49 protein-coding genes and 1 other RNA gene (1 of these 50 cut by a window edge) are annotated in these 57,355 nt (G+C 59.8%); 30 read left to right on the top strand and 20 right to left on the bottom strand.

Annotated elements, in window-relative coordinates; all coding sequences use genetic code 11:
- The first annotated feature begins 46 nt into the window (after positions 1–46).
- A complete protein-coding gene (gene dusA, locus AC1RPZ_RS18100) occupies positions 47–1,048 on the top strand; it encodes a tRNA dihydrouridine(20/20a) synthase DusA (RefSeq protein WP_493138331.1) in 1,002 nt (333 codons plus the stop codon).
- A 177-nt stretch (positions 1,049–1,225) separates the two neighbouring features.
- Positions 1,226–2,152: a transaldolase gene (gene tal / locus AC1RPZ_RS18095; protein ID WP_493138330.1), complete on the top strand. Its 927-nt coding sequence runs from the start codon at positions 1,226–1,228 to the stop codon at positions 2,150–2,152.
- A gap of 241 nt (positions 2,153–2,393) precedes the next feature.
- On the opposite strand, the gene rssC is transcribed toward tal, so the two are convergent.
- Entirely contained in the window at positions 2,394–2,876 is a 483-nt protein-coding gene (rssC, locus tag AC1RPZ_RS18090; protein ID WP_493138329.1) for an anti-sigma factor antagonist RssC, read from the bottom strand.
- Positions 2,876–4,057, bottom strand: coding sequence for a two-component system response regulator RssB (gene rssB, locus AC1RPZ_RS18085; RefSeq protein WP_493138335.1), 1,182 nt, complete (start codon positions 4,055–4,057; stop codon positions 2,876–2,878). The genes rssC and rssB overlap by 1 nt, the downstream gene beginning before the upstream one ends.
- Before the next feature lie 276 nt (positions 4,058–4,333).
- Here rssB and AC1RPZ_RS18080 point away from each other — a divergent pair, with 276 nt between their 5' ends.
- Entirely contained in the window at positions 4,334–4,633 is a 300-nt protein-coding gene (locus AC1RPZ_RS18080) for a PilZ domain-containing protein (protein WP_493138328.1), read from the top strand.
- Between the two features lie 60 nt (positions 4,634–4,693).
- Here the strand turns inward: AC1RPZ_RS18080 and AC1RPZ_RS18075 are convergent, their stop codons facing one another.
- On the bottom strand, positions 4,694–5,383 hold the full coding sequence (locus tag AC1RPZ_RS18075; RefSeq protein ID WP_493138327.1) for an MlaA family lipoprotein: 690 nt from the start codon (positions 5,381–5,383) through the stop codon (positions 4,694–4,696).
- A 176-nt stretch (positions 5,384–5,559) separates the two neighbouring features.
- Between AC1RPZ_RS18075 and pcrP the strand changes: the two genes are divergently transcribed.
- The gene (gene pcrP / locus AC1RPZ_RS18070) at positions 5,560–6,180 is read left to right on the top strand and encodes an HAD superfamily inactivated hydrolase PcrP (protein WP_493138326.1); all 621 of its coding nucleotides are present in this window, start codon (positions 5,560–5,562) and stop codon (positions 6,178–6,180) included.
- Between the two features lie 123 nt (positions 6,181–6,303).
- Positions 6,304–6,567: a DUF4404 family protein gene (locus AC1RPZ_RS18065; RefSeq protein ID WP_493138325.1), complete on the top strand. Its 264-nt coding sequence runs from the start codon at positions 6,304–6,306 to the stop codon at positions 6,565–6,567.
- A gap of 171 nt (positions 6,568–6,738) precedes the next feature.
- Here the strand turns inward: AC1RPZ_RS18065 and queF are convergent, their stop codons facing one another.
- Positions 6,739–7,569, bottom strand: coding sequence for an NADPH-dependent 7-cyano-7-deazaguanine reductase QueF (gene queF / locus AC1RPZ_RS18060; protein WP_493138324.1), 831 nt, complete (start codon positions 7,567–7,569; stop codon positions 6,739–6,741).
- A 61-nt stretch (positions 7,570–7,630) separates the two neighbouring features.
- Complete coding sequence (gene copI, locus AC1RPZ_RS18055; protein ID WP_493138323.1) at positions 7,631–8,164, bottom strand: copper-resistant cuproprotein CopI; 534 nt, start codon at positions 8,162–8,164, stop codon at positions 7,631–7,633.
- Between the two features lie 169 nt (positions 8,165–8,333).
- Here copI and AC1RPZ_RS18050 point away from each other — a divergent pair, with 169 nt between their 5' ends.
- Together AC1RPZ_RS18050 and AC1RPZ_RS18045 are read left to right on the top strand one after the other, a co-directional pair.
- A complete protein-coding gene (locus AC1RPZ_RS18050) occupies positions 8,334–9,014 on the top strand; it encodes a heavy metal response regulator transcription factor (protein ID WP_493138322.1) in 681 nt (226 codons plus the stop codon).
- Entirely contained in the window at positions 9,014–10,375 is a 1,362-nt protein-coding gene (locus AC1RPZ_RS18045) for a heavy metal sensor histidine kinase (protein ID WP_493138321.1), read from the top strand. Before AC1RPZ_RS18050 ends, AC1RPZ_RS18045 begins: the two co-directional genes overlap by 1 nt.
- A 26-nt stretch (positions 10,376–10,401) precedes the next feature.
- Here the strand turns inward: AC1RPZ_RS18045 and pdxB are convergent, their stop codons facing one another.
- Positions 10,402–11,544 (bottom strand): 4-phosphoerythronate dehydrogenase PdxB, encoded by a 1,143-nt coding sequence (gene pdxB, locus AC1RPZ_RS18040; RefSeq protein ID WP_493138320.1) that lies wholly within the window; start codon positions 11,542–11,544, stop codon positions 10,402–10,404.
- Between the two features lie 164 nt (positions 11,545–11,708).
- On the opposite strand from pdxB, the gene AC1RPZ_RS18035 reads away from it, so the two are divergent.
- Complete coding sequence (locus tag AC1RPZ_RS18035; RefSeq protein ID WP_493138319.1) at positions 11,709–13,118, top strand: MATE family efflux transporter; 1,410 nt, start codon at positions 11,709–11,711, stop codon at positions 13,116–13,118.
- Here AC1RPZ_RS18035 and tusA read toward each other — a convergent pair.
- Entirely contained in the window at positions 13,115–13,366 is a 252-nt protein-coding gene (tusA, locus tag AC1RPZ_RS18030; protein WP_493138318.1) for a sulfurtransferase TusA, read from the bottom strand. The genes AC1RPZ_RS18035 and tusA overlap by 4 nt on opposite strands.
- Positions 13,367–13,535: 169 nt before the next feature.
- Positions 13,536–14,609, bottom strand: coding sequence for a 23S rRNA (cytidine(2498)-2'-O)-methyltransferase RlmM (gene rlmM, locus AC1RPZ_RS18025; RefSeq protein ID WP_493138317.1), 1,074 nt, complete (start codon positions 14,607–14,609; stop codon positions 13,536–13,538).
- Between the two features lie 222 nt (positions 14,610–14,831).
- Between rlmM and acnA the strand changes: the two genes are divergently transcribed.
- Both acnA and AC1RPZ_RS18015 read left to right on the top strand, forming a co-directional pair.
- Entirely contained in the window at positions 14,832–17,582 is a 2,751-nt protein-coding gene (gene acnA, locus AC1RPZ_RS18020) for an aconitate hydratase AcnA (RefSeq protein ID WP_493138316.1), read from the top strand.
- A gap of 144 nt (positions 17,583–17,726) precedes the next feature.
- On the top strand, positions 17,727–19,292 hold the full coding sequence (locus tag AC1RPZ_RS18015) for a methyl-accepting chemotaxis protein (RefSeq protein WP_493138315.1): 1,566 nt from the start codon (positions 17,727–17,729) through the stop codon (positions 19,290–19,292).
- An 83-nt stretch (positions 19,293–19,375) separates the two neighbouring features.
- On the opposite strand, the gene AC1RPZ_RS18010 is transcribed toward AC1RPZ_RS18015, so the two are convergent.
- On the bottom strand, positions 19,376–20,074 hold the full coding sequence (locus AC1RPZ_RS18010; RefSeq protein ID WP_493138314.1) for an alpha/beta family hydrolase: 699 nt from the start codon (positions 20,072–20,074) through the stop codon (positions 19,376–19,378).
- Positions 20,075–20,172: 98 nt separating this feature from the next.
- Here AC1RPZ_RS18010 and ccoN (AC1RPZ_RS18005) point away from each other — a divergent pair, with 98 nt between their 5' ends.
- The 8 genes from ccoN (AC1RPZ_RS18005) (at position 20,173) to ccoP (AC1RPZ_RS17970) (ending at position 27,075) form a co-directional block, all read left to right on the top strand.
- Positions 20,173–21,597, top strand: coding sequence for a cytochrome-c oxidase, cbb3-type subunit I (ccoN, locus tag AC1RPZ_RS18005; RefSeq protein ID WP_493138313.1), 1,425 nt, complete (start codon positions 20,173–20,175; stop codon positions 21,595–21,597).
- A gap of 10 nt (positions 21,598–21,607) precedes the next feature.
- Positions 21,608–22,216 carry a cytochrome-c oxidase, cbb3-type subunit II gene (ccoO, locus tag AC1RPZ_RS18000; RefSeq protein ID WP_493138312.1) on the top strand — a complete coding sequence of 203 codons (609 nt, stop codon included), beginning with the start codon at positions 21,608–21,610 and terminating at the stop codon, positions 22,214–22,216.
- 3 nt (positions 22,217–22,219) lie between these two features.
- Positions 22,220–22,426, top strand: coding sequence for a cbb3-type cytochrome oxidase subunit 3 (locus AC1RPZ_RS17995; protein ID WP_493138311.1), 207 nt, complete (start codon positions 22,220–22,222; stop codon positions 22,424–22,426).
- Complete coding sequence (ccoP, locus tag AC1RPZ_RS17990) at positions 22,423–23,376, top strand: cytochrome-c oxidase, cbb3-type subunit III (RefSeq protein ID WP_493138310.1); 954 nt, start codon at positions 22,423–22,425, stop codon at positions 23,374–23,376. The genes AC1RPZ_RS17995 and ccoP (AC1RPZ_RS17990) overlap by 4 nt, the downstream gene beginning before the upstream one ends.
- Positions 23,377–23,859: 483 nt before the next feature.
- Positions 23,860–25,302 carry a cytochrome-c oxidase, cbb3-type subunit I gene (ccoN, locus tag AC1RPZ_RS17985; RefSeq protein ID WP_493138309.1) on the top strand — a complete coding sequence of 481 codons (1,443 nt, stop codon included), beginning with the start codon at positions 23,860–23,862 and terminating at the stop codon, positions 25,300–25,302.
- Positions 25,302–25,910 carry a cytochrome-c oxidase, cbb3-type subunit II gene (gene ccoO, locus AC1RPZ_RS17980; RefSeq protein WP_019689553.1) on the top strand — a complete coding sequence of 203 codons (609 nt, stop codon included), beginning with the start codon at positions 25,302–25,304 and terminating at the stop codon, positions 25,908–25,910. Before ccoN (AC1RPZ_RS17985) ends, ccoO (AC1RPZ_RS17980) begins: the two co-directional genes overlap by 1 nt.
- A gap of 5 nt (positions 25,911–25,915) precedes the next feature.
- Positions 25,916–26,101: a CcoQ/FixQ family Cbb3-type cytochrome c oxidase assembly chaperone gene (locus tag AC1RPZ_RS17975; RefSeq protein ID WP_003175465.1), complete on the top strand. Its 186-nt coding sequence runs from the start codon at positions 25,916–25,918 to the stop codon at positions 26,099–26,101.
- The gene (gene ccoP, locus AC1RPZ_RS17970) at positions 26,098–27,075 is read left to right on the top strand and encodes a cytochrome-c oxidase, cbb3-type subunit III (protein WP_493138308.1); all 978 of its coding nucleotides are present in this window, start codon (positions 26,098–26,100) and stop codon (positions 27,073–27,075) included. Before AC1RPZ_RS17975 ends, ccoP (AC1RPZ_RS17970) begins: the two co-directional genes overlap by 4 nt.
- 69 nt (positions 27,076–27,144) lie before the next feature.
- On the opposite strand, the gene AC1RPZ_RS17965 is transcribed toward ccoP (AC1RPZ_RS17970), so the two are convergent.
- Entirely contained in the window at positions 27,145–28,155 is a 1,011-nt protein-coding gene (locus AC1RPZ_RS17965) for a metallophosphoesterase family protein (RefSeq protein ID WP_493138307.1), read from the bottom strand.
- A gap of 474 nt (positions 28,156–28,629) precedes the next feature.
- Here AC1RPZ_RS17965 and ccoG point away from each other — a divergent pair, with 474 nt between their 5' ends.
- The 8 genes from ccoG to AC1RPZ_RS17925 all read left to right on the top strand — a co-directional run bounded on the left by ccoG (position 28,630) and on the right by AC1RPZ_RS17925 (position 37,151).
- Complete coding sequence (gene ccoG, locus AC1RPZ_RS17960; RefSeq protein ID WP_493138306.1) at positions 28,630–30,045, top strand: cytochrome c oxidase accessory protein CcoG; 1,416 nt, start codon at positions 28,630–28,632, stop codon at positions 30,043–30,045.
- 11 nt (positions 30,046–30,056) lie between these two features.
- Positions 30,057–30,596 (top strand): FixH family protein, encoded by a 540-nt coding sequence (locus AC1RPZ_RS17955; RefSeq protein ID WP_493138305.1) that lies wholly within the window; start codon positions 30,057–30,059, stop codon positions 30,594–30,596.
- Positions 30,597–30,739: 143 nt separating this feature from the next.
- The gene (locus AC1RPZ_RS17950; protein ID WP_493138304.1) at positions 30,740–33,190 is read left to right on the top strand and encodes a heavy metal translocating P-type ATPase; all 2,451 of its coding nucleotides are present in this window, start codon (positions 30,740–30,742) and stop codon (positions 33,188–33,190) included.
- A 21-nt stretch (positions 33,191–33,211) separates the two neighbouring features.
- Positions 33,212–33,442: a cbb3-type cytochrome oxidase assembly protein CcoS gene (gene ccoS, locus AC1RPZ_RS17945; RefSeq protein ID WP_493138303.1), complete on the top strand. Its 231-nt coding sequence runs from the start codon at positions 33,212–33,214 to the stop codon at positions 33,440–33,442.
- Positions 33,435–34,118, top strand: coding sequence for a sulfite exporter TauE/SafE family protein (locus AC1RPZ_RS17940; RefSeq protein ID WP_493138302.1), 684 nt, complete (start codon positions 33,435–33,437; stop codon positions 34,116–34,118). The genes ccoS and AC1RPZ_RS17940 overlap by 8 nt, the downstream gene beginning before the upstream one ends.
- 209 nt (positions 34,119–34,327) lie before the next feature.
- A complete protein-coding gene (gene hemN / locus AC1RPZ_RS17935; RefSeq protein ID WP_493138301.1) occupies positions 34,328–35,710 on the top strand; it encodes an oxygen-independent coproporphyrinogen III oxidase in 1,383 nt (460 codons plus the stop codon).
- 79 nt (positions 35,711–35,789) lie between these two features.
- The gene (gene fnr, locus AC1RPZ_RS17930; protein ID WP_493138300.1) at positions 35,790–36,524 is read left to right on the top strand and encodes a fumarate/nitrate reduction transcriptional regulator Fnr; all 735 of its coding nucleotides are present in this window, start codon (positions 35,790–35,792) and stop codon (positions 36,522–36,524) included.
- A 78-nt stretch (positions 36,525–36,602) separates the two neighbouring features.
- Entirely contained in the window at positions 36,603–37,151 is a 549-nt protein-coding gene (locus AC1RPZ_RS17925; RefSeq protein ID WP_493138299.1) for an adenine phosphoribosyltransferase, read from the top strand.
- Positions 37,152–37,269: 118 nt separating this feature from the next.
- Here AC1RPZ_RS17925 and recR read toward each other — a convergent pair whose 3' ends face one another.
- The 4 genes from recR to AC1RPZ_RS17905 form a co-directional block, all read right to left on the bottom strand.
- Positions 37,270–37,872, bottom strand: coding sequence for a recombination mediator RecR (gene recR / locus AC1RPZ_RS17920; RefSeq protein ID WP_401120225.1), 603 nt, complete (start codon positions 37,870–37,872; stop codon positions 37,270–37,272).
- 144 nt (positions 37,873–38,016) lie between these two features.
- Entirely contained in the window at positions 38,017–38,355 is a 339-nt protein-coding gene (locus tag AC1RPZ_RS17915; RefSeq protein ID WP_008028561.1) for a YbaB/EbfC family nucleoid-associated protein, read from the bottom strand.
- 67 nt (positions 38,356–38,422) lie between these two features.
- On the bottom strand, positions 38,423–40,516 hold the full coding sequence (gene dnaX / locus AC1RPZ_RS17910) for a DNA polymerase III subunit gamma/tau (RefSeq protein WP_493138298.1): 2,094 nt from the start codon (positions 40,514–40,516) through the stop codon (positions 38,423–38,425).
- Between the two features lie 229 nt (positions 40,517–40,745).
- Complete coding sequence (locus tag AC1RPZ_RS17905) at positions 40,746–42,446, bottom strand: putative bifunctional diguanylate cyclase/phosphodiesterase (RefSeq protein ID WP_493138297.1); 1,701 nt, start codon at positions 42,444–42,446, stop codon at positions 40,746–40,748.
- Between the two features lie 490 nt (positions 42,447–42,936).
- Between AC1RPZ_RS17905 and AC1RPZ_RS17900 the strand changes: the two genes are divergently transcribed.
- A complete protein-coding gene (locus AC1RPZ_RS17900) occupies positions 42,937–43,251 on the top strand; it encodes a helix-turn-helix domain-containing protein (protein WP_493138296.1) in 315 nt (104 codons plus the stop codon).
- Between the two features lie 137 nt (positions 43,252–43,388).
- Positions 43,389–43,757 carry a VOC family protein gene (locus AC1RPZ_RS17895; protein ID WP_493138295.1) on the top strand — a complete coding sequence of 123 codons (369 nt, stop codon included), beginning with the start codon at positions 43,389–43,391 and terminating at the stop codon, positions 43,755–43,757.
- Between the two features lie 119 nt (positions 43,758–43,876).
- Here AC1RPZ_RS17895 and ffs read toward each other — a convergent pair.
- The 6 genes from ffs to AC1RPZ_RS17865 all read right to left on the bottom strand — a co-directional run bounded on the left by ffs (position 43,877) and on the right by AC1RPZ_RS17865 (position 53,786).
- Positions 43,877–43,973: signal recognition particle sRNA small type (gene ffs, locus AC1RPZ_RS17890), an RNA gene on the bottom strand.
- A 189-nt stretch (positions 43,974–44,162) separates the two neighbouring features.
- On the bottom strand, positions 44,163–46,520 hold the full coding sequence (gene ligA, locus AC1RPZ_RS17885) for an NAD-dependent DNA ligase LigA (RefSeq protein ID WP_493138294.1): 2,358 nt from the start codon (positions 46,518–46,520) through the stop codon (positions 44,163–44,165).
- A gap of 86 nt (positions 46,521–46,606) precedes the next feature.
- Positions 46,607–48,028 (bottom strand): group II intron reverse transcriptase/maturase, encoded by a 1,422-nt coding sequence (ltrA, locus tag AC1RPZ_RS17880; RefSeq protein ID WP_493138293.1) that lies wholly within the window; start codon positions 48,026–48,028, stop codon positions 46,607–46,609.
- A gap of 502 nt (positions 48,029–48,530) precedes the next feature.
- Positions 48,531–49,379 (bottom strand): cell division protein ZipA, encoded by an 849-nt coding sequence (zipA, locus tag AC1RPZ_RS17875; RefSeq protein ID WP_493138292.1) that lies wholly within the window; start codon positions 49,377–49,379, stop codon positions 48,531–48,533.
- A 256-nt stretch (positions 49,380–49,635) separates the two neighbouring features.
- Positions 49,636–53,124 carry a chromosome segregation protein SMC gene (gene smc / locus AC1RPZ_RS17870; protein ID WP_493138291.1) on the bottom strand — a complete coding sequence of 1,163 codons (3,489 nt, stop codon included), beginning with the start codon at positions 53,122–53,124 and terminating at the stop codon, positions 49,636–49,638.
- 2 nt (positions 53,125–53,126) lie between these two features.
- On the bottom strand, positions 53,127–53,786 hold the full coding sequence (locus AC1RPZ_RS17865) for a GntR family transcriptional regulator (RefSeq protein ID WP_493138290.1): 660 nt from the start codon (positions 53,784–53,786) through the stop codon (positions 53,127–53,129).
- 267 nt (positions 53,787–54,053) lie between these two features.
- On the opposite strand from AC1RPZ_RS17865, the gene xdhA reads away from it, so the two are divergent.
- Complete coding sequence (gene xdhA, locus AC1RPZ_RS17860; RefSeq protein ID WP_493138289.1) at positions 54,054–55,508, top strand: xanthine dehydrogenase small subunit; 1,455 nt, start codon at positions 54,054–54,056, stop codon at positions 55,506–55,508.
- Positions 55,501–57,355, top strand: the 5' portion of a protein-coding gene (xdhB, locus tag AC1RPZ_RS17855) for a xanthine dehydrogenase molybdopterin binding subunit (protein WP_493138288.1). The gene runs 545 nt beyond the window's last position; 1,855 of the gene's 2,400 nt are visible here — the first part of the coding sequence; its start codon is at positions 55,501–55,503; its stop codon lies beyond the right edge, outside the window. Before xdhA ends, xdhB begins: the two co-directional genes overlap by 8 nt.

Below are 57,355 nucleotides of genomic sequence, written 5' to 3'. Positions count from 1 at the left end.
TCCATTCCTGATAAACTGCCGTCTCGCCCCACCCATCCAGATACCCATGCCCTTACTCACCACGCCAGCCACACCCCAATCCCTCTCCCGCCGCTTCTCCGTCGCCCCGATGATGGATTGGACTGACCGTCACTGCCGTTTCTTCCTGCGCCTGCTCTCCAAGCATGCTCTCCTCTACACAGAAATGGTCACCACCGGCGCGCTCCTCAACGGCGATCACGAACGTTTCCTGCGTCACAACGAAGCCGAGCACCCGCTCGCTCTGCAGTTGGGCGGTAGCGTCCCTGCCGACCTGGCCGCTTGCGCGCGCATGGCTCAGGAGCACGGTTACGACGAGGTGAACCTCAACGTCGGCTGTCCGAGTGATCGGGTGCAGAACAATATGATTGGTGCGTGCCTGATGGCGCATCCGGTGTTGGTGGCGGAGTGTGTGAAGGCGATGCGCGATGCGGTGTCGATTCCGGTGACGGTGAAGCATCGGATCGGGATCAATGGGCGGGATAGTTACGCTGAGTTGTGTGATTTCGTCGGGACGGTTCGGGATGCCGGGTGCACGAGTTTTACCGTGCATGCGCGGATTGCGATTCTGGAGGGGTTGTCGCCGAAGGAGAATCGGGACATTCCACCGCTGCGCTATGACGTGGCGGCGCAGTTGAAGGCGGATTTTCCGGAGTTGGAGATTATTCTCAACGGCGGGATCAAGACGCTGGAGGCCTGTCACGAGCATTTGCAGATCTTTGACGGGGTCATGCTGGGTCGTGAGGCGTATCACAACCCGTATGTGATGGCTGAGGTGGATCAGCAACTGTTCGGCAGTACGGCGCCGGTGATTTCGCGGGCTGAGGCGTTGGCGCAGTTGCGGCCTTACATCGCTGCGCATCTGGATGCGGGCGGTGCGATGCACCATATCACTCGGCATGTATTGGGCCTGGGCACCGGTTTTCCGGGGGCGCGCAAGTTTCGGCAGTTGTTGTCGGTGGATATCCATAAGGCTAAAGAGCCTTTGGCGTTGCTGGATCAGGCGGCGGAGTTGCTGGAGGGGCGTTAACCGTCACTCCGGTTGAACCTGTGGTCTGTTTTGATATCGTAATTACCAGATAACACCGGGCCTTTCAGACGCCTGTTCCCAGGTTGTCGCCGCCCTGGCCGTTGTTACGCATTTGCGCCCTTGAGTGGTCGTCAACGCTCGGGTAATGTCAACAGACCCACAGGATAGAGCACGCTCATGACTTCCAAGCTGGAACAACTCAAACAAATCACCACCGTGGTGGCCGATACCGGCGACTTCGAGGCAATCGCTCGCGTTAAACCGGTGGATGCCACCACCAACCCTTCCCTGCTGCTTAAAGCGGCGGCCATTCCTGCTTACGCCGATTTGCTGAACGCCTGTGTCAACGACTGCAAAGGCGACGTGGGCCTGGCCAGCGACCGTTTTGGTGTTGCGGTCGGTCAAGAGATTCTGAAAGTGATTCCAGGGCGTATTTCCACTGAAGTGGATGCGCGCCTGTCGTTCGACACTGACGCCGTCTTGAAGCGCGCGCACCGTCTGATCGAACTGTACGAAAAAGCCGGTATTGGCCGCGACCGCGTGTTGATCAAGATCGCCTCCACCTGGGAAGGCATCCGCGCCGCCGAGAAGCTGGAACGCGAAGGTATTCAGACCAACCTGACCTTGCTGTTTTCCTTCGCTCAGGCGGTTGCCTGCGCCGAGGCCGGGGTGTTCCTGATTTCGCCGTTCGTGGGCCGCATCTACGACTGGTACAAGAAGGCCAACGGCAACGACTACACCGGTGCCGATGATCCGGGCGTGCAGTCGGTGACGCGCATCTACAACTACTACAAGGCCAATGACTACAAGACCGTGGTCATGGGGGCGAGCTTCCGTAATCTGAATCAGATCGAGCAACTGGCTGGCTGTGATCGCCTGACCATCAGCCCGGACTTGATCGAGAAACTGGCGGCCGACACTGGCAAGCTGGAACGCAAACTGGCGCCAGGCCACGCCGGCGAAGCGCGTCAGAGCCTGACTGAAGCGCAGTTCCGCTGGGCTTCGAACGAAGATGCCATGGCCACCGAGAAACTGGCGGAAGGTATTCGTCAGTTCGCTCGCGACCAGGAGAAGCTGGAAGCGTTGCTGCAAGCCAAGCTCTGATCTAATCCGGGCCAGCGCAAAAAGGGCGAACCTTCACAGGTTCGCCCTTTTTTGTGCGCTAGCGGCGGGATTGAGTGAGCTTCGCGCCAAGGCAACGGGTGGCAGGTCTGACGCCATCGCGAGCAAGCTCGCTCCCACAGGGGATCTGTGTCAGACCACGCAAGTGTGATCGACGCAAGATTAGTTGTGGGAGCGGGCTTGCTCGCGAAGGGGCCACAGCGGTACACACGGCCTCAGGAAATCAGTGACGCTCCAGGGCGTTCACCAAGTCATGAAAAGCTTCGCGGTTGGAGTCGTTCAGGCCCATGAGGATCTTGTGCGCTTCCAGCACCTTGATCCGCACCACTTCTTCGGACTGATCCTGGTCTGGCAGATCAGTCAGGCATTCCGGGCAGGGAATCGGGCGGTCAACGATGTTGAACACCTGCTCAAAGCCCATGGATTCCAACAGACGGGTGATGTCTTCGTGGGTGGTGACAACGGTCGGCAGCAGACCGACCTTTTGCCGCGACATGATCGACAGCTTGGCCAACAGGCCCAGCGTGGTGCTGTCGATGCTGCAGGTTTCAGTCAGATCGATTACGATCGCGTTGAAATTCAACGCGCTGAAGATCCGCTCAATAGTCGCATCCAACGCCGAACACAGGGTCAGGCGAACTTCACCGACGAACTTCAAGACGAAGGTGCCGTCCTGCTCGGCGAACTGGATTCTACCGGTACTCATTAAAGATTCCTGCTCAACACCAACAAGGCGATATCATCCGGCATCTCCCCTAGCGTGGCCAATCCAAAAACCTGCCGCAAGCCATCCAGGCTGCCGCCTGCCGTTCTTACCCGTTGCGGTAAGGCAGCTTCTTTCTCTTTGAGTGTAGGTTCTGGCAAAAGGTCCAGAATGCCATCGGACATCAGCGTCAGGCTGAACACCGGCGGCAGCTCGATGACGTGGTCTTCATAGGTGGCTTCATTGAACAAGCCCACCGGCAGACCGCGTCCTTCTAGATAACCCACACTGTCTGGCGTGTATAACACTGGCAACGGCAGGTGCCCGCCGATGCTATAGGTCAACAAACCCGTCTCCTCGTCGATGACTCCACCGACCATCGTGACATGTTTGCCCAGCTTACAGCTGATCAGGCCCCGGTTGATATGGCCGAGGACTTCCGAAGGGGTGAATTCCGGCAAGGTGCCATTACGCTTGGATTCGAACAGCAAGCGCGTGGTCATGAATTTCAGCAGCACGGTCACGAATGCCGATGAAGCGCCATGTCCTGAAACATCCGCCAGGTAGAAGGCTACCCGACGTTCGTCGACCCGAAAGTAGTCAACGAAGTCGCCCGACAGGTACAGCGATGGGATGATCTGGTGCGCAAACTTGAACTCGTCGATCGTCCAGGGACTGACCGGCAGCATGTTCATCTGCACCTGACGCCCGGCGTTCTGATCTTCCTGCAACAGGTTCAGGCTGGCTTCGAGCTCGCGGTTGGCGGTCTCGAGTTTTACCCGATAGCGCTGGTTTTCCAGCAGCAGACGCGCACGGTCCAGGGCCCGGCGCACGGAGTGCTCGAGCACGGCCAGATCTTCCAGCGGTTTGATCAGGTAGTCCGCCGCGCCCAGGCGCAAGGCCTCGACAGCGTCGTTCATCACGCCGGCACCCGAGACCACGATCACCGGGGTTTGCGGCGAAAGGTCAGTGACCTGACGAATGAGTTCGAGCCCGCCCATCTGCGGCATGCGCAGATCGCAGATCACCAGATCGGGTTGGTTTTGCTCGAATACCTGAAGCCCCTGCTGGCCATTACTGGCCTGAAGGACGCTGAACCCACTGTCTTCCAAATAGGCCGCGAGACTCGCGCGTACTACTTCGTCGTCATCGATTATCAGCAGCGTGGCACTGGTTTTTTGCATGTGGGCAAACGGCGCCAGAATTAGGTTGGCGTAGCTGGCAGGGCATTCGGCCCGGCACACACTACTGGATTCGCTTTCTAGCCTCTCTGTCGCACTGCTTTCGAGCATTTGCCCTACAAGCGTGTTCATCAGAGGTGCCCTTCTAAGGCGCAGACGGTACTCCCATCCGCGAGGCGTTTCAAGCTCACGCCGATGGTCATCAGGCGTCTTTACATCGCAAATCACCGGGAGTTATAAGAACAGCCAAAACCGCAACATAATGGAAGGATCGAGCCCATGAGCCAAACCGATCGTGACTACAGCGAAAAGCGCGATTACATCCGCATGCGGGTCGATGCAGACGTCACATTGATCCACGCCGGCGATTTGATTCCAGCCATCTGTATCGACCTTTCCAGCAGTGGCATGCAGGTTCGGGCCAGCCGTTCGTTCCAGGTGGGCGACACGCTGAACGTACGCATCGATTCCGAGCACGCGGCGCTCAAGGGCCTGGAAGCCGAGACCGAAGTGGTCTGGGTGACTCAACAGGACGCCGGCGGCCAGAAACTTGGGCTTACAATCCTGAAAATGAATTGAGCGTGAACAGAAACCAGGAAGGCGGCCAAATGGCCGCCTTCCTGTTGTGCAGGTGACGATTTAAAAATCGTCTTCAACCTTGCCGTCCTTGACCTTGAATTCGCGGTTCTGCAGGTAAGCGTTGCGAATGAAGATGTATTTATCGCCTGTGATCAGCTTCTCGCTCGACAACAGGCTGGCACGGGTGTCGATCACCTTCATGCCATACGCCATGTTGCGCGCCGGAATGTCGTTCATGTAGCGGTAGGGTTGGGTGTAAGTGTCGACGTACATGGACGGTGCATCACGCAACGTGCTCGGGCCGAAGAACGGCAGCATCACGTAAGGGCCGCTAGGCACACCCCAGTGACCGAGGGTCTGACCGAAGTCTTCGTCGTTGCGTTGCAGGCCCATTTTGGTGCCCACATCGAAGAAACCGGCCAGGCCGAAGGTGGTGTTCATCAGCACGCGAGCCGTATCGACACCCGCGGCGCGAGGCTTGGCCTGCAGGATGTCGTTGGCCAGGTTGCCGACGTCACCGATGTTGCGGAACATATTGTGAATGCCGTCTGAGAGAAACGTCGGCGTAATGAACTGATAGCCCTGCGCAATCGGCTTCAAGGCGTAGGTATCCAGTACATCGTTAAACTTGTAGATCGGTCGGTTCACGCTTTCCCAAGGGTCATCTTCCGATGCCGCCTGGGCGGCGAACGGAACCAGCAATACGCTGGCACACACACATAGTCGAGCTAGACGATTGCTCCAGCGCATAGTAAAAAACTCCTTGGACCGTACTGGCGCGGGCCTCAATACCCGGGCGATAAGCGCGCTAGTATAAGACGGATAAGTTTTTTTAGGCAGCCACCCGGGAAACGCCGATTCATCCCGATGTCACTCAACTGTCATGGTCCCTCCATAACCTCTCAGGTTATTTCAGGGACGTCGAAATGCCTCACGCCCAAGCCCTACCCCACACCACTCCCAACCCGACCGCGGTGCTCTTCGGTCTCAGCGGCTGCCTGGTGGATTTTGGCGCCCGCAGCCGTCAGAACAGCCGCGATGACGCCGAACGTGCACACCTGACACCGGGGGCCCTGGAAGCACTCTACAGCCTGCAACTTCAAGGCATTCCGTGTGCCTGGCTGGATGAGCTGCCGCACGCACAAAGCCAGGCTCTGGCAGCCTCGCTACCGGACTGGATCACCGCCAGCCCGCACACACTCAGCGTCGGACAATGGCCCTCCCCCGATGCGTGCTGGCAAGCATTGATGGCTTTGAACATTGATCGCCTGGATGGATGCGTGCTGGTCAGCGGTGAGCCGCGCTTGCTGCAATCGGGTCTCAACGCCGGACTGTGGACCATCGGCCTGGCATCCTGCGGCTCACTCTGCGGGCTGGCGCCCAGTGAGTGGCAAGCCTTGAGCCAGCAGGAGCGCGAGCTCAAACGCGGCAAGGCGACCGTGCAACTCTTCAGCCTCGGCGTGCACTCGGTGATCGATCATCTGGGCGAACTCGACACCTGTCTGTCAGACATCGGCCTGCGCCGACGCAAGGGTGAAAAGCCCTGATTGGCCGTTCTTGATCAAGATCATGCACTTCGCTCGTCAGTGGATTAATCTAAAGGTCAGATGCAGACCTTTGGCCCACCGCTGCGGTCTATGCCAGTGCCTATCGATAAAAGGAAGAACGCCATGCCTGCCCGCGAACTGCAAGAACAGCTCAACGCTCTACGCGAGCAACTGGAGCAGAACCCACCGCTCACGCTGGAAGAACGTGAACACCTGCAAGAACTGATGCAGAAGATCGAAGCGCAAATCAAACTGGAAACCGCGACGCCTGACAGCAGCCTGGCGGACGGCGTAAACCTTGCCGTGGAGCGCTTTGAAGTGGACCACCCGGCGCTGGCCACCGTTTTGCGCAACATTGTGCAGACCCTGGGCAATATCGGGATCTGACCCCCAAGATGCAAAAAAGCCCCGCTAGCGATAGCGGGGCTTTTTCGTTTTATACGGCCTGAAATGCAATCTCCTGTGGGAGCGAGCCTGCTCGCGATAGCGATCTGACCATCACCTTGATGTTGAATGTGCCGCCGTCATCGCGAGCAGGCTCGCTCCCACACTGGATCTCTACTGACGGACCAGACGGTGGTTCGGCAGTTGCACCTCTTCAGTGCTGCGATACGGGTTGATGTCCAGCCCGCCGCGACGCACGTACCGCGCATACACGGTCAGTTTTTCCGGTTTCAGCAAGCGTTGCAGGTCGAGGAAAATCCGCTCTACACACTGCTCGTGGAAGTCCGAATGCTGACGGAAGCTCACCAGATAGGCCAGCAGGCTGGCGTGATCGAGCGCCGCGCCACGGTACTCGACCGCGACGCTGCCCCAGTCCGGCTGGCTAGTGACCGGGCAATTGGATTTGAGCAAATGGCTGTGCACGCTCTCTTCAACGATGCGCGAATCGTCGCAATGCAGCAGTTCCGGACGCGGATGCTCATAGTTGCTGACGCTGATGTCCAGATCATCGATGCACACACCCGGCAGCGCTACGACGCCTTCAGCCTGAACCTCGTTCAAGCTGCGAATACGCACGCCCACCGGTTTGCCCGCGGCGGCCGACAGGTCAGTCACCAACGTGGCTTCAAGGCTTTGGGTATCGGCGAACGGCGTCTGGTTCAGCGAGTTCAGGTACAGCTTGAACGACTTCGATTCGATGATGTTCGGCGAGTCCGCCGGGATGCTGAATTCGCCGATGGCCACCACTGGCTTGCCCGACGGCAACAGCCAGGACAGCTCGAAGCAGTTCCAGAAGTCCACGCCCTTGTACGGCAGGGTTTCAGCCGTCAGTCCCAATTCGGCCCATTTCGCGGTGCGTGGGATAGGGAACAGCAAGGACGGCGTGTACGTGGCGATGTATTCGCTGGATTTGCCCAGCGGCGAATGTTCGGCTGCGGGATGCATGGCGGAAACCTGACTGAAGAATCAGCGGATTCTATCAGCCTTTGCTCCCGCCTTTGAGTGCTTACTGACTGACAGTCAGTTTGCCGACCATGCCCGCCTGATAGTGACCGGGGATGTTGCAGGCGAATTCCAGACCGCCGGCCTTGTTGAAGGTCCAGGTCAGCTCGGCGGTTTTGCCCGGTTCCACCAGCACACTGTTCGGATCATCGTGCGTCATGCTTGCGCCGTGATCCATGCCTGGCATCGAGCCGTGGTCCATGGAAGCGCTTTTCATTGCAGTCGGGGTGAGCATGCCGCTCTGCTGCATGTTCAGCATTTCCTGTTGATGTGCCGCGTGCATCGATGCGTCGCCGAGATTGAACTCGTGCAGTAACTGACCTTTATTGATCAATACAAAACGCACCGTCTCGCCGGCTTTGATTTCCAGCGCCTTGGGCGTGAACGATAGATCGCCCATCACGATTTCGACGGTGCGCGTAGCCTTTGCCGCCAGGGCCGGTGCGCCGAAGTTGTAGGTCTGTGCTGGCGAGGCCCACACGGGAAAACTCAACACCAGCAAACAGCCCGCAAGTACCAGTCGATGACGCAAAAACATGATCACACTCCAACAAGATGAGGTTCAGCCTGTGGGAAACTCTAAGACTGCGCCGCTGCCAGCCAGCTGACGGTCAGATTACAACTTTGTAAGGTTGCGCTGCATGGCCGCCCGCCACGGTATAACGCAGCTGTTCCATTGACCTCAAGCTACCCATGAAGAGCAACCCATGAAACTGCTGATCGTCGAAGACCAACCGAAAACCGGTCATTACTTGCGCCAGGGCCTGACCGAGGCCGGTTTCAACGCTGAACTGGTGGCCGACGGCAACACCGGCCAACACCTGGCGCTGACCGGGGATTATGCGTTGCTGATTCTCGACGTGATGCTCCCCGGTCGTGACGGTTGGCAGATTCTGCAAGCCGTGCGCAGCGCCGGCCTGGACATCCCGGTGTTGTTTCTCACCGCTCGCGATGCCGTTGAAGACCGGGTTCATGGCCTGGAACTGGGCGCCGACGACTACCTGGTCAAGCCCTTCGCCTTTTCCGAACTCCTCGCTCGCGTGCGCAGCCTGTTGCGTCGCGGCAGCGCGACGCCGCAGGAAACCAGTCTGCAACTGGCGGATTTGCGTCTGGACCTGATCCGTCGCCGGGTTGAGCGCAGCGGCCAGCGCATCGACCTGACCGCCAAGGAATTCGCCCTGCTGGAAATGCTCCTGCGTCGTCAGGGCGAAGTGCTGCCCAAATCGCTGATCGCTTCGCAGGTCTGGGACATGAATTTCGACAGCGACACCAACGTCATTGAAGTGGCGGTCCGCCGGCTGCGCCTGAAGATCGACGACGACTTCCCGAACAAGTTGATTCATACCGTGCGCGGCATGGGTTACGTGCTTGAAGAGCGTCCCGCCTGATGCGCCGTCTGTCCCTGAGCGGCCGCCTGGCCTTACTGTTCGCTGCCTGCACGGCGGTGGTTTCGTTGTTCGCCGGGGTGCTGTTCAGTCGCGCCAGCGAAACGCACTTCATTGAACTCGACCAGCAACTGCTCGACGGCAAACTGATCGCCCTGCGCAGCGCCTTGCAGGGTGCCAACGACCCGCTGCTGTTCGCCGAACGCAAAGCAAGGTTGCAGGAGGAAATGATCCATCAGCCGGACCTCGCATTGCGAGTGCGCGGTGCCGATGGTCGCGTGTGGTTCGACAGCGCAACGAACCTGCCTGCCGACTTGCCAGCCCAGCCCGGCCTTCACAGCTTGCACAGTGTCAGCACGGCATATCGGGTCTATAGCGCGGCACTGGAGCCGAAAAAAGCCGATTCCGCGCAACTGATTCTGATGCTCGACATCACTCACCATCAGCACTTTTTGCAGCGCATGCAGCATTTGATCTGGCTGACCGTCGGCCTGTCGGCGCTGACCACCGCGCTGCTCGGTGCGTGGGCGGCGCGCAGTGGTTTGCGGCCGTTGCGGCGCATGAGTGAAGTGGCCGCCGGGGTCTCTGCCAGCTCACTGACCCAGCGCCTGCCCGAAGATCAAATGCCCACGGAGCTCGCCGAACTGGCCCACACGTTTAACGCCATGCTCGGCCGTCTCGACGACTCGTTCCAGCGACTGTCAGCCTTCTCCGCCGACATCGCCCACGAGCTGCGCACGCCGTTGTCGAACCTGCTGACCCACACTCAGGTCACCCTCACCCGCCCGCGTGACCTGGAAGATTACCGCGAGGCGCTGCACAGCAACCTCGAAGAGCTGCAATGGATGGCGCAACTGGTCAACGACATGCTCTACCTGGCCAAGGCCGATCACGGTTTGCTGATTCCAAAACGCGAGCCGCTGCAACTGGCTGAGGAAGCGGATCTGCTGCTGGAGTTCTTCGCACCGTTGGCCGAAGACGCCCAGGTCAAACTGACCCGACTCGGTAGCGCCGGTATCAGTGGCGACCGAAGCATGCTGCGTCGCGCCCTCTCCAATCTGCTGGACAACGCACTACGATTTACCCCGCCACACGGCGAGGTTCAAGTGCGGATTGTCGATAAGCCGAAAGGCTTGAGCCTGAGTATCGAGAACTCCGGAGAAGGCATTCCCGAAGCGTTGCTACCGCGCTTGTTTGACCGTTTCTACCGCGCAGACCCGGCACGCCATGAAGGCAGTAGCGAGCATGCGGGATTGGGGTTGGCGATCACTCAGTCGATCATCCGCGCCCATGGCGGGACGATTCGTTGCGAATCGGGCCAGGGCTGGACGCGGTTTTTGATGGAGTTGCCGAAGGGGGGTTGAGGCCAGCAATACTGGCCTGCTGGTCGCTAGACAGCCGTTGCCCCCAGCGCCGCCACCATTTGCCGCAAGGCCGGTGATTCACCGTCAATGTGCACCTTCAGCCCGTCAATCTCTCGACGTTCCGGGTAATGCTTGCGCAGCAGGTCAAACGCTGTGCGCTGTTCGGCACCGCTGACCACCAGGCTGCGGCGGAAATCCGCGTCATCGCGGCGCGGGTCGTACACCCCACGGCAGACCGTCGCCAAGGCCCAGGCTGGATCACAACTGGCGTTCAAGTGAACTTGCGCCAGCCACGGTGCCGGCAACAGCTCATCAAGAGAGACGTGGGCTGGCTGCCCGAGGAACTGGCAAAACGCCTGATAGATCTGCGCGGTCCCGCGCTGCTTGCCGTCGAGGCTGTATCCGGCGATATGCGGGGTGGCGATCACGCACAGCTCGGCCAACCCGATATCGACACTCGGCTCGCCTTCCCACACATCCAGCACCGCTTGCAGGTCTTCGCGCTCCAGCAACACTTCGCGCAGCGCGGCGTTATCCACCACCGGGCCACGGCTGGCATTGATCAGCCAGGCGCCGGGCTTGAGTTGGTTCAAGCGGCTTTCGTCAAACAGGTGCCAGGTCGGCTGCTCAGCGTTTTTGCTCAACGGGGTATGCAAGCTGATGACATCGCATTGCCTGATGATCTGCTCCAGGCTGACGAATTCGCCGCCTTCGGCCGCCTGACGCGGTGGATCACACACCAGCACCTTCCAGCCCAGGCCTTGCAGAACCTTGACCAGTCGACCGCCAACTTCACCGGCGCCGACGACCCCGTATGTGCGCTCGGCCAGATCGACGCCTTCGATTTCGGCCAGGGTCAGCAGGCTGCCCAGCACGTAGTCGACCACGCCTCGGGCATTGCAGCCCGGCGCGCTGGACCAGATGATGCCGGCCTGCTGAAAGTAGTCCAGATCCAGGTGATCGGTGCCAATGGTGCAGGTGCCGACAAACCGCACCTTGCTGCCTTCCAGCAAGTCGCGGTCAACGTTGGTCACCGAGCGCACCAGCAGCACATCGGCCTGTTCAACCGTGGCGCGGTCGATGGAGCGTCCCGGTACGCGGCGGATTTCGCCGAAACCTTCAAAGAACGCATCGAGCAGCGGGATATTTTCGTCGGCAACAATCAGCATGGCAGGCTCCTTTGGCGGATCGGCAGTGTAGCGCACAGCTCCTGCGGCGGGGACATGCAAAGGTGCAAGGCTTACAAATCCGTAACACAGGAGTTTTCCTGACTGCGGCGTCAACGCGTAGAATGCACCGCCCTGCGCATCAAACCCCATTGGACGCTTCGCCTGTGAATTCCGTAACTGACAGCCCCACTGCTCTTTCCCTCAGCCGCCCGGCCCGGGTTCGCCTGGAGCTTAAAAACCTGCTTGGCCTGGCGCTGCCGATCATGATCGCGCAGCTCGCAACCACTGCCATGGGCTTCGTCGATGCAGTGATGGCCGGCCGCGTCGGGCCGCGCGACTTGGCGGCGGTGGCGCTGGGTAACTCGATCTGGGTGCCGGTGTTTCTGCTGATGACCGGCACGCTGCTGGCGACCACACCCAAAGTGGCTCAGCGCTTCGGTGCCGGAACCCACGCCGAAATCGGCCCGATCGTGCGGCAAGCGTTGTGGCTGGCGCTGGTGGTGGGCCTGATGGCGACCGGCATGCTGTTCAGCGCCGAACCGATCCTGCACATCATGAAGGTCGATCCCGAACTGATCGGCCCGTGCATGCAATACCTGCACGGCATCGCCAGTGGCCTGCCGGCGGTGGCGCTGTATCACGTGCTGCGCTGCTTCAGTGACGGTCTGGGACGCACCCGGCCGGCGATGGTGCTGGGTCTGTGCGGGCTGGCGCTGAATATTCCGCTGAACTACATCTTCATCTACGGCCATCTCGGCGTACCCGCCATGGGCGGCGTCGGCTGCGGTTGGGCCACAGCCATCGTAATGTGGGTAATGGCGCTGGGCATGGCCGGCTGGGAGCGTTGGGCGCCGGCCTATCAATCGAGTCAGTTGTTCAGCCGTTTCGACTGGCCGCAATGGGCAGTGATCAAGCGTCTGCTCAGCATCGGTCTACCGATTGGCATTGCGGTGTTCGCCGAGTCGAGCATCTTCGCGGTGATCGCCCTGTTGATCGGCAGCCTCGGCGCCACGGTGGTGGCCGGGCACCAGATTGCCCTGAACTTCAGCTCGCTGGTGTTCATGATCCCCTACTCCCTGGGCATGGCCGTGACCGTACGGGTCGGCCAGGCACTCGGCCGCGAGGAGTCCCGTGAAGCACGCTTCGCCGCGGGTGTCGGCATGGGCACTGCACTGGCTTACGCGTGCCTGTCGGCGAGCATGATGCTGTTGATGCGCGAACATATCGCGGCGATTTACACCGCCGACCCGATCGTGATTCAAGTGGCGTCGATGCTGATCGTCTATTCGGCGCTGTTTCAGTTCTCGGATGCGATCCAGGTGACTGCGGCAGGCGCCTTGCGCGGCTATCAAGACACTCGCGTGACGATGATCCTGACTTTGTTCGCCTACTGGGGGATTGGTTTACCCGTGGGTTACGCCCTTGGCCTGACCGATTGGCTCGGCGCGCCGAGTGGCCCGAGCGGGCTGTGGCAGGGTTTGATCGTCGGCTTGAGCTGCGCGGCGCTGATGCTGTCGATCCGCCTGACACGCAGTGCACGCAAGCGGATTCGCATCAGCCGTTCGGCGGGTTAAGCGATTTTTTTGCGGATCCAATAGAGGTAGGTGCCTGCCTCTTCATGCTGCCCGACCAGCTCATGGTCCAGAAACACACAAAACTTGGGAATGTCGCGACGGGTCGACGGGTCAGTGGCGATCACCTTGAGCAGGCCGCCAGGCACCAGGTCACGAATATGCTGGTGCAGCATCATCACCGGCTCCGGGCAATTGAGGCCTGTGGCATCGAGGGTGCCGTCTACCGGCGTATTGATCATCTCACTCATGATTCACTCCTGAAACTGGCCGCTATTGTCGCGCAAAACCGGGTGTTCGGTCATCTGTGGCATCACGCCGTACCTGTGGGAGCGAGCTTGCTCGCGATAGCAATCGATCAGTCAACACAGATGTTGAATGTCACGCCCTCATCGCGAGCAAGCTCGCTCCCACAGTGATCTAGCGCTTTTTAGGTTTGCTCACATCATGCCGGCGCAAATGGCAGGTCACTTCCTCGCGGTCGTGGTACAGCTGCTTGCAGCCGATATCGACCCGAATGCCACGCGCCTTGAAGCCTTCTTCAATGCGCTCGAGCAAGCGCTTCACTTCGGCATAGCGCTGCTTCATCGGCAGTTTCAGGTTGACCACCGCCTCGCGGCAATGACCCTCACCAATCCACTCTTCCAGCATCGCGGCGTTGCGCGCCGGCTTCTCGACGATGTCGCAGACCATCCAGTCCACCGGCTGCTTGGGCTTGAAGGTGAAACCGTCGGCCATCAAGTGCTGGACCAGCCCGGTGTCCATCAGGCTTTCAGCCATCGGGCCGTTATCGATAGCCGTCACCAACATGCCACGGTTGACCAGTTGCCAGGTCCAGCCGCCAGGTGCGGCGCCCAGGTCGACGCCGGTCATATCGCTGTGCAGGCGCTCGTCCCACTGGTCGCGAGGGATGAAATGGTGCCACGCCTCTTCCAGCTTCAAGGTCGAACGGCTTGGCGCGTCACGCGGAAACTTCAAACGCGGAATGCCCATCGGCCACATCGCCGAGTTATTGGCCTCGGCCAGGCCGACGAACACTTCACGGCCGCTTTTGAAGGTCAGCAGCAAACGCGGCTTGTTGGGGTCTTCCACCAATTTGCCGGCACCGGTCAGCGCCTTGCGCAACGGGCCTTCGAATTTCTTGCAGAAGTTCGATAGCTCTTTGCCATCGTTGGTATCGACCACTTCCAGCCACAGACTACCGCACGTCGGGAAGCTCGCCAGATGGGCGAGGATCACGCTGATACGGTCGGTTTCCGGCAGATCGATGAAGATCCCGCGAGCCCACTGGCGCGGAAAGATCAGCTGGGAAAAACGCTGGCCGTGCATCAGGCGCTCGGCGCCATCTTCTTCGGTGCAGACAAACTCGGCGCAGGCGCTGGCGGTTTTCGCCTTGGCATAACCGGCCACATTCAGCCGTGCGGCATGTTCGGAAATCTCGGAACAGACTTCGCCTTCGAAGCCCGGCCGGCAATGCATAAAGAGGGTGTTCATTCTTACTCCTGGGCAGATGGCGAGACATTCAACCACTGCGCGATGCCCAGACTTGCGTTGAAGCAAAGCCTGTCACGAAAACCGGCGCATGATAGCCGAGTTCACAAGCCTGGACTTGTCCATAGAGTCCGGTTATTAGCCTTAACGTCTAAACAGGGCTAGGTTAAGAGTTCTGTCTGTCCCGCCAGTCCGTAGCCGTGCGGACCAAAAGGAGTCATTTCAATGCCGTCCCTCGATAGCCTGAAAACCCTTAAAACACTACAAATAGACGACAAGACCTATCATTACTTCAGCTTGCCGGAAGCCGCCAAAGCGTTAGGCGATCTCGACAAGCTGCCGATGTCACTCAAAGTCCTGCTGGAAAACCTGCTGCGCTGGGAAGACGAAAAAACCGTCACCGGTGCCGACCTCAAGGCCCTCGCCGCCTGGCTCAAAGAGCGGCGCAGCGACCGGGAAATCCAGTACCGCCCCGCGCGCGTATTAATGCAGGACTTCACCGGTGTGCCGGCGGTGGTCGACCTCGCCGCCATGCGCGCCGCCATGGCCAAGGCCGGTGGCGATCCGCAGCGAATCAATCCGCTGTCGCCGGTGGACCTGGTGATCGATCACTCGGTCATGGTCGACAAGTTCGCCAGCAGCACTGCCTTCACCCAGAACGTCGACATCGAAATGCAACGCAATGGCGAGCGTTATGCCTTTCTGCGCTGGGGCCAGAGCGCCTTCGACAACTTCAGCGTCGTGCCGCCGGGCACCGGCATCTGTCACCAGGTCAATCTGGAATACCTTGGCCGCACCGTGTGGACCAAGGATGAGGATGGTCGCACCTACGCCTTCCCGGATACGCTGGTGGGCACCGATTCCCACACCACCATGATCAACGGCCTCGGCGTACTCGGCTGGGGGGTTGGCGGCATCGAAGCGGAAGCGGCGATGCTCGGCCAACCGGTGTCGATGCTGATCCCGGAAGTGATCGGCTTCAAACTGACCGGCAAACTCAAGGAAGGCATCACCGCCACCGACCTGGTGTTGACCGTCACCCAGATGCTGCGCAAGAAAGGCGTGGTCGGCAAATTCGTCGAATTTTATGGTGACGGCCTCGCCGAGTTGCCGTTGGCGGATCGTGCGACCATCGCCAACATGGCCCCGGAATACGGCGCCACCTGCGGCTTCTTCCCGGTGGACGACGTGACGCTGGAGTACCTGCGCCTGTCCGGTCGCCCCACCGCGACGGTGAAACTGGTCGAGGCCTACTGCAAAACCCAGGGCCTGTGGCGTCTGCCCGGTCAAGAACCGGTATTCACTAACAGCCTGGCGCTGGACATGAGCAGCGTCGAAGCCAGCCTCGCCGGCCCCAAACGCCCGCAGGACCGGGTGTCGCTGCCGAATGTCGCTCAGGCGTTCACTGATTTCCTCGGCCTGCAAGTCAAGCCCACCCGCCCTACCAGCAAGGACGAAGGCCGCCTCGAAAGCGAAGGTGGCGGCGGTGTCGCCGTCGGCAATGCCGATCAGGTGAGTGAAGCGGATTACGAGTACGAGGGCCAGACCTATCGCCTGAAAAACGGTGCCGTGGTGATTGCTGCCATCACCTCTTGCACCAACACCTCCAACCCGAGCGTGATGATGGCCGCAGGGTTAGTGGCGAAAAAAGCCGTGGAGAAAGGCCTCAAACGCAAACCGTGGGTGAAGAGTTCTCTGGCACCTGGCTCCAAAGTGGTCACCGACTACTACAAGGCCGCCGGCCTGACCCAATACCTCGATCAACTGGGCTTTTCTCTGGTCGGCTATGGCTGCACCACCTGCATCGGTAACTCCGGGCCGTTGCTGGAACCGATTGAAAAAGCCATTCAGAGCTCCGACCTGGCCGTCGCCTCGGTGCTGTCCGGCAACCGCAACTTCGAAGGTCGCGTGCATCCACTGGTGAAAACCAACTGGCTGGCCTCCCCGCCGCTGGTCGTCGCTTATGCCCTGGCCGGCAGCGTGCGCATGGACATCAGCAGCGAGTCGCTGGGTGATGGCAAGGATGGCAAACCGGTGTACCTGCGAGACATCTGGCCAAGCAGCAAGGAAATCGCCGACGCCGTGGCGCAGGTCGACACCGCGATGTTCCACAAGGAATACGCCGAAGTGTTCGCCGGTGACGCGCAGTGGCAAGCCATCGAAGTCCCGAAAGCGGCGACGTACGTCTGGCAGAAGGACTCCACCTACATCCAGCATCCGCCGTTCTTCGATGACATTTCCGGCCCCCTGCCGGTGATTCAGGACATCAGCGGTGCACGCGTGCTGGCCCTGCTGGGCGATTCGGTGACCACCGACCACATCTCTCCCGCCGGCAACATCAAGGCCGACAGCCCGGCCGGGCGCTACCTGCGTGAACAAGGGGTGGAACCGCGAGACTTCAACTCTTACGGTTCACGTCGCGGTAACCATCAAGTGATGATGCGCGGCACCTTCGCCAACATCCGCATTCGCAACGAAATGCTCGGCGGCGAAGAAGGCGGCAATACGCTCTATATTCCAACGGGTGAAAAACTGCCGATCTACGATGCCGCCATGCGCTATCAAGCGGCGGGCACACCGCTGGTGGTGATCGCCGGTCAGGAATACGGCACCGGTTCAAGCCGTGACTGGGCGGCCAAGGGCACCAACCTGCTGGGCGTCAAAGCGGTGATCGCCGAGAGCTTCGAACGGATTCATCGTTCCAACCTGGTGGGCATGGGCGTGTTGCCGCTGCAATTCAAGCTCGACCAGAACCGCAAGAGCCTGAACCTGACTGGCAAGGAGACCCTCAGCATTCAGGGACTGACAGGCGTCGAGTTGACACCGCGAATGAACCTGACGCTGGTGATCACCCGTGAGGACGGCAGCAGTGAGAAGGTGGACGTGCTGTGCCGGATCGACACGCTGAACGAAGTGGAATACTTCAAGGCGGGAGGGATTCTGCATTACGTGTTGCGGCAGTTGATCGCGTCGTAATGACCTGCTGACAAAGACACCGCCTGAATGGCGGTGTTTTTGTTTGAGCAAACAATGTGCGTCACTGCTAAATATTGAAAAATTATTTCAATTTATTCCTTATGCCGCCGACAACCTGTCAAAGCCTTGCGGATTGAAAAAGCCATGCGTAATAACCAGCCCATTACACAACGCGAACGAACCTTCCCTGCTCAGCAACGGTTGATCTCGACTACCGATGCCAAAGGCCTGATCACCTACTGCAACGACGCGTTCGTCGAAATCAGCGGGTTTTCTCGTGAAGAGCTGATCCGTGCACCGCACAACCTGGTTCGTCACCCCGACGTCCCGGCTGCAGTCTTCGCGCACATGTGGGACACACTGAAACAAGGCTTGCCATGGATGGGCATTGTCAAGAATCGCTGCAAGACCGGTGACCACTACTGGGTTAACGCCTATGTCACACCGGTATTCGACGGCAAGCAGGTGGTCGGTTACGAGTCGGTGCGGGTCAAGCCCACCGCCGAACAGATCCGCCGCGCCGAAGCGCTCTACCAACGCATCAATCAGGGCAAGTCGGCCATTCCTCAAACAGACAAATGGCTGCCGGTGCTACAGGACTGGTTGCCGTTCATTCTGATCAGCCAGCTGAGCTTCATGATCGGCGCGTCCCTCAACTCGCAATGGGGCTTTGCCCTCGCTGCCGGGCTTTCGGTGCCGCTCGGCCTGCTGGGCTTGAGCTGGCAACAGCGCGGTCTCAAGCGTTTGCTGCGCCTGGCCGAACAGACCACCTCCGACCCGCTGATTGCGCAGATGTACACCGACAGCCGCGGCGCTCAAGCGCGCCTGGAAATGTCGATCCTCAGCCAGGAAGCCCGTCTGAAAACCTGCCTGACTCGCCTGCAAGACACCGCCGAGCACCTGACCGAACAGGCTCGACAATCCGACACCCTGGCGCACAAAAGCTCGACAGGCCTGGAACGTCAGCGCGTCGAAACCGAGCAAGTCGCTACCGCCGTCAACCAGATGGCCGCCACCACCCAGGAAGTCGCCAGCCACGTGCAACGTACCGCTGACGCCACCCAGGAAGCCAATCGCCTGACCGGTCGCGGTCGTGACATCGCCGGCGAAACCCGTGAGGCGATCCAGCGTCTGTCGGTGGTGGTCGGTGAAACCGGTCTGACCGTGACCCAACTGGCCAAGGACAGCGACGAAATCGGTGGCGTGGTCGACGTGATCAAAGGCATTGCCGACCAGACCAACCTGCTGGCGTTGAACGCCGCCATCGAAGCGGCTCGTGCCGGCGAGATGGGTCGTGGTTTTGCGGTGGTGGCCGATGAAGTGCGGCAACTGGCGCAACGCACCAGCGAATCGACCGGGCAGATCCACAGCCTGATCGCCAAGCTGCAACAAACCGCCAGCACGGCGGTGCAAACCATGGAAGCGGGTCATCGTCAGGCTGAAGAAGGCGTGGCGCGGGTTCTGGAAGCTGACCAGGCGCTGGTGGGCATCAGCGAAGCGGTAGCCAACATCACCGACATGACCACGCAAATCGCTGCCGCTACCGAAGAGCAAAGTGCGGTGGCCGAAGAGATCAGCCGCAACATCAGCACCATTGCGCAATTGGCTGACCAGACCTCGGAACAGGCACAGAACTCGGCCTTGCTGAGTGAAGAGCTGACCCGTACGGCGAATACCCAGTATTCGTTGGTGGAGCGCTTTAACCGCTGATCGTTGCTGGCAAATACAAAAACCCGGGAGGTGATACTTCCGGGTTTTTTATTGCCAGTTTGAAAGTGATGTCGCCCTGACGGCTACCGAAGCTTTAACTGAAGGAATGTGGCCACTTTTTGCGCCGCAGCCGCCAAATGCTGCTCATGAGTAAACCCCGAAGCCTTCAACGGCTTCAAATCATGATCGCCAGCCACCAGCCAGAACACCTCGATACTCGGCGACAACACATAACCCTCGACCGCTTGGCGATTCCCCAGCGCATCCCTCTCCCCCTGCACAATCAACGTCGGCGTCTCGAGCCCGGCCAAATGCTCGACGCGCGGCTTCTCCGGTTTGCCTACCGCATAAAACGGATACCCCAGACACACCAGCGCATCCGCGCCCAACTCATCGGCCAGCAAACTGGCCATGCGCCCGCCCATGGACTTGCCGCCAATGGCCAGCCGCCCAGCGACATGGCGTCGCACCAGCGCATACACCTCACGCCAGCATTCGAGCAATTTAGGTGCCGGATTCGGCGGGCGCTTGCCGCCATCCAGACGCCGTTGCGCCATGTAGGGAAACTCGAAACGCAACACGTTGACGCCCTGCGCGGCAAGGCGTGCGGCGATGTCGGTCATGAAGCTGCTGTCCATCGGCGCGCCCGCACCGTGAGCGAGAATCAAGGTGCGCGGCTCGCCCGACACCGCCGATGAAGCGGTATCCCACAACCATCCGTGATCCCGCACGCACTGCGCCCATTGATCCCCGTCAATACTGGCTTTGTGCTGTTTGTCCATGCTTGCCTCGCTTTTAATCTGCCTATAACTCCAGGCGAAGGGAGCGTCATTGCCTTGCGCAGACGTCTTCACTTCGGCTGAACCGTGGATGGGGAACCATGAACACTTCTTTAAGTACCGCCTATAACTACAAGGTGGTCCGCCAATTCGCCATTATGACGGTGGTGTGGGGCATCGTCGGCATGGGGCTCGGGGTTTTTCTCGCGGCTCAATTGGTCTGGCCTGAACTCAACTTCAACTTGCCCTGGACCAGCTTCGGCCGCTTGCGCCCGCTGCACACCAACGCCGTGATCTTCGCGTTCGGCGGCTGCGCACTGTTCGCCGCCTCCTTCTATTCGGTGCAACGTACCTGCCAGACGCAGCTGTTCGCGCCGAAAATCGCCGCATTCTGCTTCTGGGGCTGGCAGTTGGTCATTGTCCTGGCCGCCATCAGCCTGCCGCTGGGCTACACCACTTCCAAAGAATACGCCGAGCTGGAATGGCCGATCGCCATTTTGATCGCCATCGTCTGGGTCGCCTACGGCGTCGTGTTCTTCGGCACACTGATGAAGCGCAAGACCAAGCACATCTACGTCGGTAACTGGTTCTTCGGTGCGTTCATCATCACCGTGGCCATCCTGCATATCGTCAACCACGCCTCCCTGCCGGTGAGCTGGACCAAGTCCTACTCGGCCTACGGCGGTGCGACGGATGCCATGGTGCAGTGGTGGTACGGGCACAACGCGGTAGGCTTCTTCCTCACCGCAGGCTTCCTCGGGATGATGTATTACTTCGTGCCGAAACAGGCTGAACGCCCGGTGTACTCGTATCGCCTGTCCATCGTGCACTTCTGGGCACTGATCACCCTGTACATCTGGGCCGGCCCGCACCACTTGCACTACACCGCGCTGCCGGACTGGGCACAGTCGCTGGGCATGGTGATGTCGCTGGTACTGCTGGCGCCAAGTTGGGGCGGCATGATCAACGGTATGATGACCTTGTCGGGGGCCTGGCATAAGTTGCGCAGCGACCCGATCCTGCGCTTCCTCGTGGTGTCGCTGGCGTTCTACGGCATGTCGACCTTCGAAGGGCCGATGATGGCCATCAAGACGGTCAACGCGCTGTCTCACTACACCGACTGGACCATCGGCCACGTACATGCCGGCGCACTCGGCTGGGTGGCGATGATCTCGATCGGCGCGCTGTACCACATGATCCCGAAAATCTTCGGCCGCACGCAGATGCACAGTCTCGGCCTGATCAACGCGCACTTCTGGCTCGCGACCATCGGCACCGTGCTCTACATCGCTTCGATGTGGGTCAACGGCATCGCCCAGGGCCTGATGTGGCGCGCGGTCAACGAAGACGGCACGCTGACCTACTCCTTCGTCGAAACCCTGGTGGCCAGCCACCCAGGCTACGTCGTGCGACTGGTGGGCGGCGCGATCTTCTTCAGCGGCATGTTGCTGATGGCTTACAACACCTGGCGCACCGTGCGTGCCGCGCAGCCAGCCGAAGTCGCCGCCGCGGCGCAGATGGCCTGAGGAGTCCGCCATGAAACACGAAACGATTGAGAAAAACGTCGGCCTGCTGTTGCTGCTGATGGTCTTCGCGGTGAGCATCGGCGGTCTGACCCAGATCGTCCCGCTGTTCTTCCAGGACGTCACCAACAAGCCGGTCGAAGGCATGAAGCCTTACACCGCGCTGCAGCTCGAAGGGCGCGACATCTACATCCGCGAAGGCTGCGTCGGCTGCCACTCGCAGATGATTCGTCCGTTCCGTGCCGAGACCGAGCGCTACGGCCACTATTCGGTGGCCGGTGAAAGTGTCTGGGATCACCCCTTCCTGTGGGGCTCCAAGCGCACGGGGCCGGACCTGGCCCGGGTCGGCGGCCGCTACTCGGAAGACTGGCACCGCGCGCACTTGTACAACCCGCGCAACGTCGTACCGGAGTCGAAGATGCCCGCCTACCCATGGCTGGTGGCCAACCCGCTCGACAGCAGCCACACCCAAACCAAGTTGCAGGTCATGCGCACTCTTGGCGTTCCGTACACCGACGAAGACATCACCGGTGCCACCGAAACGCTCAAGGGCAAGACCGAAATGGACGCACTCGTCGCCTACCTGCAAGTGCTCGGCACTGCCATCAAGAGCAAGAGGTGAGCCATGGTGCTTGAAATGAGTACTGGAATGATCCGCGGCGTGGGTACCGTCGTCGTATTCGTAGCGTTTGTCGGACTGGCGCTGTGGGTGTTCAACGGCAAACGCAGCCCGGAATTCGCCGAAGCGCGCCTGCTGCCCTTCGCCGATGAACCGCAACCCGACGACGCCACTCGCCAAGAAACCGCAACAACAAGGAGTACCCAGCCATGACGACCTTTTGGAGTACGTGGATCTGCGTACTGACCATTGGCAGCCTGATCGGCCTGACCTGGCTGCTGATTGGTACCCGCAAGGGCGAAACCAAGGGCAGCGTCGACCAGACCATGGGCCACAGCTTCGACGGCATCGAGGAGTACGACAATCCCTTGCCGCAGTGGTGGTTCATGCTGTTCGCCGGGACCCTGGTGTTTGCCGTCGGTTACCTGATCCTCTATCCGGGCCTGGGCAACTGGAAAGGCATTCTGCCGGGTTACGAGGAAGGCTGGACCGGCGCCCACGAATGGGAAAAGGAAATGGCCAAGGCCGACGCCAAATTCGGACCGATCTTCGCCAAATTCGCGGCCATGCCCGTGGAAGAAGTCGCCAAAGACCCACAAGCGCTGAAAATGGGCGGACGCCTGTTTGCCTCCAACTGCGCGGTCTGCCACGGCTCGGATGCCAAGGGCGCCTTCGGTTTCCCCAATCTGGCGGACAGCATCTGGCGCTGGGGCGGCAGTGCCGACACCATCAAGACCACCATCATGGGTGGACGCATGGCGGCCATGCCGGCCTGGGGCGAAGTATTGGGTGAGACCGGGGTGAAAAACGTCGCGGCGTATGTTCGTCACGAGCTCGCCGGCCTGCCACTGCCCGCCGACAGCGGCGCTGACCTGCAAGCCGGACAGCAAACGTTCAAAACCACCTGCGTAGCCTGTCACGGTGCAAACGGCCAGGGCACGGAACTGATGGGGGCGCCAAACCTGACGCAACCGGCAGGTTTCATCTACGGCACCAGCCTGACGCAGTTGCAACAGACCATCCGCCATGGTCGCCAGGGTCACATGCCGGCGCAGAACGAACTGCTGGGCAACGACAAGGTGCAATTGCTGGCCGCGTACGTGTACAGCTTGTCTCACAACGCCAGTACCGAGCGTTTGCAGGCTGAAAGCAAAAGCGAATAAATGTTGAGCGCTCTACTGCCGCATTCACCCGAATGCGGCAGTTCCCTGCCCCTTTGCGACCCATTGTCGCACCCCTCCATGAGTCCGCCTTTCGGTTCGACGGATTCACGTCTAAGCTTGCTCCGAAGCGGACTGGCAACAGCCGGTCATGGGTCAACCGTACACGATGCGTTCGACGAATCTGTTCGATGACAGGCCGCAAAGGCTGGTAGATACCGGCTGTCGCGCAAGTTGCCGTCTGTCACCTGCCCGCCTCGTTTGAACACACCCAGTTACAACCGACCCGACCCCCTCGCCTTTTTCGTCCGCCGAGACATTTTGCCCATGGGTAATTTTGTCCCTACGCGGCGCATGGAAAGGCCGCAGAATCAGCTTTAGAAAGCATTGACATGGGTCATGGCGCGTTGCAATGACCCCCCGCTTTCTCCATACTTGCGACCGATTTTTATCCCTAATAAAACACCTAAACCGTGGAACCTTAGAATGAGCACAGCAATCAGTCCGACTGCTTATAACTATAAGGTAGTCCGCCAGTTCGCCATCATGACGGTGGTCTGGGGGATCCTTGGCATGGGGCTCGGTGTCTTCATCGCCTCGCAACTGGTCTGGCCGGAGTTGAATTTCGGCCTGCCGTGGACGACGTTTGGACGCCTACGCCCGCTGCACACCAACCTGGTGATTTTCGCCTTCGGTGGTTGTGCACTGTTTGCCACTTCTTATTATGTCGTGCAGCGAACCTGCCAAACGCGACTGATTTCCGACAGCATGGCCGCCTTCCACTTCTGGGGTTGGCAGGCTGTAATCGTTGGCGCGATCGTTACCTTGCCGCTGGGTTACACCACCACCAAGGAATACGCGGAACTGGAATGGCCTCTGGCTATCCTGTTGGCTATCGTCTGGGTCACCTACGGTCTGGTGTTCTTCGGCACCATCGTCAAGCGCAAGACCAAGCACATCTACGTCGGTAACTGGTTCTACGGTGCCTTTATCATCGTTACGGCGATGCTGCACATCGTCAACCACGCCTCCTTGCCGGTCAGCTTCTTCAAATCCTACTCGGCGTACGCCGGTGCGACTGACGCCATGATCCAGTGGTGGTACGGCCACAACGCGGTAGGGTTCTTCCTGACCACCGGCTTTCTGGGGATGATGTACTACTTCGTGCCGAAACAGGCCGAGCGTCCGATCTACTCGTATCGCCTGTCGATCGTGCACTTCTGGGCACTGATCACCCTGTACATCTGGGCTGGCCCGCACCACCTGCACTACACCGCACTGCCGGACTGGGCTCAGTCGCTGGGCATGGCGATGTCGATCATCCTGCTGGCGCCAAGCTGGGGCGGCATGATCAACGGCATGATGACCCTGTCGGGTGCCTGGCATAAGCTGCGTACCGACCCGATCCTGCGTTTCCTGGTCGTGTCCCTGGCGTTCTACGGCATGTCGACCTTCGAAGGCCCGATGATGGCCATCAAGACCGTCAACTCGCTGTCTCACTACACTGACTGGACCATCGGCCACGTACACGCCGGCGCCTTGGGCTGGGTGGCGATGATTTCGATCGGTGCGCTGTACCACATGATCCCGAAAGTCTTCGGTCGTCCGCAGATGCACAGCATCGGCCTGATCAACACGCACTTCTGGCTCGCAACCATCGGTACCGTGCTTTACATCGCTTCGATGTGGGTCAACGGCATCACCCAGGGCCTGATGTGGCGTGCCATCAACGATGACGGCACCCTCACCTACTCCTTCGTCGAAGCGCTGCAAGCCAGCCACCCTGGCTTCATCGTTCGCGCCATTGGCGGTGCGTTCTTTGCCAGCGGCATGCTGTTCATGGCGTACAACGTGTTCCGTACCGTACGCGCCTCGAATCCGGAAGAAGCTGAAGCCGCCGCTCAGATCGCTGTCGTTGGAGCTCACTGATGAAGCATGAAGTAGTCGAGAAGAATATCGGCCTGCTGGCCTTCTTCATGGTCATCGCCGTCAGCATCGGCGGCCTGACCCAGATCGTCCCGTTGTTTTTTCAGGACGTGACCAACAAGCCGGTTGAAGGCATGAAGCCGCGCCCGGCGCTGGAACTTGAAGGCCGTGACATTTTCATCGCCAACGGTTGTGTCGGCTGCCACTCGCAGATGATCCGTCCGTTCCGTGCTGAAACCGAACGTTATGGCCACTACTCGGTAGCCGGCGAAAGCGTCTGGGACCACCCGTTCCTGTGGGGCTCCAAGCGTACCGGTCCGGACCTGGCCCGTGTTGGCGGTCGTTATTCCGATGACTGGCAGCGTGCGCACTTGTACAACCCGCGCAACGTGGTGCCTGAGTCGAAAATGCCGGCTTACCCGTTCCTCGTGGAAAACAAGCTCGACGGCAAGGACACCGCGAAGAAAATGGAAGTCTTGCGCACGCTCGGCGTTCCTTACACCGACGAAGACATCGCCGGTGCAAAAGATGCCGTGAAGGGCAAAACCGAAATGGACGCGCTGGTGGCCTATCTGCAAGGCCTGGGCACCATCATCAAAAGCAAACGGTGATTTAGATGGATATCGGGATGATTCGTGGCCTGGGCACCGTTGTCGTGATGGTTGCCTTTATCGGTCTGGCGTTGTGGGTGTTCAGCCCCAAGCGCAAGTCGGAGTTTGAAGACGCGACCTTGCTGCCTTTCGCGGATGATCCCGAAGCCATCAAGCACGTCGAGCAAGCTTCTAGGAGTAACAAAGAATGACTACGTTCTGGAGTCTGTACGTCACAGTCCTCAGTCTGGGTACCATCTTCGCCCTGACCTGGCTGCTGCTGTCGACCCGCAAGGGCCAGCGCGCCGAACAGACGGATGAGAAGGTTGGCCACTCCTTCGACGGGATCGAGGAGTACGACAACCCGCTGCCGAAATGGTGGTTCATGCTGTTTGTCGGCACCATCATCTTCGCCCTTGGCTACCTGGCGCTGTACCCTGGCCTGGGTAACTGGAAAGGTCTGCTGCCGGGTTACGGCTACCTCGACAACGAGAAGCAGACCGCGTTCGCCAACGGCCAGGCCGGCTGGACCGGTGTTCACGAGTGGGAAAAGGAAATGGCCAAATCGGACGCCAGGTTCGGTCCGATCTTTGCCAAATTCGCGGCCATGCCGATTGAAGAAGTCGCCAAGGACCCGCAAGCCCTGAAGATGGGGGGCCGCCTGTTCGCCTCCAACTGCTCGGTTTGCCACGGTTCCGACGCCAAAGGCGCTTACGGCTTCCCTAACCTGACCGACGAAGACTGGCGTTGGGGCGGCGAGCCGGAAACCATCAAGACCACCATCATGGGCGGCCGTCACGCGATGATGCCGGCCTGGGGTGAAGTCATCGGTGAGCAAGGCGTCAGCGACGTCGCTTCTTACGTACTGACCAACCTCGATGGCCGCAAACTGCCGGAAGGTGCCAAGGCTGATCCGGTTGCCGGCCAGAAGATTTTCGCCGCCAACTGCGTGGCTTGCCACGGTCCGGAAGGTAAAGGCACCCCAGCCATGGGCGCACCTAACCTGACTCACCCGGCAGCGTTCATCTACGGTTCGAGCTTCGCCCAACTGCAGCAGACCATCCGTTACGGCCGTCAGGGCCAGATGCCTGCGCAAGCGCAACTGCAAGGCAACGACAAGGTTCACCTGCTGGCTGCTTACGTTTACAGCCTCTCTCACGGTGAGAAAGCGGCTGACGCCCAGTAAGGCAAACGCTTGAAGCAACAAAAAACGGCCCCGCCAATGAGAATTGACGGGGCCGTTTTCATTCCACGCTTACTTGAGCAGCGGTATGACCTTGTCGACTTTGCGACTTGGCCAATTGCTGTTTCGAACGACGCTGACAGTGAGCGACTGCTTCTCAATGGAAAGATCGGCAATCAAATACGTTTGCTGCGAAGCGGAGCCGCTGAGGAATACCGGCACATCACCAAAATGCTTGGTTTTATCCCAATCAAAATAAGTCCCCGCGCCCCAGTGGTCATGCCCACCGAAGACCGCCGTCACCTTGTATTGCTCGATCATCTGTTTGAATCTCGAAATCTGCTCATCGTTGCCGTCCCACCGGTAAACCTTGTGCATATTCAGAATGATGATCTTGCCCTGCTCTCGAGCCTTTTTTAAATCCCGCTCCAGCCAGTCAAGCGCAGGCGTAATTTCAAACACTGTTGGAGCAAGCGGATTACCGGAGGTAAAACCTACGGTATAGGTCGGCTCGTTATTCAATTGAACCAAATGCACATCACCGACACTTTTCGAGTAAGCGAGACTGCCATAGTAGACCTTCCCAAAGCCTGAGCTTCTTGCCGCCAGATCCAAGGATTCGACCTTCCCCCAGTAACGGTCCTTGAGGTTGTTGACACTTCCAGCCGCACAGTTATTCAGGAAGCAGTCATCCACATTATTGGCATAGTCATGATTACCCAACCCGTAATCATAGAGCCCCTCCAGTTTATTCTCGAAAACCGAACGCATGTATGAGCGCTCGCCAGCATGACCAAATGCCGTGATGTCACCATTGATCATCACCGGTATACGGGACGCACCGCCATTCAGTCTCCTGAAGCTTGAAATATCGGAGTATTGCAGTTCTATTAACTCCTTTGAGCGCGCCTCCTTGTTTGGGTCCGGGAGGTCCTGATCGGTAAGATCACTCCAGGGGTATTGCGAGTCCGAAACAAACACCAGGTGGTGCGGTGTTTCTGCTGACGAGGCCCCATAGGCCACCGGAACAACCATCGCTAACGCAAAACACACTAACAGCTTACTTCTTTTATAGAGCGTCATAGAAATCCATTTCCATTGATATTTAACTGCCACTTGACTGCAGCCACTGCAAAATATATTGCCTACTCATAATTAACAAACAACAAGCCTCTGCAGATCAACAGAAAATATGTCCAACATTCTCTGACACTTACACGTTTCAAAAGCCCACTAAAAACATGCTCTATACATTCCAGCACATATGAACGTTAAACCAGTGGAGGGCATGGGGCGAGTGAGCCCGACTCGTTACGCCCCTTGCGGGCGCACTGTCGCCCCCCTGCTGAGCGGGCAGCTATACTCAACAAGTCAATTGATCTGCATCATGATTTGTTACATTTGCTACACCATCCACGATTTTTACCCAACGCGACCAAAGGTCGCACCCTTGCACTAGAGCTACAGGCGTATCATTGCGCCACTGCAACACCCCTTTTTGACCGCGGTCGGCACGTACTGACCGGGGCATTTTTCCACTGCCGTGGGATGCAATAGATGAGCAACCAGATTCCGGTACACGACGTTACCCCGCCTGCCAAGAACGCGAACAACAGCGTCGACCTCTACGCCTCTCGGGAAAAAATCTACACCCGCGCCTTCACCGGCCTGTTCCGTAATCTGCGAATGACCGGCGGCGCCGCGTTGTTTTTGCTGTATTTCGGCACGGTCTGGCTCAACTGGGGCGGCCACCAAGCCGTCTGGTGGGATCTGCCGGAGCGTAAATTCTTCATCTTCGGTGCAACCTTCTGGCCGCAGGATTTCATTCTGCTGTCCGGCTTGTTGATCATCAGCGCCTTTGGCCTGTTCTTCATTACCGTGTACGCCGGGCGTGTCTGGTGCGGCTATACCTGCCCGCAGAGCGTCTGGACCTGGATTTTCATGTGGTGCGAGAAGGTCACCGAAGGCGACCGCAACCAGCGCATCAAGCTCGACAAGGCGCCGATGAGCGCCAACAAATTCCTGCGCAAACTCAGCAAACACACAATGTGGCTGTTGATCGGCTTCGTCACCGGTATGACCTTCGTCGGCTACTTTTCGCCGATTCGTGAACTGACCATCGACTTCTTCATCGGCCAGGCCGATGGCTGGTCATATTTCTGGGTCGGCTTCTTCACCCTCGCCACCTACGGCAACGCCGGCTGGTTGCGCGAGCAGGTGTGCATATACATGTGCCCTTACGCACGCTTTCAGAGCGTGATGTTCGACAAGGACACGCTGATCGTTTCCTACGACCCGCGCCGTGGTGAAAGCCGTGGACCTCGCAAAAAAGGCATCGACTACAAGGCCCAGGGACTAGGCGACTGCATCGACTGCACCATGTGCGTTCAGGTGTGCCCGACCGGTATCGACATCCGTGACGGCTTGCAGATCGAATGCATCGGTTGCGCCGCCTGCATCGATGCCTGCGACAGCATCATGGACAAGATGGAGTACCCGCGCGGGCTGATCAGCTACACCACCGAACACAACCTGTCCGGGCAAAAAACCCATAAACTGCGTCCGCGCCTGATCGGTTACGCGCTGGTGTTGCTGGCGATGATCAGCTTGCTGATCACCGCGTTCTTCATGCGCTCGCTGGTCGGTTTCGATGTCAGCAAGGACCGCGTGCTATATCGCGAGAACGCCGAAGGCCGGATCGAGAACGTCTACAGCCTCAAAGTCATGAACAAGGACCAGCGCGACCACACTTATGTGCTGGAAGCCTCCGGGCTGCCGGATCTCAAGCTGCAAGGCAAGCGCGAGATCAAGGTGGCCGCCGGGGAAATTTTCAGCATGCCAGTCGAGTTATCGAGCGCACCGGAACAACTGCCATCGAGCACCAACGAGGTGAAATTCATCCTCAAGGATGCCGACGACAGCAGCGTCCACGTTGAAGCCAAGAGCCGGTTCATCGGCCCACAAATTCGTTGAGAGAAGTCATCATGCCCGCAGCAACTGCCGCCAGCCCTTGGTACAAGCACCTCTGGCCATGGATCATCATCGGTATTCTGGCCTGCTCGGTGACGCTGACCCTGTCCATGGTGACCATCGCGGTGAACAACCCGGACAACCTGGTCAATGACAATTACTACGAGGCGGGTAAAGGCATCAACCGCTCGCTGGACCGCGAGTTGCTGGCCCAGACCCTGCTGCTGCGCGCCCATGTGCACCTGGATGACGTGACCGGCGAAGTCGACGTGCGCCTGACCGGTAACAGCACGCCAGCGACCCTGGAACTGAACCTGATTTCGCCGACCCAGCCGGAAAAAGATCGCAAGATCACCCTGACCCGCAGCGAGACCGAACAGGGCCGTTATATCGGCCAACTGAGCGACAAGATCGAAGGCCGGCGCTTCGTCGAGCTGCTGGGCAGCCAGGACGATCATGTGTGGCGCATGTTCGAAGAAGAACAGATCAGTCACGACAAAGACCTGCTACTCGGCGACGAACCGCTGCAAGGCGCGGAAGATCTGAAGCAGTAAAGAGCCTGCGCTTCGCGCATCGCGAGCAGGCTCGCTCCCACAGTGAATCCCCCTGTGTACACACCTCTTGTGCACGACGCCGATCAAATGTGGGAGCGAGCTTGCTCGCGATGAGGCCCTCCCAGCCGACATAGATCCAACTCATGACCACGCCAACTCCCTGCTACCACTGCGCCCTGCCCGTCCCATCTGGCAGCCGGTTTACCGCCGTCATCCTCGGCGAAACCCGCGAGCTCTGCTGTCCAGGCTGCCAGGCCGTGGCCGAAGCGATTGTCGCAGGCGGGCTGGAACATTATTACAGCCACCGCAGCGAGGCCTCGGCCAACCCCGAAGCCTTGCCGGTGCAATTGGTGGACGAGTTGGCGCTGTATGACCGCGCCGACGTGCAACAACCTTTTGTTCGCCACGAAGGCGAACTCGCTGAAACCACCTTGCTGATGGAAGGCATCAGCTGCGCGGCCTGCGGCTGGTTGATCGAGAAACACCTGCGCAGCCTGCCGGCCGTGACCGAAGCACGGCTGAATCTGTCCAACCATCGCCTGCACGTGCGCTGGGCCGACAGCCAGTTGCCGTTGAGCCAGGTGCTCAGCGAGCTGCGCCACATCGGTTATGCCGCCCACCCGTATCAGGCCGACCGCGCCAGCGAGCAACTGGCCAGCGAAAACCGCCTGGCCTTGCGCCAACTGGGCGTCGCCGGTTTACTGTGGTTTCAGGCGATGATGGCGACCATGGCCACCTGGCCGGAATTCAACATCGACCTCAGTCCCGAACTGCACACCATCCTGCGCTGGGTCGCACTGTTCCTGACCACGCCGATTGTGTTCTACAGCTGCGCACCGTTCTTCAAAGGCGCGATGCGCGACCTGCGCACCCGCCACCTGACCATGGACGTTTCCGTTTCGCTGGCCATCGGCGGCGCCTACCTCGCCGGGATCTGGACCTCGATCACTGGAGTCGGCGAGCTGTATTTCGACGCAGTCGGGATGTTTGCACTGTTTCTACTGGCTGGCCGCTACCTGGAACGCCGCGCCCGCGAACGCACCGCCGCAGCCACCGCGCAACTGGTCAACCTGTTACCCGCGTCATGCCTGCGCCTGAGCGCGGACGGTCAGAGCGAGCGCATCCTGCTCAGCGAGTTGCGTCTCGGGGACCAGGTATTGGTGCATCCCGGCGCCATCCTCCCGGCCGACGGCAAAATCCTCGACGGCCAGTCGAGCATCGATGAGTCGCTGCTGACTGGCGAGTACCTGCCACAACCTCGAACACTGGGCGATGCAGTGACTGCCGGCACCCTGAACGTCGAGGGCGCGCTGACCGTCGAAGTGCTGGCGCTGGGTCAGGACACTCGCCTCTCGGCCATCGTCCGTCTGCTGGAGCGCGCCCAGGCCGAGAAACCACGCCTGGCAGAAATTGCCGACCGCGCCGCACAGTGGTTCCTGCTGTTGTCACTGATTGCCGCCGCTGCCATCGGTCTGCTCTGGTGGGAACTGGATGCGTCCCGCGCCTTCTGGATCGTGCTGGCGATGCTGGTCGCGACCTGCCCTTGCGCCTTGTCGCTGGCCACGCCGACCGCGCTCACCGCCGCCACCGGCACCTTGCACAAACTCGGCCTGCTGCTGACACGCGGCCACGTACTGGAAGGCCTGAATCAGATCGACACGGTGATTTTCGACAAGACCGGGACGCTCACTGAAGGTCGCCTGGCTTTGCGTTCGATTCGGCCACTGGGCGCGCTCGACAGCGACCAGTGCCTGGGCCTCGCTGCCGCCCTGGAAAACCGCTCCGAACACCCGATCGCCCGCGCCTTTGGCCGGGCGCCGCTGGCTGCCGAAGAAGTGCTCAGCACCCCTGGATTGGGCCTTGAGGGCCTGGTTGGCGAACAGCGTCTGCGCATCGGTCAACCGGCGTTTGTCTGCGAACTCAGCGGCTGTGCTGTGCCGGCAATCCCGGGTGAAGCCGGCCAATGGCTGTTGCTCGGCGACAGCCACGGCGCGCTGGCCTGGTTCGTGCTCGATGACCGTCTGCGCAGCGATGCTCCTGCGCTGCTCGCAGCGTGTAAAGCACGCGGTTGGCGCACGTTGCTGCTGTCTGGTGACAGCTCACCGATGGTTGCCAGTGTCGCCGCTGAATTGGGTATCGACGAAGCCCGAGGCGGTTTACGCCCGGATGACAAGTTGCAAGTGCTCAAGCAACTGCACCAGGAAGGCCGCAAGGTGTTGATGCTCGGTGACGGGGTCAACGACGTGCCGGTGCTGGCCGCCGCCGACATCAGCGTGGCCATGGGTTCGGCCACCGATCTGGCGAAAACCAGCGCCGACGCGGTGCTGCTGTCCAATCGTCTCGATGCGTTGGTGCAAGCCTTCAGCCTGGCCCGACGTACACGCCGGGTAATCATCGAGAACCTGCTGTGGGCCGGGCTGTACAATGGCCTCATGTTGCCGTTCGCCGCCCTCGGCTGGATCACTCCGGTATGGGCTGCGGTCGGCATGTCCATCAGCTCGTTGACTGTGGTACTGAATGCGCTCCGCCTGACTCGCATGCCGAGTATGCCGCCATTGCGCACCACACCAGAAACCCGCCCGCTGCCGGCCTGACCGCGCGAGCATGGAGTCCAGATGCCAGCTCTTTATGTGATGATCCCGGCGGCGCTGCTGATCGTCGCCATCGCCATTTACATCTTCTTCTGGGCGGTCGACAGCGGTCAGTACGACGACCTCGACGGTCCGGCCCACAGCATCCTGTTCGACGACCAGGACCCGAACCATCAGGCAGCGGTCGATGAAGCCAGCGGTCACTCACCGACTGATCCGGCCAAACCGACCGACAAGGCCCCGCCTCATGCTTGAGTTGGCGCCACTGCTGGTTTCTGCGGTGATCCTTGGTCTACTCGGTGGCGGCCATTGCCTGGGCATGTGTGGCGGGTTGATGGGCGCGCTGACCCTGGCGATTCCCAAGGAACAGCGCAGCCGGCGTTTTCGTCTGCTGCTGGCGTACAACCTCGGGCGGATTCTCAGCTACGCCACCGCCGGCCTGCTGATCGGCCTGGCGGGATGGGCCGTGGCCAACAGCCCGGCGGCGATGTTCATGCGTATTCTGGCCGGATTGCTGCTGATCGCCATGGGCCTGTACCTGGCCGGCTGGTGGAGCGGCCTGACCCGTATCGAAAGCCTGGGACGCGGTCTGTGGCGCTACATACAACCCATTGCCAACCGCCTGCTGCCGGTGTCGAGCCTGCCGCGGGCGTTGCTGCTTGGCGCACTTTGGGGCTGGCTGCCTTGCGGTTTGGTCTACAGCACGCTGCTGTGGTCTGCCAGCCAGGGCAACGCCATCGATAGCGCGTTATTGATGCTCGCGTTTGGCCTTGGCACCTGGCCGGTGCTGCTCGCCACTGGCCTTGCCGCCGAGCGGGTCACCGCGCTTTTGCGCAAACGCAGCGTACGCATGACCGGCGGCTTGCTGGTCATCCTGTTCGGCATCTGGACCCTGCCGGGGCCGCATCAGCATTGGTTGATGGGGCATTAGATCGGCGGTGCGCCCTTCGCGAGCAAGCTCACTCCCACATTGGATTTCCGGTGTTCACAAAATCCCTGTGGGAGCGAGCTTGCTCGCGATGGGGCCGTCACCGACAACGCGGATCCCGACCGAATGCCCCGTTGATGCAAATCAAGATGCCCCAACGCCGCACCCCCTAGACTCGCCAACACTGCCAGCCTATCCGGGGGAATGCCCGCATGCTCGACGCCATTCGTTGGGACACAGATCTGATCCGCCGTTATGACCTGGCGGGACCACGCTACACCTCGTACCCGACCGCGGTGCAATTCAACAGTCAGGTCGGTACGTTCGACCTGCTCCACGCCCTGCGTGACAGCCGCAAGGCCCTGCGACCATTGTCGCTGTACGTGCATGTGCCGTTCTGCGCAAACATCTGCTACTACTGCGCCTGCAACAAGGTCATCACCAAGGACCGCGGCCGCGCCCTGCCCTACTTGCAGCGGCTGGAACAGGAAATTCAGCTGATCGCCTGTCACCTGGACCCAAGCCAGAAAGTCGAACAATTGCACTTCGGCGGTGGCACCCCGACCTTTCTCAGCCACGACGAACTGCGCCAGTTGATGGCGCAACTGCGCAAGCATTTCAATCTGCTGGACGATGACTCCGGCGATTACGGCATCGAGATCGACCCACGGGAAGCCGACTGGTCGACCATGGGCCTGCTGCGCGAGCTGGGTTTCAACCGGGTCAGCATCGGCCTGCAGGACCTCGACCCCGCGGTACAGCGCGCGGTCAATCGCCTGCAAAGTCTGGAGGAGACCCGAGCGGTGATCGAGGCGGCGCGCACCTTGCAGTTCCGCTCGATCAACATCGATTTGATTTACGGCCTGCCCAGACAAACCGCCGAGAACTTCGCCCGCACTGTGGACGAAGTCATCAACCTGCAACCGGATCGGCTCTCGGTGTTCAACTACGCGCACCTGCCCGAACGCTTCATGCCGCAGCGGCGAATCGACAGCAACGACCTGCCGGCACCCGCCGAAAAACTGAACATGCTCCAGCGCACCATCGAACAACTGACCGCCGCCGGTTACCGCTACATCGGCATGGATCATTTCGCCCTGCCGGACGATGAGCTGGCCATCGCTCAGGAAGAATCAACGCTACAACGCAACTTCCAGGGTTACACCACCCACGGTCATTGCGACCTGATCGGCCTGGGGGTGTCGGCCATCAGCCAGATCGGTGATTTGTACTGCCAGAACAGCAGCGATCTGAATCAATACCAAAACGCTCTGGCCAGCGCGCAACTGGGCACCAGTCGTGGTTTGCTGTGCAACCAGGACGACCGTCTGCGACGGGCAGTGATTCAGCAGCTGATCTGCACGTTCAGCCTGGAATTCGCACAGATCGAGCAGGCCTTCAACATCGATTTTCGCGGCTACTTCAGCGAGCTCTGGCCGCAGTTGCAGAGCATGGCCGAGGATGGCCTGATCGAACTCGACAGCGAAAAAATCGTGGTCCTGCCAGCCGGCCGGTTGTTGGTCCGTTCGGTGTGCATGGTCTTTGATGCTTACCTGGAACAGCAGAATCGCCAGCGTTTCTCTCGGGTGATTTAAGACGCCGCAAGCTGGCCTCAAGGTCATTGTGTGAGTTACCCTTACATCTTATGTGTGTTTTCCCACAAGGATCTAAGAAATGTCCGAGTCAGTTAAACTGCGCGCTCATAACCAGGCACATTGCAAGGATTGCAGCCTGGCCCCTCTGTGCCTGCCACTTTCTCTGAATCTGGAAGACATGGATGCGCTGGACGACATCGTCAAACGTGGTCGCCCGCTGAAAAAAGGCGAGTTTCTGTACCGCCAGAGTGACGAGTTCGATTCCGTTTTTGCAGTACGCTCCGGCGCGTTGAAAACCTTCAGCCTGAGCGACGGCGGCGAAGAGCAGATCACCGGCTTCCACTTGCCGAGCGAGCTGGTCGGGCTGTCGGGCATGGACACCGAAAGCCACCCGGTTTCGGCCCAGGCGCTGGAAACCACTTCGGTCTGCGAAATCCCCTTCGAGCGCCTCGATGAATTGGCCCTGCAACTGCCGCAGTTGCGCCGCCAATTGATGCGCGTGATGAGCCGCGAGATTCGTGACGATCAGCAGATGATGCTGTTGCTCTCGAAGAAAACCGCTGACGAGCGTATTGCCACGTTTCTGGTCAACCTGTCGGCACGTTTCCGCGCTCGCGGGTTCTCGGCCAACCAGTTCCGCCTGAGCATGTCGCGCAACGAAATCGGCAACTACCTGGGCCTCGCGGTGGAAACCGTGTCCCGCGTGTTCACGCGCTTCCAGCAGAACGAGCTGATCGCCGCCGAAGGCAAGGAAGTGCACATCCTCGACCCGATCCAGCTCTGCGCGCTGGCCGGTGGTTCGGTCGAAGGCTGATCTTGCGACTGCGGCTGAGCGAACCCGCTCAGCCGCAGTTATACTGCGGCGTTTGTAGCCTGCCAGGACACCTCGACGATGGTCATCGACTCCTTCGACATCAAATCCCTGATCCGCCCCGTGATCGACTTCCCAAAGCCGGGCGTGATCTTTCGCGACATCACCCCGCTGTTCCAGTCCCCCAAGGCCCTGCGCCTGGTGATGGACAGTTTTGCGCACCGCTATGTCGAAGCCGACTTCACCCACATCGGCGCCATGGATGCTCGCGGTTTTCTGATCGGCTCGATCCTCGCTTATCAGTTGAACAAGCCACTGGTGCTGTTTCGCAAGCAGGGCAAACTGCCGGCTGACGTGCTGTCCGAGGGTTATCAGACCGAGTACGGCGAAGCCTTCCTTGAAGTCCACGCCGACAGCCTCTGTGAAGGCGACTCGGTGCTGATGTTCGATGACCTGATCGCCACCGGGGGCACGCTGATCGCTGCGGCCAATCTGGTTCGACGCATGGGCGCACGGATTTTCGAAGCGGCGGCGATTATCGACCTGCCGGAACTGGGCGGCTCACAGCGGCTGGAAGACATGGGTATTCCGACGTTCTGCCTGACGCAGTTTGCGTTGAGCGAAAGATAACTCGGCGTCTTCACCGACGCCATCGCGAGCAAGCTCGCTCCCACAGTTGACCGAATTGTCCTGTCGAATGCGGTCCAATGTGGGAGCGAGCTTGCTCGCGATGACGTCAGTTCACGCGCTACAGAACGATCGGCTTACGTCCGGCAAACGAATGGGCCAGAGTCCCGCCATCCACCAGCTCAAGCTCGCCACCCAACGGCACACCGTGGGCGATGCGCGAGGCGATCAGGCCTTTATTGCTGAGTAACTGGGCGATGTAATGCGCCGTGGCTTCACCTTCAACCGTCGGGTTGGTGGCCAGGATGACTTCAGTGAATGTACCCGCCTCTTCGATCCGCGCCAGCAACTGCGGAATGCCGATGGCTTCCGGGCCCAGACCGTCGAGTGGCGACAAATGCCCCTTGAGCACGAAGTAGCGACCGCGATACCCGGTCTGCTCCACCGCATAGACATCCATCGGCCCTTCGACCACGCACAGCAAAGTGTCGTCGCGGCGGGTGTCGGCGCACTGCGGACACAGATCGTCTTCAGTCAGCGTGCGGCACAGACGACAATGGCCGACCCCTTCCATAGCTTGGCTCAAGGCCAGCGCCAGCCGCGAGCCACCGCTGCGATCGCGCTCGAGCAGTTGCAACGCCATGCGCTGGGCGGTTTTCTGACCAACACCGGGCAGTGTGCGCAAGGCGTCGATCAGTTGGCGAATCAAAGGGCTGAAGCTCATGGGGGAAAGGTCCGACAAAACAACGAGACGCGGTTTATACCTGCGCCTGAAGGCCGACGTCAAATGCTCATCTGCGTGTCGCAGAAACAAAAAAGCCAGGCACGATGCCTGACATTTTTGTAGTCCATCCGACGCGTTAGCGAATCAGAATGGCAGTTTCATGCCCGGCGGCAGTTGCATGCCTGCGGTCATGCCGGACATTTTGTCCTGGCTGTTGGCTTCGATCTTGCGCACGGCGTCGTTGACGGCGGCGGCGAACACGGCCTCCAGCATCTCCTTGTCGTCTTCGCTCAGGCCTTCCACCAGGCTTGGATCGATGGTCACGCGCTTGACGTCGTGACGACCGGTCATTACCACAGTGACCATATCGCCACCGGCTTTACCGGTGACTTCGGCGTTGGCCAGCTCTTCCTGCATCTTGGCCATTTTTTCCTGCATCTGCTGCGCCTGCTTCATCAGGCCGGCCATGCCACCTTTCATCATGGGAATCACCTCAAAAGTACTTGGATCAAAACGGCGCCCGGCCCAGTGGGCCGAACGCCTTCAGTTATTAGCCCTGGCTGACCAGAGCCTCGACAGGTTCAATAGTATCGTTACGGATCACCGCGCCGAACTGTTGCATCATTTGCTGGATGAACGGATCGCCATGGATCGAATCCTCGGCCTCGCGCTGGCGGTCGGCGCGTCGACGCGAAGCCGCCTGGGCCGGGGTTTCCTGCTCGGGCTTGATCAGCTCGATGCTCACCGTCAGGGTGCGCTGGTGATACTGGTTCAGTGCATCGTTCAGCCGGCGTTGTTGAGTCGCATTGAACAGCGCGCTGTGGGCCGGGTCCAGATGCAGTAGCCAGTGATCGCCATCGACCGCGATCAACGTGCAGTTGGCGGCGATGCTGCCGGTCATGCCGGAAATCGACAATTTCGGGAACAGCTCCAGCCATTGCAATGCCAGACCGGTGGCCGGCATCGCGGCCGGTTCAGGTTCGGGTGCCGGCGTTGGTTCTGCGGTGTGCTCACTGGCCAGTTCATCAAGGTAACTATAGGCCGAATCCATGTCCGGCTCGATGTAGTCCTCGTCCAGCGGCGGCTCGTCATCCAGGTCCATGCCCGGCGTGGCGGCGTCGACTTCAGCCACCGACGGCTCGGGAATCGGCGCTGCCGCCCATTCCGGAGCATCGGGTACAACACTGTCCGGAGTCGGCATCGGCATGGGGGTCAGGTCAGGCTGTTCGGCGGTCGTCTCCAGTACCGGCTCGACGGCCGGTTGCTGCACGATCTCAGGCTCCACCGGATCGTTCCAGGGCAGGTCGACGACTGCTTCGACGATGGCCACAGGCTCAGGCGCAGGCACGACCACTGGAGCAATCGGCTCAGGTGCCGACACGGGTGCAACCACCTCGGCAACCGGTTGAACCGGCGCCGCAGCGACAGGCGCAGCAGCAACGGGAGCCGGAGCGACTACCGGCGCAACACGCGGTGCGCCAGCCACTGAGTTTGCGGAATCAACTGTGGCCTGGCTGATCCCCACTGGCTTTAGCGGCTGCCTCGGTGCGTCCGCGGTGTCTGCCGGTCGGAACGCGAGCATTCGCAGCAAGACCATTTCGAAACCACCGCGCGGGTCGGGTGCCAGCGGCAAATCGCGGCGTCCGATCAGGCCCATCTGGTAATAGAACTGCACGTCTTCGGCCGGCAACGCCTGAGCCAGCGCCAACACCCGGTCGCGGTCGCCATGACCATTATCGACGCCTTCAGGCAGGGCCTGGGCAATCGCGACGCGGTGCAGCACGTTAAGAATTTCCGACAGCACGCCGTTCCAGTCCGGGCCCTGCTCGGCCAGATGCCGCACCGCTTCGAGCAACGCCTTGGCGTCACCGTCGAGCAGCGCGTGCAGGACGTCGTAGACCTGGCCATGATCGAGCGTGCCGAGCATCGCCCGCACGTCAGCCGCCATGACCTTGCCTTCACCGAAGGCGATGGCCTGGTCGGTGAGGCTCATCGCATCGCGCATCGAACCGTCGGCCGCACGGCCCAACAGCCACAGTGCATCGTCTTCGAACGGCACATTCTCGACGCCGAGCACATGGGTCAAATGCTCGACCACACGCTCCGGCGTCATGTTTTTCAACGAGAACTGCAGGCACCGCGACAGAATCGTTGCAGGAAGTTTCTGCGGATCGGTGGTCGCCAGGATGAACTTGACGTAGGGCGGTGGCTCTTCGAGGGTTTTCAACAGCGCATTGAAGGAATGGCTGGAGAGCATGTGCACTTCGTCGATCAGGTAGACCTTGAAACGCCCACGGCTCGGCGCGTACTGCACGTTGTCGAGCAGTTCGCGGGTGTCCTCGACCTTGGTCCGGCTCGCGGCGTCGATCTCGATCAGGTCGACGAAGCGCCCTTCATCAATTTCGCGGCACACCGAGCACTCGCCACACGGCGTCGAAGTGATACCTGTTTCACAGTTCAGGCATTTGGCAATGATCCGCGCGATGGTGGTCTTGCCCACACCGCGGGTGCCGGTAAAAAGGTAGGCGTGGTGCAGCCGCTGGCTGTCCAAGGCATTGATCAGAGCCTTGAGCACATGGGTCTGGCCGACCATTTCGCGAAACGAGCGCGGACGCCATTTACGTGCAAGAACCTGATAACTCATCGAAAACCGTCGCAACTGGGAAGCGGAAGCGGGTAATGCTAGCGGAGCAAGGGCAAAATTGCATCCGGTGCGCTCGGCTAATCTGGCTAAGCTGGTCTTTGGAGGCGTTTTAATCGGCTCCTGCCGGTTCTTTTGCTGGGGAGTTTCGGCCGACCCAAGGCATCGGGTACGACGTGATGCTCAGCCTGGCTCAAGTGAGCCGGCCCAGGCCAACCCGCCGCCATCAGCCTCAGACCGCCTGGTCCAGCGCCTGCCACTGGGTCGGCGCGACGAAGGCCTTGACCCAACCCGGCACCTCACTGGCCGGCATCGGCCGCGCAATGAAATAGCCCTGCGCCACCTCGCAACCCAGGCGCAACAGCAACTGGCCATGCTCAATGCTTTCCAGGCCTTCGGCGATCACCTCTCGTCCGAATGCCCGAGCCAGGCCGATCACCGCAGTGGTCAACGCCAGATCATCGCGGTCATGCAATATGTCGCGCACAAATGACTTATCGATCTTGATGGTATGCGTGTGCAGACGCTTGAGGTAGCTCAGCGACGAATAACCGGTGCCAAAATCCCCCAGAGAGAACCTCACGCCCAGCGCCTGACAGGCTTGCAGGCAGGTACTGACGTGCTGAATATTCTCGATCGCCACCGACTCGACAATCTCCAGGTCGAGCAACTGGGGCGCGACCCAGGCGTGCCGTTCGAGCACGTTCTTGAGCCGATCAAAAAAGTCCGCTCGCTGAAAATGCCGAGCAGCGATGTTGACGCTGACCGGCCAACGCTGACCGTCCTTTTGCCATCGCGACAACTGCGCCAGAACCTGTTCCATCACCCACTCGCCAATATCGACGATCAGATCAGTCTCCTCCACAAACGGCAGAAACTCCCTGGGTGGCACCAGGCCATTCTGCGGGTGCTCCCAACGCAGCAACGCCTCGAAGCCCACCACCGCACCGCACCGCATATTGACCTTGGGCTGAAAATGCAGGCGCAGCTCATCGCTGAGCAAGGCCTGACGGACCCGTGCGACCGTCTGATGAGTCGCTTTGACCTCTTGGTCGTGCATCACATCAAACAGGTGAAAACGGTTACGCCCGCTTTGCTTGGCCACGTACATTGCCTGATCGGCGTGGCGCAGCAGGGTTTCCGCGTCTTCACTGTCGTCCGGGAACAGCGTGACGCCGATGCTGGCAAAGACATTGATGTCCTTGCCCAGAATGGAATACGGCGCAGAGATCGCCCCTAGCACCCGATGCAGCGCCGCGCGCAATTCCGGCATATCGCGCACAAACCGCAAAATCAGCACGAACTCGTCCCCGGCCAGCCGTGCCACCACATCCTCACCACGAACGATGGTGCGTAGGCGCTTGGCCACTTCAATCAGCAACACGTCGCCACTGGCGTGACCATAGCCGTCATTGACTGCCTTGAAACCATCGAGGTCGAGCATGCATACCGCCAACGGCACGTTCTCGACGCGGGAATAATCCAGGGCCTGCTCGAGCAAGTCGGAGAGATACGCCCGATTGGGCAGACCGGTCAGCACGTCATGGCCGACCCGCCATTGCAGCGAGTGCAGCAACTGGCGCTTTTCACTGATATCGAAGCGAATCGACAGATAGCGATGGACCCGCCCGGTCGACTCGTCCAGCACCGGCACCATGGTGCTATCGACCCAGTAGAGGCTACCGTCCTTGGCCCGATTGCAGATTTCGCCCTTCCAGACCTTGCCCAGAGCAATGGTGCGCCACATCGCTGCGAAAAAATCGTCAGGATGCAGGCCTGAGTTGAGGATGCGGTGGTCGGCACCCAGCAGTTCCTCGCGGCTATAACCAGACGCCGCGCAAAACAAATCGTTGACGTAAGTAATGCGCCCCGCCAGGTCAGTCTCGGAAAAAATAGCGGCTGCATCTACGGCCCTGCGGTACTTCTCATCCATGAGTACGGCTCACTGTGGCTAGCGGTTGTACCGCTCGACCAGCGCACGACGCCCGGAAGAGATGTTTTGAAAGGTGTTGCACTGCGCAGGGGATCGCAGCGCGTGATGCTGTCGGGGCAACATCCTTGTAAAAGAGCGGGCCGGCAAATTCAGATGCACGTTAAAACTCCATGAACAGCATTCGATGGCCCCCGAACAGACGAAGATCAACTAGGCTCAGAGGCCTCGTACAGGCACGTCAAAAACACTGACTCGGGTAATATTGAAACGGTATTTCGCGTCGTCAGCGGCGTCTCCGCACACTCTGAGAAGTAACGCAATGCTGGCTTTCTCACATTGTCTGGACTTATGAAGCCAGGTCACCAAATGCCCGTACGAAGCGGTGATTCTACGAAATACATCACATTTTGCAAAGCAAGGTGATGGATCATGCAGTTGTCTAATGCAAAAATCTATCGTTAAGTTCTTGATTCTAAATGGGAATTGAGCGATGCAAATTTCAAGTTTGGGTCCAGCCATAAGACGCTATCGCAAGGTGGCGGGGCTTACTCAGGCTGAACTCGGTGAAAAAACCGGTTTTGACCCCAAAACCATCAGCCGCTTCGAAACCGGCACCTATACCCCTAGTGTGGAAGCCCTGTTCATGCTTGCCGATGTGCTGGGAGTGAAGCTCAAAGCGTTTTTTGCCGATCTTGGCGACGAAGACGAGCAGCGAGCGTATTTGTTCGGTGTCATACACAACGCCACCCCGAAGGATCTGGGAAGGCTGATCGCGGCGGTTGACCAGGCCTTGTCCAAGCCTTAGAGCCAGAAACAAAAAAAGAGCAGGCATGCGTATCGGATTGATAGGCGCGCCTGCTCTTTTGCTATCGACTACTGACAGAAACTGACAACCCGACCATCTAGGCTTGAGCCATCAATGCCAACGACATCGGAGTCGCCATGAACGCCCAACATTATCTGCTGCTGTACGTCGACAGCCCCGCCACCAGTGCCAACTTCTACAGCCGCCTACTGGACAAACCACCGGTTGAACTGCAACCGACCTTCGCACTGTTCATTCTCGATTCAGGGCTAAAGCTTGGGCTGTGGTCCAGGCACACCGTGGAACCTGCGGCCGAAGCGGCGGGCGGTGGCGGCGAACTGGGATTCTCGGTGGCCGACGAGCAGGCGGTCGACACGCTGTACGCCGCATGGACCGCACAAGGGCTGCGCATCGCCCAAACACCGACTGCACTGGATTTCGGCTACACCTTCGTGGCACTCGATCCTGATGGGCATCGGTTGCGGGTGTTTGCGCTTTCGGAATGACGGAGAGGTTGTTTCAGACAAAACGAAGCATCGATCAGGGAAGATCAATGAGATAAAAGTCTGGAATTTTTTGAGAGAGTACAAGCCTTGCGAAAGAAGGCCTGGCGTTAAGGTGGCAACCCCACCAGCCACACCCCGGCACACAATGTTCCCGCTGTGGCTGCTTCCTTCCGGATCTGACCAGGTTCACGGGTAATCGTTGCGGGGGGACCGATGGGGTCACCATAACGACGCTCACCTGACGGCGAGCCGCGCCATTGTACCTATCTGAGACGAAGTTACAACCGTTGGTACAGATTAAAAAATATGAGCCGCGTCAAGGACCTGCGTTGATCCTGAAAAGATCGCAGCCTGCGGCAGCTCCGACCGGTAAACGCCGATCCCGGAGCTGTCGCAGTTGCGATCTTAAACGTTGATACCGCGCTCCTTCAGAAACCCGACAAACGCCTCTTCGTCCAGCACCTTCAACCCCAGCTCATTGGCCTTGACCAATTTTGAGCCTGCGCCAGGCCCCGCCACCACGCAGTAAGTCTTGGCCGACACCGAGCCCGCCACCTTGGCGCCGAGGCTTTCGAGCTTGTCCTTGGCGACGTCGCGGCTCATCAGCTCCAGAGAGCCGGTGAGCACCCAGGTCTGGCCTGCCAACGGCAAGCCTTCGACGACTTTTTTCTCGCTTTGCCAGTGCATGCCGAAGTCGCGCAATTGCTTCTCGGCATCCAGCGCCAGCTGGCGATTCTGTTCGATGGCGAAGAACTCCCGCACAGCGTTGGCCTGTTTCTCAGGCAACGCCTGACGCATGTCCAGCCAGTCGGCGCTGATGATTGCCTCCAGCGAACCGAACTTGTCGGCCAGCTTCTGCGCCCCGCCCGGCCCGACCGAGGGAATGTTGAGCTTGTCGATCATCCCGCCCAGCGTGGTACTGGCAGCAAACTCGGCGCCCAACTCGCCCTGATCCTGAATCTCCAGGCCATGCTTGAGCAGTTCTTCGATCACTTTCCGGTTGTGCGCGTCTTCGAAGAAGCTGTGAATCTCGTAGGCGACTTCCAGCCCGACATCCGGCAAGTACGTCAGCACTTGCGGCAACGCCTGCTGAACCCGCGCCAGCGACGCCAGTGAGCGCGCCAGGACCTTGGCCGTCTCTTCGCCGACATCCGGAATACCAAGGGCGTAGATGAAACGTGCCAGGCCAGGCTTCTTGCTATCGGCAATGGCGCCTAGCAGGTTCTTGCTCGACAGCTCGGCAAAACCTTCCAGGTCAACGATCTGCTCGAAGCTCAAGGCGTACAAATCCGCCGGCGAGCTGACCAGACCTTCGTCCACCAACTGCTCGACGCTCTTCTCGCCCAAGCCTTCAATGTCCATGGCCCGGCGCGAAACGAAATGGATGATCGCCTGCTTGAGCTGCGCACCGCAGGCCAGACGACCGACACAGCGATACACTGCGCCTTCGCTGACGGTTTCGCGGCCCTTGCTGCGCTTGACCAGTTGCGTGCGCTCGACTTGCGAACCACAGACCGGACAGCACTCGGGAATCTGTACCGGGCGGGCGTTTTCCGGACGACGCTCGGTGACCACTTGCACCACTTGCGGGATCACGTCACCGGCGCGGCGGATGATTACCATATCGCCAATCATCAAACCCAGACGCGCCACTTCATCCATGTTGTGCAACGTCGCATTGGACACGGTCACACCCGCCACTTTCACCGGTTTCAACCGCGCAACCGGAGTGACCGCACCGGTTCGGCCGACCTGGAATTCCACGTCGAGCAACTCGGTGAGTTCTTCCATCGCCGGAAACTTGTGGGCAATCGCCCAGCGCGGCTCGCGAGCGCGGAAGCCCAGCTCACGTTGCGAGGCAATGCTGTTGACCTTGAACACCACGCCGTCGATTTCATAAAGCAGCGCATTACGGCGCTCGCCAATGTCGCGGTAGTAATCAAGGCATTCATCGATGCCCTTGGCCAGTTTCAGCTCGCGGCTGACCGGCATGCCCCACTGCTTGAGCTGCAGCAAATTGCCGATGTGTGTGTCGGCAATCTCGGCCGAGACCTGGCCGAGACCATAGCAGCAAAACTCCAGCGGGCGACTGGCGGTGATCTTCGAATCCAGCTGGCGCAAGCTGCCCGCCGCGGCGTTGCGCGGGTTGGCGAAGGTCTTGCCGCCGACTTCCAGCTGCGTGGCGTTAAGACGCTCGAAACCGGCCTTGGACATATACACTTCGCCGCGCACTTCCAGGGTCGCCGGCCAGCCACTGCCTTGCAGCTTGAGCGGAATGTTGCGCACGGTGCGCACGTTGACGCTGATGTCTTCACCGGTGGTGCCGTCGCCGCGAGTAGCGCCGCGCACCAGCATGCCGTCCTGATACAACAAGCTGACTGCCAGGCCATCGAGCTTCGGCTCACAGCTGTATTCAACCTCGGCGCCACCGCCGAACAAATCGCCGGCCGGCAAATCCAGACCTTCGGTGACCCGGCGATCGAACTCGCGCATGTCGGTTTCTTCGAAGGCGTTACCGAGACTGAGCATCGGCACTTCGTGCCGCACTTGAGTGAACGTCGCAAGCGCCGCACCGCCAACCCGCTGGGTCGGTGAGTCGATAGTGACCAGCTCGGGGTTTGCCGTTTCCAGCGCCTTGAGCTCGTGGAACAGCCGATCGTATTCGGCGTCCGGAATGCTCGGCTCGTCGAGGACGTAGTAACGGTAGTTGTGCTGATCCAGCTCAGCGCGCAGCTCTAGAATGCGATTTTCAGCGGCGGTCATGGGTGTTCTCTCATAATCGAGTAGGAGGCGGATTTGCATCCGCCGTCCTCTCACACCACCGTACGTACGGTTCCGTATACGGCGGTTCAGGTTAAGCGGTTAAGCCGGGTTATCGTGTCCAGTATTGAGACCAGCCCGAGTCGATCCCAGAGTTTCTTCGGCAGCGCCTGATTCATATGGGGTGCTCCCGAATTCCACCAAGGGCCTCGACCATTGAATGCTGAGTGACAAGCACGAGCTTCGTTGAGCCCTAGACGCATTAAGTTGCGCGCCCTCGTAGAGGGCTGCTTCCATTGGCGCCAGATGATACAGCGAAGTTTGTGACGCACCCAGCCATCAAGATCCTCAAGTGGCCGCTTGCTCTGACTCAACTTGAAGTAGCCAGCCCAGCCGCGCAGCACGGGGTTGATCCGCTCGATGACGCTCGCCATCTTGTGGCTTCGCATTGTGCGCAGCAGGCTTCGAAGTCGGTCGCGCAAGCGATCCAGACTCATCGTTGCCACTCTTAGTCTCGGCTGTTGATGCCAACTCATTCCATAGCCCAAGTAATCACATATCCACGACCCGACGACTCGGCTCTTTTCCCGATTCAGCACCAGTTTCAGGCGCTGGTTCAGGAAACGCTCGACGCCAGCCATCACTCGTTCGCCGGCGCGACGACTACGCACATAAATATTCGCGTCGTCGGCATAACGCACGAAACGATGGCCCCGCCGTTCCAGTTCGCGGTCGAGTTCGTTGAGCAAGATATTCGACAGCAGCGGCGAGAGCGGGCCGCCTTGCGGCGTCCCTTCCTGCCGTCGGCTGACGAGTCCACCTGACATCGTTCCCGCCTCGAGATAACGACGGATCAGCGTGAGCACCCGTTTGTCTTCGATTTGACGCTCGAGGTAGGCCATCAATACATCGTGGTTGACCCGATCAAAGAACTTCTCCAGATCAAGCTCCACACACCAGCGGTGTCCCGCCGCCACATGGCCGCGAGCGGTTTCGATGGCTTGGTGAGCGCTTCTGCCCGGACGAAAGCCGTAGCTGTAGTCCGAGAACAGCGGATCGAAGATCGGCGTGAGCTGTTGTAGCAGGGCCTGCTGGATCAGGCGATCCACGACGCTGGGGATGCCCAGCTGGAGGGTTCCGCCTTTGGGTTTGGGGATTTCGACAGTGCGCACACCTTGCGGGTGGTACTCACCGGCCAGCAACCGAGCCTTGAGGGTCGGCCAATACTGTTTCACGTAGCCTGACAAATGCTCGACCGTCATGCCATCGGCACCCGACGCGCCTTTGTTGCTGACTACGCGTTGATACGCACGTCTGAGGTTGGCGGGTGCAAGCACCCGCGCCATCAGCGTGTCCGGCTCCGCGTTCGTCCACGTCACAGACGCCGTCGATGCTTGCGCCCTGTCAGCCGTCATCCTCGAATACCGTCCGGGACTTGGGGTAACAGTTTTCTCTTGGAGAATATTCTGCGTTTCAGCATTCGACGAGACTCTGACGCCTACTGGCGGCATAACCTGTTCGGCCCTTGGTGGCGTGGTTACTCGCCACTTACTACGGCCTCGGCTGACTTCTGCAGATTCATCCCGTCGCCTCGCGGCGCTCGGTAGCACAGTGGCAAACCTGCAGATCTCCCAGGGTAATTCGCGCGACCTTCCTGCTTATGCCTGTCGGATCTACGTCACAGCGTTCCGTGCAAGTATCGGGCCTTGAAGATGCTTGCCTTCTTACCCCGCTGCGCCGCCTCTATCCGCTTCCTGTTCGTCAGGCCAGCATTTTGCCTCGGGCTTCCTTCAGATTCGCAGTCGCCCGCGACACCCTTGCCTCTGGCTAACACTTCCCCTTGCCGGGTGTGTAGAGGACTTTCACCTCCAAGTCACCAGCGAGGCCACCACAGCCAAGCTGGTTGCGCTTGCGCGCAACGCGCCATGCCTGGCGCACAAGCAAAAGAGCAGCCGAGGCTGCTCAATCTATTTTGCTGATTGCCCCGCGCCCGGCGCGGGAGCAACCTTTGAATCAGCGCTTCTGGGTCAGGGCGCGGCGCTCGAACTCGACGATACGCTGACGGTAGTGCTCGATGGTCTGAGCGGTCAGCACGCTGCGCTGATCGTCTTTCAGTTCGCCATTGAGCTCCTGAGACAGTTTGCGAGCGGCGGCGACCATCACGTCGAAGGCTTGTTTCGGGTGACGCGGGCCTGGCAAGCCGAGGAAGAAGCTGACAGCCGGGGTGCTGAACAGATCGATATCGTCCAGATCGAACACGCCAGGCTTGACCGCGTTGGCCATGGAGAACAGCACTTCGCCATTACCGGCCATGCTTTCGTGACGATGGAAGATATCCATCTCGCCAAAGCGCAGGCCGCTTTCCAGAATGTTCTGCAACAGGGCCGGGCCTTTGAAACCGCCCGGATCACGGCAGATCACGCTGATGACCAGTACTTCTTCTGCCTGCGGCTGTTCTTTATTTGCCGCAGCGCTCGACGTTTTGGTTTCGTCCGGGAAATCATCACGGCTGCTGAAGCTCGGGCCACCGTCCAGGTCCAGGTTCAAATTCAGGTCGCCCTGAGATGGCTCGCTGCCACGCTTGCCGCGCTTGGAACCCGATTCACGCGGCTCACGGGCAGGCATGCTCACCGACGGCAAGTCATGCTCGTCGAGTTGCGGCTCTTTATGGGTATCCAGCACGCGCGGCGGACCCAACAGCTCAGCGCCGCTGTCCTCGTCCGGCAGGTTGGACAGGCTGCGGTCCAGGCGAAATTTCAGCTTGCCTTTGCCGCCGCGCATGCGCCGCCAGCCATCAAAAAGAATACCGGCAATGACAATAATGCCGATGACGATCAGCCACTCGCGCAGACCGATTTCCATGTAATCCCGTGCCTCTATAAAAAATGCTGAAAAATAAGGGGTTTACAACCTGCAAACCGCTTTAAAACGTGGCGCCAACTCTCTGTTCTGAATGGCGTTTTGCCCACGCATACGAAAAATTGACATTAAACTAGCACGACCAAAGATAACTTTACACCGTCAGTCACGATGGCTTCCGCCATTATGTCGATTGGCCAGCAATCTGCGCGGGTAAAAATCCCTGATTCCCGCAAACATATGGCCTACGCACCATGACTCAGGCGTCCACCATTGCCATCGCCTCCTCGACATCCACGGCCACCAGACGTGAACAACCGGGCTCGTGCATCGTAACCCCCATCAATTGCTCGGCCATTTCCATGGCGATCTTGTTGTGGGTGATATAGATGAACTGCACCGTTTGTGACATCTCTTTCACCAATCGGGCATAGCGTCCAACGTTAGCGTCATCCAGCGGTGCGTCAACTTCGTCGAGCATGCAAAACGGTGCCGGGTTCAGCTTGAAGATCGCAAAAACCAGCGCCAATGCAGTCAGGGCTTTTTCACCGCCTGAGAGCAAATGGATGGTGCTGTTCTTTTTCCCGGGCGGACGCGCCATGATCGTTACCCCTGTATCGAGTAGATCTTCGCCCGTCAGTTCCAAATAAGCGCTGCCACCACCGAAAACTTTTGGAAATAGCGCCTGTAAACCGCCATTGATCTGATCAAAGGTATCTTTGAAGCGATTACGGGTTTCCTTGTCGATCTTGCGAATGACGTTTTCCAGGGTGTCGAGCGCTTCCACCAGGTCAGCGTCCTGAGCATCCAGATAACGCTTGCGCTCGGACTGCTGCTGGTACTCGTCGATGGCCGCGAGGTTGATCGCCCCCAGGCGCTGAATTCGCGCAGCAATGCGTTCGAGCTCTTCTTCGGCGTCTTTTTCATTCGCTTCGGCCACCAACGTGGCGAGCACGCCGTGCAGGTCGTAGCCGTCTTCGAGCAATTGATCCTGCAAGGTTTTGCGGCGCACGGTCAGGGCCTGCCATTCCATGCGCTGTTGTTCGAGTTGACCACGGATCAGCTGCGATTGCTGCTCGGCCTGACTACGGCGCTTCTCGGCATCACGCAGTTCGCGGTCAGCATCTTCCAGGGCGATCTGCGCGGTTCTCAATTCTTCGTCGACGCTCATGCGCTTGTCGAGCAGCTCTTCAAGCTTGAGCCGCAATTCTTCCAGCGGCGCTTCGCCCTCCTCCAGATTGAGGCTGAGTTGTTCGCGCTTTTCAGTCAGACGCTCGGACTGCAATTCCAGCCGTTCCAGCGCCTGACGGGTTGAGTCGTGTTGCGCCTTGAGCGAGCCCAGACGCACCGCCAATTGGTGCGCGTGGTCCTTGTGCTGGCGGGCTTCCTGCCGCACCCGATCCAGGCGCTCGCGCAAGCTGTCGCGCTGAGCCAGCAGCAACTCGCGCTGCTCGGTGTCAATGGCCATGCTGTCGAGGGCTTCCTGCAATTGCAGGCGCGACTCGCCAATCTGTTCGTGTTCCAACGCGCGCTGCTCACCCAACTCGCCGAGCTCTTCATCGAGACGCGTGCGGCGCAACGTCAGCTGCTCGGCCTTGGCTTTACCGGCGGACAGCTGAGCTTTCAATTCGCCTTGCTGGCGCGCTTCGTCTTGCAGCAAACGGCGCAGGTGTTCGCGGCCGTTCTCTTGCTGACGCTGCTGGGCGCGCAGGTTTTGCAAGGTGGTTTCCAGGGTCTCCACGGTCGCTTCGCGCTCTTCGCGCTCAAGCCCCAGACGCTGGATTTCCTGCCCGCGCGCCAACATGCCGCTCTCGGCTTCACTGGCGCGGCGCACTCGTAAAAAGTGCCGACCGACCCAGTAGCCGTCACGGCTGATCAGGCTTTCGCCGAGCGACAACTGGCCACGCAGCGCCAACGCCTGTTCGAGACTTTCCACCGGTTTGACCTGCCCCAGCCACGGCGACAGATCGATCTGCGCCTCAACTTTGTCGAGCAGGCTGCCAGGGATCCGTACACCGTCGCTGGCCGGGCTGAGCAAGCGCAAATCGCCTTGGGTAAACCCGGACAGATCGAAGCCCGCAAAGTCATCGACCAGCACCGCTTGCAGGTCGGCGCCGAGCACGGTTTCCACCGCCAGTTCCCAACCCGCTTCAACCTTCAAATCTTCAGCCAGACGTGGACGCTCGGCCAAGTGCTGCTCACGCAACCATTCGGCAGTGCCAGTGCCCGGATCGAGCGCCGCTTGCTGCAGCGCCTCTAGTGAGGCCAGGCGCCCATTGAGTCGTTGCAAATCGCCCTGCGCCTGCTGCTGGTTTTGCAGGGCCAGTTGCAACTCTTGACGCAACTGCTCAAGCCGCTCGACCTGAGCTTCTTCGCTGGCCTGCAAATCTTCGAGGGTCGCTTCGCTGGCGGCGAGTTGTTCGCTGAGGTCGAGAATCGCCGCGTCTTCCGGGTCCGCCGAGAGCAGGTCGCGCTCTTCAGCCAAGCGACGTTGACGCTCGGCCAGGCGTTCCATGCTGGTTTCCAGCTGCTGGATGCGCGACTGCTGGACTTCAGCCTGACGCTGTGGCTCGGCCGAGCGCAGGTTGAAACTGTCCCACTGTTCCTGCCAGCCGTGCATGGTAGTTTCGGATTCTTCCAGCGCGGCGGCGGCTTCTTCAGCGGCGGCGCTGGTGACTTCCTGCTCGGGTTTGAGCATGTCCAGCTCTTCGCCGAGGGTCGCCAGCAAGGTGCGGTCGTGGCCCAGGTGTGATTCGGTTTCCAGGCGTGAACGCTCGGCTTCCTTGAGGTCGTCCTGCAACTGACGCAAACGCTGCTGGCCGTGCTGGATGCTCTGCTCGACCCGGGCGATGTCGCCGCCGACCGAATAGAAACGCCCCTGTACCAGATTGAAGCGCTCAGACAGGTCGTGATGACCGTCGCGCAGCCGTTCGATGCTGGCATCGGCGTTACGCTGTTCAGCGACCAGGGCTTCGAAACTGACTTCCTGGTTACCGATGATCGCCTCGCGCTGGCCGACCTGTTCGTTCAATGCCTGCCAGCGCAACGCCGACAGCTGAGCCTTGAGCTGACGCTCTTCGGCTTTGTATTCCTGATACTTCTCCGCCGCCTGGGCCTGACGGTGCAAGCGTTCGAGCTGACGTTCCAGCTCATCACGCAGGTCGGTCAGGCGCGCCAGGTTTTCGTGGGTGCGGCGGATGCGGTTTTCAGTCTCGCGTCGGCGCTCCTTGTACTTGGAGATCCCCGCCGCTTCTTCGATGAAATTACGCAGGTCTTCGGGCTTGGCTTCGATCAGCTTGGAGATCATCCCCTGCTCGATGATCGAGTAACTGCGTGGGCCCAGGCCAGTGCCGAGGAAGATATCGGTAATGTCCCGGCGACGGCATTTAGTGCCGTTGAGGAAATAGGTGTTCTGGCTGTCGCGGGTGACTTTGCGGCGAATGGAGATCTCCGCGTAAGCCGCGTACTCGCCGATCAGCGTGCCATCGGAGTTGTCGAACACCAGCTCGATACTTGCCTGACTCACCGGTTTGCGGCTGGTGGAACCGTTGAAGATGACATCGGTCATCGACTCGCCGCGCAAGTTCTTTGCCGAGCTCTCGCCCATCACCCAGCGTACGGCGTCGATGATGTTCGACTTGCCGCAACCATTGGGCCCGACCACCGCCGCCATGTTACTGGGGAAGTTTACCGTGGTCGGGTCGACGAAGGATTTGAACCCCGCCAGTTTGATGCACTTGAGCCGCACGCTCAGGCAACCGGCAAGGCAGACAGCACCAGATCGCAACTGCGCCGGGCATAAGCCGAGAGCACGACGCGAATCTCTGGTAGATCACGAGCCAGCACGGCCGCGAGCAAGCGCTCGAACAGTTCAAGGAACTCGCTCATCTCGGCCTTGCGCTGTTCCAGGGCAAGAAAATAGGCACGACTCATGGCCGGTTGCAGGTTCTCGACGGTTTCCTGCAAGTACGGGTTATTGGCGAAGGGATACGCCGCGCGCATCACGTTGAAGCTGTCTTCGACAAAGGCGCGGATGTCCTGACGCTCGTAACTGGCACTCAGGCGCTGCTGGATTTGCAGGAACGGCGCCATGTCGGCCTGGACTTGCCAGCCATTGGCTACCGAATTGCCGAGCAGAATGTACAGCTCGCTCATCAGCGTGCACAGGCTCTGCACCTTGTGCGCGGTGAGTTCGGTCACGTGGGCGCCACGACGCGGCAGGATGGCGATCAGGTGCCGGCGTTCGAGGATCAGCAAGGCTTCGCGAACCGAGCCGCGGCTGACATTGAGGGCCAGCGTGACCTTCTGTTCCTGGATGCGCTCTCCCGGCTTGAGGTCGCCGCGAATGATGCGTTCGGCGAGGTGGTGAGCAATTTGCTCGGCGAGGCTGTCCGGCGCCTTGAACGTCATGGTATTCCTTCAAAATCTTCGATCGGCACAAGCGGCGCAGTGTAGCGCAATTGATACGTAATGGCGCAGGGCCCAGCCAGCGGAATTTGGCACGATTCAAGCAAAAAGCGAGGTATCCCGAGAGGGTCAATAATGAAAGAAGCTACTGTTGATCGGCAAAAGCGATTTTCCTGACCTTTAAGTCAGAAAATCATTGACCGAAAAGTCAGACCTGATAAATTCAGGTTCAAGTCGGTTAACAACAATAATGAGTCTGCGAGGCCTTCCGTGATCCAGTTTTTACTTAACCAGGAACTCCGTAGCGAGCACGCCCTGGACCCGAATCTGACCGTGCTGAACTATCTGCGCGAGCATTTGGGCAAACCCGGTACCAAAGAAGGTTGCGCCAGTGGTGACTGTGGCGCGTGCACGGTGGTGGTCGGCGAATTGCAGACCGACGACACCGGACGCGAACACATTCGCTATCGCAGCCTCAACTCGTGCCTGACATTTGTTTCGTCGCTGCACGGCAAACAACTGATCAGCGTCGAAGACCTCAAGCATCAAGGCCAACTGCACAGCGTGCAAAAAGCCATGGTCGAGTGCCACGGCTCACAGTGCGGCTTCTGCACACCGGGCTTCGTCATGTCGCTGTTCGCCTTGCAGAAAAACAGCGATCAACCCGATTCCCATAAAGCCCACGAAGCCCTCGCTGGCAACCTCTGCCGCTGCACCGGCTACCGGCCGATTCTGGCTGCCGCCGAACAAGTGTGCTGCGCCAAACAGCCCGACCAGTTCGACGCTCGCGAAGCCGAGACCATCGCTCGCCTGAAGGCCATCGCGCCGACCGACACCGGTGAACTGAACAGCGGCGACAAACGCTGCCTGGTGCCACTGACCGTCGCTGATCTCGCCGATCTCTATGACGCCTATCCGCAAGCCAGGCTGTTGGCCGGCGGCACCGACCTGGCGCTGGAAGTGACCCAGTTCCACCGCACGCTGCCGGTGATGATCTACGTCGGCAACGTCGCAGAAATGAAGCGCATCGAACGCTTCGACGATCGCCTGGAAATCGGCGCCGCCACCGCCCTCTCCGACTGCTACGACGCTCTCAAGGCCGAGTACCCGGACTTCGGCGAATTGCTGCAACGTTTCGCCTCGCTGCAAATCCGCAACCAGGGCACCCTTGGCGGCAACATCGGCAACGCCTCGCCGATTGGTGACTCGCCACCGCTGCTGATCGCTCTGGGCGCACAGCTTGTTCTGTGCAAAGGCGAAACCCGTCGCACCCTGGCGCTGGAAGACTATTTCATCGATTACCGGGTCACTGCGCGCCAGGAAAGCGAGTTCATCGAGAAAATCATTGTGCCGCGTGCCAGCGCTGAACAACTGTTCCGCGCCTACAAGGTTTCCAAGCGTCTGGACGATGACATTTCCGCCGTCTGCGCGGCGTTCAACCTGCGCATCGAAAGCGGCGTGATCGCTGACGCTCGCGTTGCCTTCGGTGGCATGGCGGCGACGCCAAAACGCGCCAAGAGCTGCGAAGCTGCATTGCTCGGCGCGCAATGGAACAACACCACACTCGAACGCGCCTGCGCCGCGCTTGCGCAAGACTTCACGCCGCTTTCGGACTTCCGTGCGAGCAAGGAATACCGCCTGCTCAGTGCGCAGAACCTGCTGCGTAAATACTTCATCGAACTGCAAACACCGCACATCGAGACCCGGGTGACCGCTTATGTCTAACCATCACAAAGTCGAAAAGACCCAAGCTGAACTGGCCGAACTGTTTGCCAAGGACCTGACCACCGGTGTCGGTCGCAGCGTCAAGCACGACAGCGCCGACAAGCATGTGTCCGGTGAAGCGCAGTACATCGATGATCGGCTGGAGTTCCCGAATCAGTTGCACGTTTACGCACGGCTCTCGGACCGCGCCCACGCGAAAATCATCAGCATCGACACCCAGCCCTGCTATGCCTTCGAAGGCGTGCGCATCGCCATTACCCACGAAGACGTGCCGGGTCTGAAAGACATCGGCCCGTTGTTGCCGGGCGATCCGTTGCTGGCCATCGATGATGTGCAATTCGTCGGTCAACCGGTGCTCGCGGTGGCCGCGAAAGACCTGGAAACCGCACGCAAAGCCGCCATGGCAGCGATCATCGAATACGAAGATCTGGAGCCGGTGCTCGACGTCGTCGAAGCGCTGCGCAAACGCCACTTCGTGCTGGATAGCCACACCCACAAACGCGGCGATTCAGCCACTGCGCTGGCGACTGCCGAGCACCGTATCCAGGGCACGCTGCACATCGGCGGCCAGGAACACTTCTATCTGGAAACCCAGATCTCTTCGGTGATGCCGACTGAAGATGGCGGCATGATCGTCTACTGCTCGACCCAGAACCCCACCGAAGTGCAGAAACTGGTGGCGGAAGTGCTCGACGTATCGATGAACAAAATCGTTGTCGACATGCGTCGCATGGGCGGCGGTTTCGGCGGCAAGGAAACCCAGGCCGCCAGCCCGGCCTGCCTCTGCGCAGTGATCGCACACCTGACCGGCCAACCGACCAAAATGCGTCTGCCACGGGTCGAAGACATGCTGATGACCGGCAAGCGTCACCCGTTCTACATTGAATACGATGTGGGCTTCGACAACACCGGACGCCTGCACGGCATCCAGCTGGAACTGGCCGGTAATTGCGGTTGTTCACCGGACCTGTCGGCCTCCATCGTCGACCGGGCGATGTTCCACTCGGACAACTCGTACTACCTGGGCGACGCGACCATCAACGGTCACCGCTGCAAAACCAACACCGCGTCGAACACCGCCTATCGCGGCTTTGGTGGCCCGCAAGGGATGGTCGCCATCGAAGAAGTGATGGACGCCATCGCCCGTCATCTGGCCCTTGATCCACTGGCCGTGCGCAAGGCCAACTACTACGGCAAGACCGAGCGCAACGTCACCCATTACTACCAGACCGTCGAGCACAACATGCTCGAGGAAATAACCGCCGAGCTGGAAGAAAGCAGCCAGTACGCCGAACGCCGCGAAGCAATCCGGCGCTACAACGCCAACAGCCCGGTCCTGAAAAAAGGCCTGGCGCTGACCCCGGTGAAATTCGGTATTTCCTTCACCGCCAGCTTCCTCAACCAGGCCGGTGCGCTGATTCACGTCTACACCGACGGCAGCATCCATCTGAACCACGGCGGCACCGAGATGGGCCAGGGCTTGAACGTCAAGGTCGCGCAAGTCGTGGCCGAAGTGTTCCAGGTTGAAATCGACCGTGTGCAGATCACCGCGACCAACACCGACAAGGTCCCGAACACCTCGCCGACCGCCGCGTCCAGCGGTGCCGACCTGAATGGCAAGGCCGCGCAAAACGCCGCCGAAATCATCAAGCAACGCCTGGTGGAATTTGCCGCACGCAAGTTTGAGGTCAGCGAAGCAGACGTGGAGTTTCACAACGGCCACGTGCGGGTTCGCGATCACATCCTGACCTTCGAAGAGTTGATCCAGCAGGCGTATTTCGCTCAGGTGTCGCTGTCCAGCACCGGCTTCTACAAGACCCCGAAAATCTTCTACGACCGCAGTCAGG

The organism is Pseudomonas sp. GW822-FHT02D10, from assembly GCF_058802345.1.
Note: the sequence above shows the minus strand (reverse complement) of the source record. Positions and strands in the feature narration are given on the sequence as shown.

Excerpts from the sequence above, each read along its gene's own strand:
- AC1RPZ_RS17955 (WP_493138305.1), top strand. The coding sequence starts at position 30,057 with ATGCCCGCAGCAACTGCCGCCAGCCCTTGGTACAAGCACCTCTGGCCA.
- ccoG (WP_493138306.1), top strand. The coding sequence starts at position 28,630 with ATGAGCAACCAGATTCCGGTACACGACGTTACCCCGCCTGCCAAGAAC.
- ccoP (WP_493138310.1), top strand. The coding sequence starts at position 22,423 with ATGACGACCTTTTGGAGTACGTGGATCTGCGTACTGACCATTGGCAGC.
- copI (WP_493138323.1), bottom strand. The coding sequence starts at position 8,164 with ATGTTTTTGCGTCATCGACTGGTACTTGCGGGCTGTTTGCTGGTGTTG.
- zipA (WP_493138292.1), bottom strand. The coding sequence starts at position 49,379 with ATGGAAATCGGTCTGCGCGAGTGGCTGATCGTCATCGGCATTATTGTC.
- tal (WP_493138330.1), top strand. The coding sequence starts at position 1,226 with ATGACTTCCAAGCTGGAACAACTCAAACAAATCACCACCGTGGTGGCC.
- rssB (WP_493138335.1), bottom strand. The coding sequence starts at position 4,057 with ATGCAAAAAACCAGTGCCACGCTGCTGATAATCGATGACGACGAAGTA.
- AC1RPZ_RS17940 (WP_493138302.1), top strand. The coding sequence starts at position 33,435 with ATGCTTGAGTTGGCGCCACTGCTGGTTTCTGCGGTGATCCTTGGTCTA.
- pdxB (WP_493138320.1), bottom strand. The coding sequence starts at position 11,544 with ATGCTGATTGTTGCCGACGAAAATATCCCGCTGCTCGATGCGTTCTTT.
- AC1RPZ_RS18065 (WP_493138325.1), top strand. The coding sequence starts at position 6,304 with ATGCCTGCCCGCGAACTGCAAGAACAGCTCAACGCTCTACGCGAGCAA.
- AC1RPZ_RS17865 (WP_493138290.1), bottom strand. The coding sequence starts at position 53,786 with ATGACGTTCAAGGCGCCGGACAGCCTCGCCGAGCAAATTGCTCACCAC.
- AC1RPZ_RS18075 (WP_493138327.1), bottom strand. The coding sequence starts at position 5,383 with ATGCGCTGGAGCAATCGTCTAGCTCGACTATGTGTGTGTGCCAGCGTA.
- AC1RPZ_RS18080 (WP_493138328.1), top strand. The coding sequence starts at position 4,334 with ATGAGCCAAACCGATCGTGACTACAGCGAAAAGCGCGATTACATCCGC.
- AC1RPZ_RS17975 (WP_003175465.1), top strand. The coding sequence starts at position 25,916 with ATGGATATCGGGATGATTCGTGGCCTGGGCACCGTTGTCGTGATGGTT.
- ccoN (WP_493138309.1), top strand. The coding sequence starts at position 23,860 with ATGAGCACAGCAATCAGTCCGACTGCTTATAACTATAAGGTAGTCCGC.
- queF (WP_493138324.1), bottom strand. The coding sequence starts at position 7,569 with ATGCATCCCGCAGCCGAACATTCGCCGCTGGGCAAATCCAGCGAATAC.
- recR (WP_401120225.1), bottom strand. The coding sequence starts at position 37,872 with ATGAGCTTCAGCCCTTTGATTCGCCAACTGATCGACGCCTTGCGCACA.
- ccoP (WP_493138308.1), top strand. The coding sequence starts at position 26,098 with ATGACTACGTTCTGGAGTCTGTACGTCACAGTCCTCAGTCTGGGTACC.
- ccoN (WP_493138313.1), top strand. The coding sequence starts at position 20,173 with ATGAACACTTCTTTAAGTACCGCCTATAACTACAAGGTGGTCCGCCAA.
- rssC (WP_493138329.1), bottom strand. The coding sequence starts at position 2,876 with ATGAGTACCGGTAGAATCCAGTTCGCCGAGCAGGACGGCACCTTCGTC.
- fnr (WP_493138300.1), top strand. The coding sequence starts at position 35,790 with ATGTCCGAGTCAGTTAAACTGCGCGCTCATAACCAGGCACATTGCAAG.
- AC1RPZ_RS17905 (WP_493138297.1), bottom strand. The coding sequence starts at position 42,446 with ATGGATGAGAAGTACCGCAGGGCCGTAGATGCAGCCGCTATTTTTTCC.
- rlmM (WP_493138317.1), bottom strand. The coding sequence starts at position 14,609 with ATGAACACCCTCTTTATGCATTGCCGGCCGGGCTTCGAAGGCGAAGTC.
- ccoO (WP_493138312.1), top strand. The coding sequence starts at position 21,608 with ATGAAACACGAAACGATTGAGAAAAACGTCGGCCTGCTGTTGCTGCTG.
- AC1RPZ_RS17915 (WP_008028561.1), bottom strand. The coding sequence starts at position 38,355 with ATGATGAAAGGTGGCATGGCCGGCCTGATGAAGCAGGCGCAGCAGATG.
- dnaX (WP_493138298.1), bottom strand. The coding sequence starts at position 40,516 with ATGAGTTATCAGGTTCTTGCACGTAAATGGCGTCCGCGCTCGTTTCGC.
- AC1RPZ_RS17925 (WP_493138299.1), top strand. The coding sequence starts at position 36,603 with ATGGTCATCGACTCCTTCGACATCAAATCCCTGATCCGCCCCGTGATC.
- pcrP (WP_493138326.1), top strand. The coding sequence starts at position 5,560 with ATGCCTCACGCCCAAGCCCTACCCCACACCACTCCCAACCCGACCGCG.
- AC1RPZ_RS17995 (WP_493138311.1), top strand. The coding sequence starts at position 22,220 with ATGGTGCTTGAAATGAGTACTGGAATGATCCGCGGCGTGGGTACCGTC.
- AC1RPZ_RS18010 (WP_493138314.1), bottom strand. The coding sequence starts at position 20,074 with ATGGACAAACAGCACAAAGCCAGTATTGACGGGGATCAATGGGCGCAG.
- hemN (WP_493138301.1), top strand. The coding sequence starts at position 34,328 with ATGCTCGACGCCATTCGTTGGGACACAGATCTGATCCGCCGTTATGAC.
- AC1RPZ_RS17895 (WP_493138295.1), top strand. The coding sequence starts at position 43,389 with ATGAACGCCCAACATTATCTGCTGCTGTACGTCGACAGCCCCGCCACC.
- dusA (WP_493138331.1), top strand. The coding sequence starts at position 47 with ATGCCCTTACTCACCACGCCAGCCACACCCCAATCCCTCTCCCGCCGC.
- AC1RPZ_RS17950 (WP_493138304.1), top strand. The coding sequence starts at position 30,740 with ATGACCACGCCAACTCCCTGCTACCACTGCGCCCTGCCCGTCCCATCT.
- AC1RPZ_RS18045 (WP_493138321.1), top strand. The coding sequence starts at position 9,014 with ATGCGCCGTCTGTCCCTGAGCGGCCGCCTGGCCTTACTGTTCGCTGCC.
- ltrA (WP_493138293.1), bottom strand. The coding sequence starts at position 48,028 with ATGCCGCCAGTAGGCGTCAGAGTCTCGTCGAATGCTGAAACGCAGAAT.
- acnA (WP_493138316.1), top strand. The coding sequence starts at position 14,832 with ATGCCGTCCCTCGATAGCCTGAAAACCCTTAAAACACTACAAATAGAC.
- ccoS (WP_493138303.1), top strand. The coding sequence starts at position 33,212 with ATGCCAGCTCTTTATGTGATGATCCCGGCGGCGCTGCTGATCGTCGCC.
- tusA (WP_493138318.1), bottom strand. The coding sequence starts at position 13,366 with ATGAGTGAGATGATCAATACGCCGGTAGACGGCACCCTCGATGCCACA.
- ligA (WP_493138294.1), bottom strand. The coding sequence starts at position 46,520 with ATGACCGCCGCTGAAAATCGCATTCTAGAGCTGCGCGCTGAGCTGGAT.
- AC1RPZ_RS18015 (WP_493138315.1), top strand. The coding sequence starts at position 17,727 with ATGCGTAATAACCAGCCCATTACACAACGCGAACGAACCTTCCCTGCT.
- AC1RPZ_RS17965 (WP_493138307.1), bottom strand. The coding sequence starts at position 28,155 with ATGACGCTCTATAAAAGAAGTAAGCTGTTAGTGTGTTTTGCGTTAGCG.
- AC1RPZ_RS18050 (WP_493138322.1), top strand. The coding sequence starts at position 8,334 with ATGAAACTGCTGATCGTCGAAGACCAACCGAAAACCGGTCATTACTTG.
- AC1RPZ_RS17900 (WP_493138296.1), top strand. The coding sequence starts at position 42,937 with ATGCAAATTTCAAGTTTGGGTCCAGCCATAAGACGCTATCGCAAGGTG.
- ccoO (WP_019689553.1), top strand. The coding sequence starts at position 25,302 with ATGAAGCATGAAGTAGTCGAGAAGAATATCGGCCTGCTGGCCTTCTTC.